This window comes from Streptomyces sp. NPDC107500, assembly GCF_055582785.1.
In genome coordinates this window covers 172,578-227,211 of the sequence record NZ_JBVJPF010000009.1, presented here as the reverse complement: position 1 = coordinate 227,211, position 54,634 = coordinate 172,578, and the positions used below count along the sequence as shown (strand labels likewise).

General features: G+C 72.6%; 56 protein-coding genes and 6 tRNA genes (2 of these 62 only partly in view). 40 read left to right on the top strand and 22 right to left on the bottom strand.

The genetic code is table 11. The features are described 5' to 3' along the window. Positions 1-190: the 5' portion of a 3-hydroxybutyryl-CoA dehydrogenase gene (locus ACZ67M_RS32995; protein ID WP_361360751.1), read on the bottom strand. It extends 683 nt beyond the left edge of the window; the window shows 190 of its 873 coding nt (coding positions 1-190); it begins with the start codon at positions 188-190; its stop codon lies beyond the left edge, outside the window. A gap of 176 nt (positions 191-366) precedes the next feature. Between ACZ67M_RS32995 and ACZ67M_RS32990 the strand changes: the two genes are divergently transcribed. Then, the gene (locus tag ACZ67M_RS32990) at positions 367-1,608 is read left to right on the top strand and encodes a glycoside hydrolase family 10-like protein (RefSeq protein ID WP_450733614.1); all 1,242 of its coding nucleotides are present in this window, start codon (positions 367-369) and stop codon (positions 1,606-1,608) included. A gap of 25 nt (positions 1,609-1,633) precedes the next feature. On the opposite strand, the gene ACZ67M_RS32985 is transcribed toward ACZ67M_RS32990, so the two are convergent. Both ACZ67M_RS32985 and ACZ67M_RS32980 read right to left on the bottom strand, forming a co-directional pair. Next, positions 1,634-1,828 (bottom strand): DUF1918 domain-containing protein, encoded by a 195-nt coding sequence (locus ACZ67M_RS32985; protein ID WP_122617272.1) that lies wholly within the window; start codon positions 1,826-1,828, stop codon positions 1,634-1,636. Between the two features lie 30 nt (positions 1,829-1,858). Then, positions 1,859-2,785 carry a DMT family transporter gene (locus ACZ67M_RS32980; protein WP_469853861.1) on the bottom strand — a complete coding sequence of 309 codons (927 nt, stop codon included), beginning with the start codon at positions 2,783-2,785 and terminating at the stop codon, positions 1,859-1,861. Between ACZ67M_RS32980 and ACZ67M_RS32975 the strand changes: the two genes are divergently transcribed. Next, positions 2,784-4,223 (top strand): aminotransferase-like domain-containing protein, encoded by a 1,440-nt coding sequence (locus ACZ67M_RS32975; RefSeq protein ID WP_469853860.1) that lies wholly within the window; start codon positions 2,784-2,786, stop codon positions 4,221-4,223. The genes ACZ67M_RS32980 and ACZ67M_RS32975 overlap by 2 nt on opposite strands. A 112-nt stretch (positions 4,224-4,335) precedes the next feature. Further along, positions 4,336-4,956, top strand: coding sequence for a histidine phosphatase family protein (locus ACZ67M_RS32970; RefSeq protein WP_361360759.1), 621 nt, complete (start codon positions 4,336-4,338; stop codon positions 4,954-4,956). Here the strand turns inward: ACZ67M_RS32970 and ACZ67M_RS32965 are convergent. After that, complete coding sequence (locus ACZ67M_RS32965; protein ID WP_469853859.1) at positions 4,862-5,371, bottom strand: DUF6314 family protein; 510 nt, start codon at positions 5,369-5,371, stop codon at positions 4,862-4,864. The genes ACZ67M_RS32970 and ACZ67M_RS32965 overlap by 95 nt on opposite strands. Before the next feature lie 138 nt (positions 5,372-5,509). Between ACZ67M_RS32965 and ACZ67M_RS32960 the strand changes: the two genes are divergently transcribed. The 7 genes from ACZ67M_RS32960 (at position 5,510) to ACZ67M_RS32930 (ending at position 13,157) form a co-directional block, all read left to right on the top strand. Then, positions 5,510-7,984 (top strand): alpha-L-arabinofuranosidase C-terminal domain-containing protein, encoded by a 2,475-nt coding sequence (locus tag ACZ67M_RS32960; protein WP_469853858.1) that lies wholly within the window; start codon positions 5,510-5,512, stop codon positions 7,982-7,984. Between the two features lie 72 nt (positions 7,985-8,056). Beyond that, positions 8,057-8,227, top strand: a complete 171-nt coding sequence (locus tag ACZ67M_RS32955; protein WP_469853857.1) for a hypothetical protein — start codon at positions 8,057-8,059, stop codon at positions 8,225-8,227. Between the two features lie 84 nt (positions 8,228-8,311). Continuing rightward, on the top strand, positions 8,312-9,340 hold the full coding sequence (argC, locus tag ACZ67M_RS32950) for an N-acetyl-gamma-glutamyl-phosphate reductase (RefSeq protein ID WP_469853856.1): 1,029 nt from the start codon (positions 8,312-8,314) through the stop codon (positions 9,338-9,340). After that, a complete protein-coding gene (gene argJ, locus ACZ67M_RS32945) occupies positions 9,337-10,488 on the top strand; it encodes a bifunctional glutamate N-acetyltransferase/amino-acid acetyltransferase ArgJ (RefSeq protein ID WP_453438665.1) in 1,152 nt (383 codons plus the stop codon). Before argC ends, argJ begins: the two co-directional genes overlap by 4 nt. After that, the gene (gene argB / locus ACZ67M_RS32940; RefSeq protein WP_361360771.1) at positions 10,485-11,384 is read left to right on the top strand and encodes an acetylglutamate kinase; all 900 of its coding nucleotides are present in this window, start codon (positions 10,485-10,487) and stop codon (positions 11,382-11,384) included. Before argJ ends, argB begins: the two co-directional genes overlap by 4 nt. Further along, positions 11,381-12,610 carry an acetylornithine transaminase gene (locus tag ACZ67M_RS32935; protein ID WP_385797091.1) on the top strand — a complete coding sequence of 410 codons (1,230 nt, stop codon included), beginning with the start codon at positions 11,381-11,383 and terminating at the stop codon, positions 12,608-12,610. The genes argB and ACZ67M_RS32935 overlap by 4 nt, the downstream gene beginning before the upstream one ends. 7 nt (positions 12,611-12,617) lie before the next feature. Continuing rightward, positions 12,618-13,157: an arginine repressor gene (locus ACZ67M_RS32930; RefSeq protein WP_064726981.1), complete on the top strand. Its 540-nt coding sequence runs from the start codon at positions 12,618-12,620 to the stop codon at positions 13,155-13,157. Positions 13,158-13,169: 12 nt separating this feature from the next. Here ACZ67M_RS32930 and ACZ67M_RS32925 read toward each other — a convergent pair whose 3' ends face one another. The 6 genes from ACZ67M_RS32925 to ACZ67M_RS32900 form a co-directional block, all read right to left on the bottom strand. Then, positions 13,170-13,862, bottom strand: a complete 693-nt coding sequence (locus tag ACZ67M_RS32925) for a haloacid dehalogenase type II (protein ID WP_469853855.1) — start codon at positions 13,860-13,862, stop codon at positions 13,170-13,172. Between the two features lie 62 nt (positions 13,863-13,924). Continuing rightward, positions 13,925-14,662, bottom strand: a complete 738-nt coding sequence (locus ACZ67M_RS32920) for an FAD:protein FMN transferase (RefSeq protein ID WP_392014483.1) — start codon at positions 14,660-14,662, stop codon at positions 13,925-13,927. Between the two features lie 55 nt (positions 14,663-14,717). After that, positions 14,718-15,551, bottom strand: a complete 834-nt coding sequence (locus ACZ67M_RS32915; RefSeq protein WP_392239270.1) for an FMN-binding protein — start codon at positions 15,549-15,551, stop codon at positions 14,718-14,720. Between the two features lie 27 nt (positions 15,552-15,578). Next, positions 15,579-16,961, bottom strand: coding sequence for a ferredoxin reductase family protein (locus tag ACZ67M_RS32910; RefSeq protein ID WP_361360779.1), 1,383 nt, complete (start codon positions 16,959-16,961; stop codon positions 15,579-15,581). Positions 16,962-17,048: 87 nt separating this feature from the next. Continuing rightward, on the bottom strand, positions 17,049-17,765 hold the full coding sequence (locus ACZ67M_RS32905) for a L,D-transpeptidase family protein (protein ID WP_392014213.1): 717 nt from the start codon (positions 17,763-17,765) through the stop codon (positions 17,049-17,051). Between the two features lie 3 nt (positions 17,766-17,768). Continuing rightward, complete coding sequence (locus ACZ67M_RS32900) at positions 17,769-18,356, bottom strand: pyridoxamine 5'-phosphate oxidase family protein (protein WP_469853854.1); 588 nt, start codon at positions 18,354-18,356, stop codon at positions 17,769-17,771. 118 nt (positions 18,357-18,474) lie between these two features. Between ACZ67M_RS32900 and argH the strand changes: the two genes are divergently transcribed. From argH to ACZ67M_RS32880, 4 genes are all read left to right on the top strand, one after another. Beyond that, positions 18,475-19,902 carry an argininosuccinate lyase gene (argH, locus tag ACZ67M_RS32895; RefSeq protein ID WP_392014216.1) on the top strand — a complete coding sequence of 476 codons (1,428 nt, stop codon included), beginning with the start codon at positions 18,475-18,477 and terminating at the stop codon, positions 19,900-19,902. A 101-nt stretch (positions 19,903-20,003) separates the two neighbouring features. Then, complete coding sequence (locus ACZ67M_RS32890) at positions 20,004-20,975, top strand: aldo/keto reductase (protein WP_361360787.1); 972 nt, start codon at positions 20,004-20,006, stop codon at positions 20,973-20,975. A gap of 91 nt (positions 20,976-21,066) precedes the next feature. Next, positions 21,067-21,618: a TetR/AcrR family transcriptional regulator gene (locus ACZ67M_RS32885; protein ID WP_360888111.1), complete on the top strand. Its 552-nt coding sequence runs from the start codon at positions 21,067-21,069 to the stop codon at positions 21,616-21,618. Then, complete coding sequence (locus tag ACZ67M_RS32880; RefSeq protein WP_392014219.1) at positions 21,615-23,147, top strand: MFS transporter; 1,533 nt, start codon at positions 21,615-21,617, stop codon at positions 23,145-23,147. Before ACZ67M_RS32885 ends, ACZ67M_RS32880 begins: the two co-directional genes overlap by 4 nt. A gap of 390 nt (positions 23,148-23,537) precedes the next feature. Here ACZ67M_RS32880 and ACZ67M_RS32875 read toward each other — a convergent pair whose 3' ends face one another. Beyond that, positions 23,538-24,209, bottom strand: a complete 672-nt coding sequence (locus ACZ67M_RS32875) for a lysophospholipid acyltransferase family protein (RefSeq protein WP_469853853.1) — start codon at positions 24,207-24,209, stop codon at positions 23,538-23,540. Positions 24,210-24,702: 493 nt separating this feature from the next. On the opposite strand from ACZ67M_RS32875, the gene ACZ67M_RS32870 reads away from it, so the two are divergent. The 3 genes from ACZ67M_RS32870 (at position 24,703) to ACZ67M_RS32860 (ending at position 27,002) form a co-directional block, all read left to right on the top strand. Further along, positions 24,703-25,878, top strand: a complete 1,176-nt coding sequence (locus ACZ67M_RS32870; protein ID WP_392104062.1) for a glycerophosphodiester phosphodiesterase — start codon at positions 24,703-24,705, stop codon at positions 25,876-25,878. A gap of 74 nt (positions 25,879-25,952) precedes the next feature. After that, complete coding sequence (locus tag ACZ67M_RS32865; RefSeq protein ID WP_125494037.1) at positions 25,953-26,447, top strand: RNA polymerase sigma factor; 495 nt, start codon at positions 25,953-25,955, stop codon at positions 26,445-26,447. A gap of 57 nt (positions 26,448-26,504) precedes the next feature. After that, positions 26,505-27,002, top strand: coding sequence for a GNAT family N-acetyltransferase (locus ACZ67M_RS32860; protein WP_122617247.1), 498 nt, complete (start codon positions 26,505-26,507; stop codon positions 27,000-27,002). A gap of 26 nt (positions 27,003-27,028) precedes the next feature. On the opposite strand, the gene ACZ67M_RS32855 is transcribed toward ACZ67M_RS32860, so the two are convergent. Both ACZ67M_RS32855 and ACZ67M_RS32850 read right to left on the bottom strand, forming a co-directional pair. Then, entirely contained in the window at positions 27,029-27,445 is a 417-nt protein-coding gene (locus ACZ67M_RS32855) for a hypothetical protein (protein WP_125494046.1), read from the bottom strand. 1 nt (position 27,446) lies between these two features. Next, positions 27,447-27,806 (bottom strand): hypothetical protein, encoded by a 360-nt coding sequence (locus tag ACZ67M_RS32850; RefSeq protein WP_122617245.1) that lies wholly within the window; start codon positions 27,804-27,806, stop codon positions 27,447-27,449. A 95-nt stretch (positions 27,807-27,901) separates the two neighbouring features. Here ACZ67M_RS32850 and ACZ67M_RS32845 point away from each other — a divergent pair, with 95 nt between their 5' ends. The 9 genes from ACZ67M_RS32845 (at position 27,902) to ACZ67M_RS32805 (ending at position 39,951) form a co-directional block, all read left to right on the top strand. After that, complete coding sequence (locus tag ACZ67M_RS32845) at positions 27,902-28,552, top strand: HAD family hydrolase (RefSeq protein ID WP_161327552.1); 651 nt, start codon at positions 27,902-27,904, stop codon at positions 28,550-28,552. Positions 28,553-28,988: 436 nt separating this feature from the next. Beyond that, a complete protein-coding gene (locus ACZ67M_RS32840) occupies positions 28,989-30,035 on the top strand; it encodes a methionine ABC transporter ATP-binding protein (RefSeq protein WP_385797067.1) in 1,047 nt (348 codons plus the stop codon). Next, complete coding sequence (locus ACZ67M_RS32835) at positions 30,032-30,766, top strand: methionine ABC transporter permease (protein ID WP_161327554.1); 735 nt, start codon at positions 30,032-30,034, stop codon at positions 30,764-30,766. The genes ACZ67M_RS32840 and ACZ67M_RS32835 overlap by 4 nt, the downstream gene beginning before the upstream one ends. Before the next feature lie 68 nt (positions 30,767-30,834). After that, on the top strand, positions 30,835-31,662 hold the full coding sequence (locus ACZ67M_RS32830) for a MetQ/NlpA family ABC transporter substrate-binding protein (protein WP_361360801.1): 828 nt from the start codon (positions 30,835-30,837) through the stop codon (positions 31,660-31,662). A 156-nt stretch (positions 31,663-31,818) separates the two neighbouring features. Continuing rightward, positions 31,819-32,457 carry a GNAT family N-acetyltransferase gene (locus ACZ67M_RS32825; RefSeq protein ID WP_361360803.1) on the top strand — a complete coding sequence of 213 codons (639 nt, stop codon included), beginning with the start codon at positions 31,819-31,821 and terminating at the stop codon, positions 32,455-32,457. Positions 32,458-32,572: 115 nt separating this feature from the next. Beyond that, entirely contained in the window at positions 32,573-33,793 is a 1,221-nt protein-coding gene (cbiE, locus tag ACZ67M_RS32820) for a precorrin-6y C5,15-methyltransferase (decarboxylating) subunit CbiE (protein WP_361360805.1), read from the top strand. 347 nt (positions 33,794-34,140) lie between these two features. After that, on the top strand, positions 34,141-37,695 hold the full coding sequence (gene cobT / locus ACZ67M_RS32815; protein ID WP_469853852.1) for a nicotinate-nucleotide--dimethylbenzimidazole phosphoribosyltransferase: 3,555 nt from the start codon (positions 34,141-34,143) through the stop codon (positions 37,693-37,695). A gap of 203 nt (positions 37,696-37,898) precedes the next feature. Then, positions 37,899-39,131, top strand: coding sequence for a uroporphyrinogen-III C-methyltransferase (gene cobA, locus ACZ67M_RS32810; protein WP_392104066.1), 1,233 nt, complete (start codon positions 37,899-37,901; stop codon positions 39,129-39,131). 1 nt (position 39,132) lies between these two features. After that, positions 39,133-39,951 (top strand): TrmH family RNA methyltransferase, encoded by an 819-nt coding sequence (locus tag ACZ67M_RS32805; protein WP_469853851.1) that lies wholly within the window; start codon positions 39,133-39,135, stop codon positions 39,949-39,951. Between the two features lie 7 nt (positions 39,952-39,958). Here ACZ67M_RS32805 and ACZ67M_RS32800 read toward each other — a convergent pair whose 3' ends face one another. Further along, on the bottom strand, positions 39,959-41,359 hold the full coding sequence (locus tag ACZ67M_RS32800) for a serine/threonine protein kinase (protein ID WP_392104068.1): 1,401 nt from the start codon (positions 41,357-41,359) through the stop codon (positions 39,959-39,961). Positions 41,360-41,948: 589 nt separating this feature from the next. Here ACZ67M_RS32800 and ACZ67M_RS32795 point away from each other — a divergent pair. The 3 genes from ACZ67M_RS32795 to ACZ67M_RS32785 all read left to right on the top strand — a co-directional run bounded on the left by ACZ67M_RS32795 (position 41,949) and on the right by ACZ67M_RS32785 (position 43,614). Beyond that, complete coding sequence (locus ACZ67M_RS32795) at positions 41,949-42,131, top strand: hypothetical protein (RefSeq protein WP_125490898.1); 183 nt, start codon at positions 41,949-41,951, stop codon at positions 42,129-42,131. A gap of 155 nt (positions 42,132-42,286) precedes the next feature. Then, positions 42,287-43,225: a phosphotransferase family protein gene (locus ACZ67M_RS32790; protein WP_469853850.1), complete on the top strand. Its 939-nt coding sequence runs from the start codon at positions 42,287-42,289 to the stop codon at positions 43,223-43,225. 101 nt (positions 43,226-43,326) lie between these two features. Then, positions 43,327-43,614: a TFIIB-type zinc ribbon-containing protein gene (locus tag ACZ67M_RS32785; protein ID WP_469853849.1), complete on the top strand. Its 288-nt coding sequence runs from the start codon at positions 43,327-43,329 to the stop codon at positions 43,612-43,614. 70 nt (positions 43,615-43,684) lie between these two features. On the opposite strand, the gene ACZ67M_RS32780 is transcribed toward ACZ67M_RS32785, so the two are convergent. The 5 genes from ACZ67M_RS32780 to ACZ67M_RS32760 form a co-directional block, all read right to left on the bottom strand. Continuing rightward, positions 43,685-43,756, bottom strand: a tRNA-Val gene (locus tag ACZ67M_RS32780). A gap of 21 nt (positions 43,757-43,777) precedes the next feature. Continuing rightward, positions 43,778-43,849, bottom strand: a tRNA-Val gene (locus tag ACZ67M_RS32775). Positions 43,850-43,885: 36 nt separating this feature from the next. Then, positions 43,886-43,957: transfer RNA gene (locus tag ACZ67M_RS32770), tRNA-Val, on the bottom strand. 1 nt (position 43,958) lies between these two features. Continuing rightward, positions 43,959-44,032: transfer RNA gene (locus ACZ67M_RS32765), tRNA-Cys, on the bottom strand. A 38-nt stretch (positions 44,033-44,070) separates the two neighbouring features. Beyond that, positions 44,071-44,143: transfer RNA gene (locus tag ACZ67M_RS32760), tRNA-Gly, on the bottom strand. A gap of 176 nt (positions 44,144-44,319) precedes the next feature. Between ACZ67M_RS32760 and ACZ67M_RS32755 the strand changes: the two genes are divergently transcribed. From ACZ67M_RS32755 to ACZ67M_RS32745, 3 genes are read left to right on the top strand one after another with little or no spacing between them, the layout of a single operon-like run. After that, positions 44,320-45,372, top strand: a complete 1,053-nt coding sequence (locus ACZ67M_RS32755) for a chorismate-binding protein (protein WP_469853848.1) — start codon at positions 44,320-44,322, stop codon at positions 45,370-45,372. Then, on the top strand, positions 45,369-46,190 hold the full coding sequence (locus ACZ67M_RS32750) for an aminotransferase class IV (protein ID WP_361360821.1): 822 nt from the start codon (positions 45,369-45,371) through the stop codon (positions 46,188-46,190). The genes ACZ67M_RS32755 and ACZ67M_RS32750 overlap by 4 nt, the downstream gene beginning before the upstream one ends. A gap of 51 nt (positions 46,191-46,241) precedes the next feature. Beyond that, complete coding sequence (locus tag ACZ67M_RS32745; protein WP_385797050.1) at positions 46,242-47,066, top strand: GNAT family N-acetyltransferase; 825 nt, start codon at positions 46,242-46,244, stop codon at positions 47,064-47,066. A 62-nt stretch (positions 47,067-47,128) separates the two neighbouring features. On the opposite strand, the gene ACZ67M_RS32740 is transcribed toward ACZ67M_RS32745, so the two are convergent. Beyond that, positions 47,129-47,653: a DsbA family protein gene (locus ACZ67M_RS32740; protein ID WP_361360825.1), complete on the bottom strand. Its 525-nt coding sequence runs from the start codon at positions 47,651-47,653 to the stop codon at positions 47,129-47,131. Positions 47,654-47,842: 189 nt separating this feature from the next. Here ACZ67M_RS32740 and ACZ67M_RS32735 point away from each other — a divergent pair, with 189 nt between their 5' ends. Both ACZ67M_RS32735 and ACZ67M_RS32730 read left to right on the top strand, forming a co-directional pair. Next, entirely contained in the window at positions 47,843-48,292 is a 450-nt protein-coding gene (locus ACZ67M_RS32735; RefSeq protein WP_307010602.1) for a hypothetical protein, read from the top strand. A gap of 163 nt (positions 48,293-48,455) precedes the next feature. Further along, a complete protein-coding gene (locus tag ACZ67M_RS32730; RefSeq protein ID WP_122617228.1) occupies positions 48,456-48,635 on the top strand; it encodes a hypothetical protein in 180 nt (59 codons plus the stop codon). A gap of 89 nt (positions 48,636-48,724) precedes the next feature. On the opposite strand, the gene ACZ67M_RS32725 is transcribed toward ACZ67M_RS32730, so the two are convergent. Together ACZ67M_RS32725 and ACZ67M_RS32720 are read right to left on the bottom strand one after the other, a co-directional pair. After that, entirely contained in the window at positions 48,725-49,285 is a 561-nt protein-coding gene (locus ACZ67M_RS32725) for a CGNR zinc finger domain-containing protein (RefSeq protein ID WP_361360828.1), read from the bottom strand. 276 nt (positions 49,286-49,561) lie between these two features. Further along, positions 49,562-49,975, bottom strand: coding sequence for an SsgA family sporulation/cell division regulator (locus ACZ67M_RS32720; RefSeq protein ID WP_004002642.1), 414 nt, complete (start codon positions 49,973-49,975; stop codon positions 49,562-49,564). A 191-nt stretch (positions 49,976-50,166) separates the two neighbouring features. Between ACZ67M_RS32720 and ACZ67M_RS32715 the strand changes: the two genes are divergently transcribed. From ACZ67M_RS32715 to ACZ67M_RS32690, 6 genes are all read left to right on the top strand, one after another. Beyond that, positions 50,167-50,619: a TIGR02611 family protein gene (locus tag ACZ67M_RS32715; RefSeq protein WP_361360830.1), complete on the top strand. Its 453-nt coding sequence runs from the start codon at positions 50,167-50,169 to the stop codon at positions 50,617-50,619. Between the two features lie 79 nt (positions 50,620-50,698). Then, positions 50,699-50,770 (top strand) — tRNA-Val (locus ACZ67M_RS32710). A 459-nt stretch (positions 50,771-51,229) separates the two neighbouring features. Then, positions 51,230-52,531: an ABC transporter substrate-binding protein gene (locus ACZ67M_RS32705; protein ID WP_392014258.1), complete on the top strand. Its 1,302-nt coding sequence runs from the start codon at positions 51,230-51,232 to the stop codon at positions 52,529-52,531. A gap of 31 nt (positions 52,532-52,562) precedes the next feature. Next, positions 52,563-53,534 (top strand): carbohydrate ABC transporter permease, encoded by a 972-nt coding sequence (locus tag ACZ67M_RS32700; protein ID WP_392104127.1) that lies wholly within the window; start codon positions 52,563-52,565, stop codon positions 53,532-53,534. Further along, positions 53,531-54,421 carry a carbohydrate ABC transporter permease gene (locus ACZ67M_RS32695; protein ID WP_469853847.1) on the top strand — a complete coding sequence of 297 codons (891 nt, stop codon included), beginning with the start codon at positions 53,531-53,533 and terminating at the stop codon, positions 54,419-54,421. The genes ACZ67M_RS32700 and ACZ67M_RS32695 overlap by 4 nt, the downstream gene beginning before the upstream one ends. Before the next feature lie 12 nt (positions 54,422-54,433). After that, on the top strand, positions 54,434-54,634 hold the 5' portion of the coding sequence (locus ACZ67M_RS32690) for a hypothetical protein (RefSeq protein WP_469853846.1). It continues 411 nt past the right edge of the window; only the first 201 of its 612 coding nucleotides appear in the window; it begins with the start codon at positions 54,434-54,436; its stop codon lies off the right edge, out of view.

Below are 54,634 nucleotides of genomic sequence, written 5' to 3'. Positions count from 1 at the left end.
TCTTGCCGCGCTCGGCGGCCTTGGCCAGCGAGTTGTACAGCCGGGTGCGGCCGATCTCCAGAGCCTCGCCCGTGGTCTCGGCGACCATCACCTCCAGACCGGAGCGGGCGCACACCTCGGCGATGCCCGCCCCCATCTGGCCGCAGCCCACCACGCCGACGCGTGCGATATCTCCCGAGATGCCGGTCACATCGTCCCTTTCGCTGACTTCAAGGCTGGTAGCAGGCGCACCGGGGTCCCCGGCGCCTGCTCCGATCGAGCACGTTACCCCCGAATGGTCACGGATCCGTCTCCCGGGTCGGGCATGCTGAGGCCCCGTACACGATCCGTGAGCGTGCGGATCCACAGCGTTCAGGAGGTCTTCCCATGGGCGGTGTCTCGCGTCGTGCCTTCGCGGTGGCGGCGTTGTCGGCGTTCACCATGGCGCCCGCGGCGTCGGCGGCGCCGGTCTCCGCGTCGGAACCGCCGGTGCGCCGCGCCGCCGCCGGGATGCGGGGCATGTGGCTCGCCACGGTGGCCGGCCGCGACTGGCCCACCCGCGCCGGGCTGGGCGCGGCGGAGCAGCGCGCGGAACTGGTCGAGCACCTGGACAACGCGGTCCGGCACCGGCTGAACACGGTGTTCCTCCAGGTGCGGCCGACGGCCGACGCGCTGTGGCCCTCGCCGTACGAGCCGTGGTCGCAGTACCTGTCCGGCAGCCAGGGACGCGACCCGGGCTGGGACCCGCTGGGCACGGCGGTCGAGGAGGCGCACGCCCGCGGCCTGGAACTGCACGCCTGGTTCAACCCGTACCGGGTCTCCCTGCACGACGACCCGAGCCACCTGGTCCCCGCCCACCCCGCGCGCAAGCACCCCGAGTGGGTGGTGGCGTACGGCGGGAAGCTCTACTACAACCCCGGGCTGCCCGAGGTCCGGGCCTTCGTCCAGGACGCGATGCTCGACGCGGTGGAGAAGTACGCCGTGGACGGCGTCCACTTCGACGACTACTTCTACCCCTATCCGGTCACCGGCGAGAGCTTCGACGACGGCGTGGCCTTCAGCACCTTCGGCTCCGGCTTCGGCAGCCGGGCCGACTGGCGGCGGGACAACATCGACCGGCTGGTGCGCGAGACCGCGGCACGTGTCAGGAAGGCCCGCCCGTCCGCCCGCTTCGGCGTGAGCCCCTTCGGGGTGTGGCGCAACGCGGCCACCGACGAGCGCGGCTCGGACACCCGGGCGGGCGTCCAGACGTACGACGACCTGTACGCGGACACCCGTAAATGGGTGCGCGAGGGCTGGCTCGACTACGTCGTGCCGCAGCTGTACTGGAGCATCGGCCAGAACGGCGCGGACTACGCGAAGCTGCTCCCCTGGTGGGCCGAGGTGGCCAAGGGCAGCCGGACGCAGCTGTACGTGGGCGAGGCGCTGTACAAGGCCGGGGACCCGGCACAGTCCGCCGCCTGGCAGGACCCCGCCGAGATGTCCCGGCACCTCACGCTGGCCGCCCGCCACCCGCAGGTGCGCGGACACGTCTTCTTCTCCGCCAAGGACGTGGCGGAGGACCGGGGCGGCGCGATGGCACGGCTGGCGGCGGACCACTACACGCTGCCGGCCGCCGCCCCGCGCTGAGCCGGCTGCCCGGGACCGGTGCGGGCTAGAGCTGGATCTCCCGGTGCCGGATCTCGGTGTCCGGACCGGGCGAGCACACACCCTCGTGCCCGTCCTCGAACCGGACCCGGTACGGGGGAGAGCCCTTCTCGCCCAGAACCTCGACGATCTCGCCGACCTTGTCGTGTTCACCGACCACCCGGCCGTGCTGCACCAGCTGGTCGCCCTTCATTGCGTGCATGCGTGGGGCCTCCTCGCCTGTGTGCCGCTCTCAGCCCCGGGCCCGCTGGGTGACCGCGATGCACACCAGTACCGCCGCGGCCGTCAGCGGAGCGGCCACCGTCAGGTGCTCGCCCAGGAGAAGTACCGACCACACCAGTGTGAGCAGCGGCTGGGCCAGCTGCAACTGGCTGGCCTTCGGGATCCCGATGGCCGCCATGCCCCGGTACCAGACGACCAGGCCGAGGAACTGCGAGCCCGCCGCCACCCACAGCAGACCGGCCACGCTGTGCGCCGTCAGGTGCACCGGCTCGAACGACAGGGCGATCGCGGCCATCGGCACCGTCAGCGGCAGACACAGCACCAGCGCCCAGCCGATCACGTGCCAGCCCGGCATCACCCGGGCCAGTCGGCCGCCCTCCGTGTACCCGGCCGCGCACACCAGCAGCGCCGCGAAGAGATAGGCGTCGGCCGAGGTCAGCGCCCCGCCGCTCTGCTGCACCGTGAAGGCGATCACGGCCGCCGCACCCGCCAGGGCGGCGAGCCAGAAGGTGCGCGAGGGCCGGGTGCCGATGCGCAGGGCCGAGAACAGCGCGGTCGTCAGCGGGAGGAGGCCGACCACGACGGCGGCGTGCGCGGTCGTCGACGTCTGGAGGGCGAGCGTGGTCAGGAGCGGAAAGCCCAGGACCACCCCGGCGCCGACCACCGCGAGACCGGTCCAGTGCCGCCGCTCGGGGAACGCCACGCGCAGGACGAGCAGGCAGCCCCCGGCGATCACCGCGGCCAGGATGCTGCGCACCGCGATGAGGGACCAGGGGCCGAAGCCCTCCAGGCCCCAGGCGGTGGCCGGGAAGGTGAGGGAGAAGGCGACGACGCCGAGCGCGGCCAGGAGTGTGCCGGAGGACCGGCCGCCGGTGCTCGCGGTCGGACCGCCCACTGCTATCCCTGACGGTGCGGTAGCGCTACTCTGTGCTCTCATGCAAGAGCGTAGCAGCGTTGCTGACCTGGTGAGTGAGTTGCGAGGAGAGCTGGACCGCTACTCACCCGGCGGAAAGCTCCCGTCGAGCCGAGCCCTCGTCGACCGCTTCCGGGTGAGCCCGGTGACCGTCTCCCGGGCCCTGGCGCAACTGGCGGCCGAGGGACTGGTGGTCACCCGGCCCGGCGCCGGCGTCTTCCGCGCCCGGCCGCGCCCCACGGCCGCACCCACCGGGGACACCTCCTGGCAGGAGGTCGCGCTCAGCGCCGACGGCGCCGCCGACCTCGTACCGCGCACGGTGGACGCCTCGGGAGTGCTGGTCTCGCTGGCCGCCCCGCCGCCCGGCGTCGTGGAGTTCAACGGCGGCTACCTGCACCCGTCGCTCCAGCCCGAGCGCGCGATGGCCGCGGCCCTGGCGCGGGCCGGGCGGCGGCCCGGTGCGTGGGGGCGGCCGCCGATGGAAGGGCTGCCCGAGCTGCGGGAGTGGTTCGCGCGCGGGATCGGCGGAGCCATCACGGCCGCGGAGGTGCTGATCACGGCGGGCGGGCAGTCCGCGCTGACCACCGCCCTGCGCGCCCTCACCCCGCCCGGCACCCCGGTGCTGGTCGAGTCGCCGACGTACCCCGGCATGCTGGCCATCGCCCGGGCGGCCGGACTGCGCCCGGTGCCGGTCCCCGTGGACGCCGACGGTGTCCGCCCGTCCCTGCTCGCCGACGCCTTCCGGGCCACCGGCGCCCGTGTCCTGGTCTGCCAGCCCCTCTTCCAGAACCCGACCGGTGCCGTGCTCGCCCCGGAGCGGCGCGGTGAGGTGCTGCGCATCGCGCGGGCGGCCGGCGCCTTCGTGGTGGAGGACGACTTCGTACGGCGGCTGGTGCACGAGGACGCCGGACCGCTGCCCGCGCCGCTCGCCGCCGACGACCCGGACGGCGTCGTGGTCCACGTCTGCTCGCTGACCAAGGCGACCTCGCCCAGCTTCCGGGTCAGCGCCCTGGCCGCGCGCGGGCCGGTCCTGGAGCGGCTGCGTGCCATCCAGGTCGTCGACACCTTCTTCGTGCCCCGGCCGCTCCAGGAGGCGGCGCTGGAACTGGTGGGATCACCCGCCTGGCCGCGCCACCTGCGCGCGATCGCCGCCGAGTTGAAGGACCGGCGGGACGCGATGACATCCGCGCTGCGGCTGAGCCTGCCCGAGGTGTCGCTGCCGCACATCCCGTCCGGCGGATACCACCTGTGGCTGCGCCTGCCCGACGGCACCGACGAAGTCGCGCTCACCGCGGCCGCCCTGCGCGCGGGCGTGGCGATCACCCCGGGCCGCCCCTACTTCAGCGCCGAACCCCCCGCACCCCACCTCCGGCTGAGCTTCGCGGCGGTGGCGGGCGCCGGCGAGATCGCCGAGGGCGTACGACGGCTGCGCACCGCCTGCACCAAGACGTGGGGCGGCTGACGCGGCCCGGCGGGTGGACGGCGCTCACCTTCGGGCGGTGAATGGCGTGAATCCTGGGTAGCTCCGAGTAACACCCCTTGACCTGGTCACCTCTGCCCTCCACCATCACGGCATGGCGCTTCGGGTCACGTTCGTCGCCTCCGCACGCAGCTCACCGCTGCTCGCCGAGCGCTTCGACGACGACCGGCCGCTGGACCAGGCCGGATGGGACGAGGTGCTCCGTGCCGCGGGCAGTCTGCTGCCGCTGGCCGCCGCCGAGCTGCGCTACTGCTCGCCCACGCCCCGCAGCCGCGCCACCGGAGACGCCCTCGGCTGCGCGCCGCTGGTCCAACTCGCCCTGCGGGAATGCGACATGGGCCGCTGGCGAGGACTGACGCTCGCCGAGGCCATGGCCCGCGAGCCCGCGGCGGTGGACGCCTGGCTCGCCGACCCGTGGTCGGCCCCGCACGGCGGGGAGTCGCTGCTGGTCTTCATCAGCCGGGTCGGCGGCTGGCTCGACACCCGCCCGGGCGGCGACGGCGACCGCATCGTCGCCGTCGCCGAGCCCTCCGTGATCCGGGCCGCGCTGGTCTACGCGCTGCGGGCGCCACCTGCGACGTACTGGAACCTGGACGTGCGGCCCCTCTCGACGACCACGCTCACGGGCCGGGCGGGCCGCTGGAGTCTGCGCTTCGAGGGGACGCCTCCGCAGTGGGCCGCGCATCCGGCGTTTCACGAAGATAATCCGTTGTGAGCAGCAGGTCCTTGGCCGGGCCGCCCACCCGCCACACCGTCCGCCAGCGGCCCGGGCCCTGGACGGTGAACTCGCCGCGGTAGAGGTCGGCGGCGCACGGATGGTCGGCCAGATGGCGTCCCGAGGCCAGGTCGAGGCCGTGGAAGGGGCGGCCGTCCGCGAAGCGCACGTCGGCGGTCCCCGGAGCGCTTCCCGGCGCGTAGCGCAGCGTCCGCTCCGCGGGCCGGGTCACGCCCTGCCAGGTGAAGGCGCCGGACTCCCGGCTCAGCAGCCCGCCCTCCGCCAGCGCGTCGAACGCGGTGAACCCCTCGAAGCGGCCCTCCGCGCCGCTCGCCAGGTCCCGCACCGTCCGCTCGGTGCGCCACCGGCCCGCGAGATACGCCAGCACGTCCGGCACCGGCCACAACTCGCCCATTTTCACTCGCTTTCCGGCCCCGGCCCGCTGGTTGCTGTGTGACCCATTGACGCTCTTCGGTCACCTCCCTATCTTGCCGTTCGAAGTGCTGACCAACGTCCGATATCTCGAACATCTAGTGAGAGCCGCGGAGTATCCATGTCACGCACCCGCTGGAGACTCGGTCTCAGCGTCACCGCCCTCCTGACGGCCTCGGCCCTGCTGCCGTCCCCGGTCCACGCGGAGGCCGCAGCCGACTACACGATCACCGTCGACCCGTCCGCCCGGGGCGCGACGATCGACGACACGATGTACGGCGTCTTCTACGAGGACATCAACCGGGCCGCCGACGGCGGCCTCTACGCCGAGCTGGTGCAGAACCGGTCCTTCGAGTACTCCACCGCCGACAACGACTCGTACACACCGCTCACCTCCTGGACGTCCGACGGCACGGCCCGGGTGCTGAACGACGCGGGCCGGCTCAACGAGCGCAACCGCACTTACCTCTCCCTGGGCGCCGGTTCGTCGGTCACCAACGGCGGCTACAACACCGGCATCCACGTCGAGAAGGGCGAGAAGTACGACTTCTCTGTTTGGACCCGCGCCGCCGGCGGCACCACGCTCACCGTCACCCTCCGGGACGCCGCCGGGACGCTCGCGCAGGTGCGCGAGGTGGCCGCGCGGGGCGAGTGGCGCAAGTACACCGCCACCTTCACCGCGACCCGCACCAGTGACCGCGGCAGACTCGCCGTGGCCACCGCCGAACCGGCCGCCCTCGACATGGTGTCGCTGTTCCCGCGCGACACCTACAAGCACCGGCCGAACGGCCTGCGCGCCGACCTCGCCGAGAAGATCGAGGCCCTGCACCCCGGCTTCCTGCGCTTCCCCGGCGGCTGCCTCGTCAACACCGGCTCCATGGCGGACTACAGCGAGGCGAGCGGCTGGCAGCGCGAGCGCAGCTACCAGTGGAAGGACACCATCGGCCCGGTCGAGGAGCGCGCCACCAACGCCAACTTCTGGGGCTACAACCAGAGCTACGGCCTCGGCTACTACGAGTACTTCCGCTTCGCCGAGGACATCGGCGCCATGCCACTGCCCGTCGTCCCCGCCCTGGTCACCGGCTGCGGCCAGAACCAGGCGGTCGACGACGAGGCGCTGCTGGAGCGGCACGTCCAGGACACCCTGGACCTCATCGAGTTCGCCAACGGACCCCGCACCAGTGAGTGGGGGCGCAAGCGCGCCGAGATGGGGCACCCGAAGCCCTTCGGCCTCACCCACCTGGGGGTAGGCAACGAGGAGAACCTCCCGGTCGAGTTCCTTCAGCGCTTCGAGAAGTTCCGCGCGGCCATCGAGGCGGAGTACCCGGACATCACCGTCGTCTCCAACTCCGGACCGGACGACTCCGGCAGCGTCTTCGACACGGCGTGGCGGCTGAACCGCGAGGCGGGCGTCGCCATGGTCGACGAGCACTACTACAACAGCCCGCAGTGGTTCCTCCAGAACAACGACCGCTACGACTCCTACGACCGAGGGGGCCCGAAGGTCTTCCTCGGCGAATACGCCTCCCAGGGCAACGCCTGGAAGAACGCCCTGTCCGAGGCGGCCTTCATGACCGGCCTCGAACGCAACGCGGACGTCGTCAAGCTCGCCTCCTACGCCCCGCTGCTCGCCAACGAGGACTACGTGCAGTGGAGCCCGGACATGATCTGGTTCAACAACCACGCGTCCTGGGGATCGGCGAACTACGAGGTCCAGAAGCTCTTCATGAACAACACCGGCGACCGCGTCGTCCCGTCCACGGCCACCGGCACACCGGACGTCAGCGGCCCCATCACCGGTGCCGTCGGCCTGTCGACGTGGGCGACCAGCGCGGCGTACGACGACGTGCGGGTGACCTCGCAGGACGGCCGGACCCTCCTGTCCGACGACTTCTCCGGGGGCGCGTCGCAGTGGACGCACTCGGGCGCGGGCAGCTGGACCGTCCAGGACGGCGCCTACGTCCAGACCGACACCGCGGCCGAGAACACCATGGTCACGGCCGGTGACCCCGGCTGGCAGAACTACGACCTGCACGTGAGGGCCACCAAGAAGGCCGGCAAGGAGGGCTTCCTCGTCGCCTTCGGCGTCAAGGACACCGGCAACTACTACTGGTGGAACCTGGGCGGCTGGAACAACACCCAGTCCGCCGTCGAGCAGGCCGCGGACGGCGGCAAGTCGACGCTCCTGTCGAAGGCCGGGTCGATCGAGACGGGCCGCGCCTACGACATCGACGTCAAGGTGCGGGGCCGCCAGGTGACCCTCTACCTCGACGGAGAGGAGTGGGGCAGCTTCACCGACGACAAGCCGGCCGAGCCGTTCCGCCAGGTCGTCACGGAGGACGCGCGCACCGGCGACCTGATCGTCAAGGTCGTCAACGCCCAGGACACCGCGGCCCGCACGGCCGTCGACCTCGGCACGGCGGAGGCCGCCGGCAAGGCCCGCGTCACGACCCTGGCCGCCGACCAGGACGCGGTCAACACGGAGACGACCACACCGGTCACGCCGGTGCGGTCCACGTTCTCCGGGGTGGCGAACGAGTTCGAGTACACCTTCCCGCCGAACTCGGTGACGTTCCTGCGGATCAGGCAGGGGTAGGCGGGCCACGCTCCGGGCCGGCCCCAGCGACACCCCGTCGCCGGCCCGGCCCGGTCCGGGATGATGTGCACCGTGCTGAAGAACACTGATCGGCCCGAGCCCGGACGGTACGCGCTGACCGGGACTGAAGACGGGCAGGTCTGGGGGTCTGCGGCAGGTCTTGACGACGGCCTTCCCCTTGACCTGTTCGCCGAGGTTCTCGGGGTGCTCATGGGTGGTGGTATGCGTGTCGTCCTCGCGTGAGCGATGGTCCGGTCGGGGTCATGCGCTGGATTGCATAAACGTGCAGCGAAACGTATAGTCATGCCATCAAGGATGGAGGACGTCATGGCGGTACGTGCGGCGGTGGCCGGGGCGAGTGGGTATGCGGGCGGTGAGCTGCTGCGTCTGCTGCTCGCGCACCCCGAGGTCGAGATCGGCGCCCTGACCGGCAACTCCAACGCGGGGCAGCGGCTCGGCGCGCTGCAGCCGCATCTGCTGCCGCTGGCCGACCGCGTCCTGGAGGCGACCACGCCCGAGGTGCTCGCCGGGCACGATGTCGTGTTCCTCGCGCTGCCGCACGGCCAGTCCGCCGCCGTCGCCGAGCAGCTCGGGCCGGACGTGCTCGTCGTGGACATGGGCGCCGACTTCCGCCTGAAGGACGCCGGCGACTGGGAGAGGTTCTACGACTCCCCGCACGCCGGCAGCTGGCCCTACGGCCTCCCCGAACTGCCGGGTGCCCGCGCCGCGCTGGAGGGGTCCAAGCGTGTCGCGGTGCCCGGTTGCTACCCGACCGCCGTCTCGCTGGCGCTCTTCCCGGCCTACGCCGCCGGCCTCGCCGAGCCCGAGGCCGTGATCGTCGCCGCCTCCGGCACCTCCGGCGCGGGCAAGGCGGCCAAGCCGCACCTGCTGGGCAGCGAGGTCATGGGGTCCATGTCGCCGTACGGCGTCGGGGGCCTGCACCGGCACACCCCCGAGATGATCCAGAACCTCGGCGCGGTCGCCGGTGAGCCGGTCTCCGTGTCCTTCACGCCGACCCTCGCACCGATGCCCCGCGGCATCCTCGCCACCTGCACCGCCAAGGCGAAGCCCGGCGTCACCGCCGAGTCCGTCCGCGCCGCCTACGAGAAGGCCTTCGCCGACGAGCCCTTCGTGCACCTGCTGCCCGAGGGCCAGTGGCCCGCCACCGCTTCGGTCTACGGTTCCAACGCCGTGCAGGTCCAGGTCGCGTACGACGCCGCCGCGGGCCGCGTCATCGCCATCGGAGCCATCGACAACCTGACCAAGGGCACCGCGGGCGGTGCCGTCCAGAGCATGAACATCGCCCTGGGTCTCGACGAGACCACCGGACTGACGACGATCGGAGTCGCCCCGTGAGCGTGACCGCAGCAAAGGGATTCACGGCGGCCGGAATCGCCGCCGGGATCAAGGAGAGCGGCAACCCCGACCTGGCCCTCGTGGTCAACACCGGTCCCCGCCGCGCCGCCGCGGGCGTCTTCACCTCCAACCGCGTCAAGGCCGCGCCGGTCCTGTGGTCCGAGCAGGTGCTGAAGAGCGGACAGGTGTCCGCCGTCGTCCTCAACTCGGGCGGGGCCAACGCCTGTACCGGCCCCAAGGGCTTCCAGGACACCCACGCCACCGCCGAGAAGGCCGCCGAGGTGCTCGGCACCGGCGCGGGCGAGATCGCCGTCTGCTCCACGGGACTCATCGGCGTACTGCTGCCGATGGACAAGCTGCTCCCGGGAGTCGAGGCGGCCGCCGGTCAGCTGTCCGAGCACGGCGGCGAGAAGGCCGCCATCGCCATCAAGACCACCGACACCGTGCACAAGACGTCCGTCGTGACCAAGGACGGCTGGACCGTCGGCGGCATGGCCAAGGGCGCCGGGATGCTCGCGCCGGGCCTCGCCACCATGCTCGTCGTCCTCACCACCGACGCCGACCTGGAGGCCGGCGCGCTGGACACCGCGCTGCGCGCCGCCACCCGCGTCACCTTCGACCGCGTCGACTCCGACGGCTGCATGTCCACCAACGACACCGTGCTGCTGCTGGCCTCGGGCGCCTCCGGCGTCACCCCGGCCCACGACGACTTCGCCGAGGCCGTACGGACCGTCTGCGACGACCTCGGGCAGCAGCTCATCCGGGACGCCGAGGGCGCCAGCAAGGACATCAAGGTCGAGGTCGTGAACGCCGCGACCGAGGACGACGCCGTCCTGGTCGGCCGCACCATCGCCCGCAACAACCTCCTCAAGTGCGCCATCCACGGCGAGGACCCCAACTGGGGCCGCGTGCTCTCCGCCATCGGCACCACCTCCGCCGCCTTCGAGCCCGACCGGCTGAACGTCGCCATCAACGGCGTCTGGGTCTGCAAGAACGGCGGCGTCGGCGAGGACCGCGAGCTGGTCGACATGCGCTACCGCGAGGTCCACGTCGTCGCCGACCTCGCCGCCGGCGACGCCACGGCCACCATCTGGACCAACGACCTCACCGCCGACTACGTCCACGAGAACAGCGCGTACTCCTCATGAGCACCCGTAAGCACACCGCGCTCCCCAAGGCCCAGACCCTCATCGAGGCGCTGCCCTGGCTGACCCGGCACCACGGCAAGACCGTCGTCATCAAGTTCGGTGGCAACGCCATGGTCGACGAGGACCTCAAGGCCGCCTTCGCCCAGGACGTCGTCTTCCTGCGCCACGCCGGCCTCAAGCCCGTCGTCGTGCACGGCGGCGGCCCGCAGATCAGCGCCGCCCTCGACCGGCACGGCATCGTCAGCGAGTTCAAGGCCGGCCTGCGCGTCACCACCGAGGACGCCATGGACGTCGTACGGATGGTGCTGGCCGGGCAGGTCCAGCGCGAACTGGTCGGGCTGCTCAACCAGCACGGACCGCTCGCCGTCGGCCTCACCGGCGAGGACGCCCACACCATCACCGCCACCAAGCACCAGCCCCGGATCGAGGGCGAACTCGTCGACATCGGGCGGGTCGGACAGATCACCGAGATCGACACCGGCGCCATCGAGGCGCTGCTCGCCGACGGCCGCATCCCGGTCGTCTCCTCGATCGCCCGCTCCGAGGACGACCACCATGTCTACAACGTCAATGCTGATACGGCGGCTGCGGCACTCGCTGCGGCGCTCGGCGCCGAGACTCTCATGGTCCTCACCGACGTCGAGGGCCTCTACGAGGACTGGCCGGACTCCGACGAGGTGATCAGCCGCCTCACCGCGTCCCAGCTGGAGAAACTGCTGCCCGACCTGTCCTCCGGCATGGTGCCGAAGATGGAGGGCTGCCTGCACGCCGTACGCAACGGCGTCACCACCGCCCGGGTCATCGACGGCCGGGTCCAGCACTCGATCCTGCTGGAGATCTTCACCGACGAGGGCATCGGCACGATGGTCGTGCCGGACGAACAGGGGGAGTCGTGAGCAACACCGGGGACACCGCGGGCAACGCGGAGCTGACCGAGCGCTGGCAGGGCACGCTCATGAACAACTACGGCACGCCGCGTCTGCCCCTCGTGCGCGGCGAGGGCGCCCGGCTCTGGGACGCCGACGGCAAGGAGTACCTGGACTTCGTCGGCGGCATCGCGGTCAACGCGCTCGGCCATGCCCACCCGGCGGTGGTCGAGGCCGTGAGCCGGCAGATCGCCTCCCTCGGCCACGTCTCCAACCTCTTCATCGCCGAACCGCCCGTCGCCCTCGCCGAACGGCTGCTCCAGCACTTCGGCCGCGACGGCAGGGTCTACTTCTGCAACTCCGGCGCCGAGGCCAACGAGGGCGCCTTCAAGATCGGCCGGCTCACCGGGCGGCCGCACATGGTCGCCACCGAGGGCGGCTTCCACGGCCGCACCATGGGCGCCCTGGCGCTGACCGGGCAGCCCGGCAAGCAGGAGCCGTTCCGGCCGCTGCCCGGCGACGTCACCCACGTGCCCTACGGGGACGCGCAGGCGCTCGCGGCGGCGGTCACCGAGGAGACGGCCCTGGTCGTCATCGAGCCGATCCAGGGCGAGAACGGCGTCGTCGTCCCGCCCCCCGGCTACCTCAAGGCCGCCCGCGCCATCACCGCCGCCACCGGGGCGCTGCTGGTCCTGGACGAGGTGCAGACCGGCGTCGGCCGCACCGGCCACTGGTTCGAGTACCAGGCGCACGAGGGCGTCCTGCCGGACGTCGTCACCCTCGCCAAGGGCCTCGGCGGCGGGCTGCCGCTGGGCGCGACGGTCGCCTTCGGACGCGCCGCCGAACTCCTTCAGCCGGGCCAGCACGGCACGACCTTCGGCGGCAACCCGGTCGCCTGCGCCGCCGGCCTCGCCGTCCTCGACACCATCGCGGACGAGGGTCTGCTGGACAACGTGAAGCGGCAGGGCGAGAGGATCCGCGGCGGGGTCGAGGCGCTCGGCCACCCGCTGGCCGGGCACGTCCGGGGCGCCGGACTGCTCCTGGGTATCGTGCTCACCGAGCCGCTCGCGCCCCAGGTGCAGCAGGCGGCTCAGGACGCCGGAATCCTGGTGAACGCGCCCGCCCCCGATGTCGTACGGCTGATGCCCGCGCTGAACCTCGGCGACGACGTGGTGGACGCCTTCCTCGGGGCCCTGCCCGGCATCCTTGACCAGGCCGCCCACGCGGCCCACGGGGACGGACGATCCGGAGAATGAGACGACGATGAGCCAGGCGCAGGAGCACGATCAGACGGCGGGGCCCGCCCTGCCGCAGACCCGCACCGCACGCCACCGGCGGATCGTGGACATCCTCAACCGGCAGGCGGTGCGTTCGCAGAGCCAGCTCGCGAAGCTGCTCGCCGACGACGGGCTGACCGTCACCCAGGCGACGCTCTCCCGCGATCTGGACGAGCTGAACGCGGTGAAGATCCGCAACACCGACGGCGACCTCATCTACGCGGTGCCCAGCGAGGGCGGCTTCCGCACCCCGCGGGCGCCGCTCGGCGAGTCGGCGAAGGAGGAGCGGATGCGGCGGCTCTCCGCGGAGCTGCTGATCTCCGCGGAGGCCTCGGCGAACCTCGTGGTCCTGCGCACCCCGCCGGGTGCGGCGCAGTTCCTCGCCTCGGCCATCGACCAGGCCGAACTGCACGACATCCTCGGCACCATCGCCGGCGACGACACCCTGATGCTGATCAGCCGGGAGCCGACGGGCGGGCAGGCGCTCGCCGACCACCTGCTGCGGCTGGCGCAGAACGGCCACTGAGGGGGAGCGGGACTACTCCGGGGCCAGCACCGCCGCCAGCTCGGCCAGACCGTCCACCGCCCAGTCGAAGGCGTCCGAGCCGCGCGGCGGGTCACCCACCGGGCGCCGGACGTATGCGGTGCGCATGCCCACGGCCTGGGCGCCACGCAGGTCCCAGGCGTGGGCGGCGACCATCAGCACCCGCTCCGGCGGACAGCCGGCCGCGCCGAGGGCGAGCCGGTAGACCTCCGGCGCGGGTTTGTACGCCCCGGCGTCCTCGGCCGACAGGGCCTGGTGCCAGCGCAGTCCCGCGTACGCGTTGAGGCGGAGCAGCGACCCGCGACTCGCGTTGGAGAGCCCCAGCACCGGGAAACGTTCGGCCAGGCGCGCGAGACCCGTGACGGAGTCGTCCCACGGCGGCAGGCGCCGGCCGGCGGTGGCCAGCCGCGCCACGGCGTCCACGTCGGTGAGCCCGGCATGCTCGGCGACCCGCTCCGCCGCCTCCCGGTCCAGGACCCCGGAGTCGGCGTACGGCCGCTCCTTCGCCCCGATGCGCCCGATCTCGTGCTCGACGTGCTCCTGCCACACCGTGAGCAGGTGGCCGACCGACGCCGCGTCGGCCTCGGGCACCGCCTCGCGCAACGCCGCGCGCAGTCCCCCCGGTTCGTCGACCATCGTGCCGAGCACGTCGAACACGACGGCCTCGACCTCGCTCGCCCCTGCCATGCGGCCTCCTCCACGCGTGCGGACACCTGCCCGGCGGCGCGCCGGTCACCCGTCGGCCGGGTTCAGCCCAGCCAGGCCGCCAGTCCTCCAGTACACCGCACCTCGTCCCCGGCCGTGATCAGCAGCCCCTCGACGCCGGGCAGCGACTCCAGCCACCGCAGCCCCTCCCGCGAACCCATCGCGAACGCCGCCGTCGCCCAGCAGTCCGCCCAGGTCAGCCGCGGCGCCACCACCGTCACGGACAACAGGTCGGTGACCGCCGAACGCCCGGTGCGCGGGTCGACCACATGCGCGCCCCGCTCGGCGCTGCCGGACGTCGCCACCGCCAGCTCGGCCGCCCCGGCCGCGGAGACCACGGCCGCGAGCCCGCCGGGCCGCAGCGGGTCCGACACACCGACCCGCCAGGGGCGCCGCGCCCCCGGCGACCCGAGCAACTGCACGTCCCCGCCGCCGTTGAGGCTGACCCCCGTGGCACCCGCCGCCGCGATCCGGCGGGCGGCACGCTCCACGGCCCAGCCCTTGACGATCCCGGTCGGATCGAGCCGCCCCCGGTACCGCGTGCTGAACCAGCCGTCGCTCACCCGCTCCGCCTCGGCCGCCAGCTCCAGCACCTCGGCGACCTCGGGCGCGCACGCGTCTACGGTCACCTCGTCCCGCGCCAGCCGGGAGACCTGGCTGTCGTCGCGGTAGGTGCTGAACACCTCGTCGGCCCGGCGCAGTCCGGCGACCGCCTCGTCCAACGCCGCCCGGACGGCCGACGGTTCCCCGCCGCGGACGTCGAAGGAGAAGACGGTCCCCATCGTCTCCTCCACGTGACGCACCGCGGCGGGAGCCTGTGCGGACTCGGCCACGGCGTCAGCCACCGGCCCGGTCCAGTGCCGATTGCAGGGACTGCTTGTATCCGGCGCTCGTGTAGGTGGCGCCGGAGACGGCGTCGATGTCGGCGGTGCCCGCGCTGACGGCGGCCCGGTCGAGCTTGGGCACCGCGTCGGCGGTCACCTGGTCGCTCCGTCCGCCCTTGGGCGCCTGGAGCGTCTCGGCGCCGGTGATCCGCCCGCCGCTGACGGTGACGCGCACCTGGACGGGCCCGTACTGGGTCTGCGCGACGTCACCGGTGAGCACCTGCGTGCCCTGCCCACCGCCGCCCTGCTCCTCGCCGGAGCCGGAGTCGGCACCGGAGCCCTGCCCCGTCCCGTCGCCGGAACCCTGCCCCGAGCCCGAGCCCGAGTCCTGTCCCTGGGAGGCGGCCGCGACCTTGTCCAGCGCCGACTGGAGGGACTTCACGTATCCGGCGCTGGTGTACGTGGCGCCCGAGACGGCGTCGATGTCGGCGGTGCCCGCGCTGACGGCGGCCTGGTTGAGCTTGGGCACCGCGTCGGCGGTGACCTGGTCGCTCTGCCCGCCCTTGGGCGCCTGCACGGCCTCGGCCCCGGTGATCTTCCCACCGCTCACCGTGAGCCGGACCTGCACCGGCCCGTACTGGGTGTCGGCCGCGTCTCCGGTGACCGTCCCGGACCCGGCGCCCCGGCCGCCCTGCGGCGACTGCGCGGCCGCCGGCGGTGCGGCGCCGCCCGCCGCCGAGGCGGAGCCCGGGTCCGAGGCCGGTTTCAGCGACAGCAGCAGCACGATCCCGGACACGGTCGCGGCGCCGGCGAGCACGGCACGCCGAACGGGGTGACTTTTCCTCATCTGTCCTGGACTCCTGATGTCCGTCGCTCACATCTCGAACGACTCGTGGTGGATACGGCGGGCGGGAACCCCCGCGCCGCGCAGTGCCTCGTACACCGACTGGGCGAAACCGGGCGGCCCGCACAGGAAGACGTCGTGGCTTTCGACGTCCGGGATCTTGCGGCTCAGGGTCTCCGCGGAGATGTCCGGGCGCTCCCCGTCCGGGCTGTTGACCGCGTACATCAGCCGGGCGCCGCGCTCCTCGGCGATCCCGGCCAGCTCGCCCCACAGCGCCAGCTCCTGCGTGCTGTTGGCCCGGTAGAGCAGCGTGATGTCGCCGGAGGCGCCGGGCAGCGTCTCGAACAGCGCCCGCATCGGCGTGATCCCGACCCCGCCCGCCACCAGCAGCACCTTGCCGCGGCTGCGGCGCTGGGCCGTCAGGGCGCCGTACGGGCCCTCGGCCCACACCCGGGTGCCGGGCTCCAGCTCGCGCAGCCGGGCGCTGTGGTCGCCGATCGCCTTCACGGTGATCCGCAGCATGTCCGGGCGCGGCGCCGCCGACAGCGAGTACGGGTGAGAGCTGAACCGCATCCCCGGTGCCAGGAACCGCCAGCGGAAGAACTGACCGGCCTCCGCGCCCATCCGGTGCAGCCGACGGCCGCCGATCAGCACCGACACGATGCCGGGCGTCTCCTCGATCACCGCCTCCACCCGCAACCGGTGCCGCAGGTTGAGACGCAGCGGCGTCAGCACGCGGTACCAGAGGACGAGCGCCGTCACCGACCCGTACAGCACGTACCAGACGGTCTTGGCCACCGGCTCGACCGCGAAGTCGTTGCCGGTGCTCAGCTGGTGCCAGAAGGTCAGGAACACGGCCGCGTACGTCAGCAGGTGCACGTGGTACCAGAGGTCGTACGGGATGCGCCGGCGGACCGGACCGATCGAGATCAGCCCGATGACGACCAGCAGCCCGGTGCCGATGGCGGCCTTGCCCATGTCGGGCAGCTGGTTCACGGAGTCGACCGTCTGGGCGACGATGTCACCGAGGCCCTTGCCGGCCTGCGCGGCGTAGCCCCACATGATCAGGAAGACGTGGGCGAGGACCAGGCAGAGCGTGTAGCGGCCGGTCATGGCGTGCCAGCGGGCGACCCGGTCGGAGCCCACCCGCCGCTCCAGCGCCGGCACCCGCGCCATCTGGAGCACCACCAGCGCCATCAGGTACCCGGCGAGCAGGCCGGTGATCCGGCCCGCGTTGAGGATCATGCCGGTCTGGTCCGAGATGGCGGGCGTGTTGCGCCACCACAGCCACAACACGCCCGCCGCGCCCGCCCACACGGCGAGCAGCAGGGGGACGGCGGGGGAGCGGCGCGGACGGATGCGCCGCATCGTCTGACGGCGGGCGGCACGGCCGCCGGCGAGCGTGGTGGTCACGGTTCCTCCGTGGGGACTTGACCCTTGGCCCACAGATACGCGCGGCGCCGCCCGAGCGTTCAGCCCGGTCCGGACTCCCGTCGCCGGTCAGTAGCGCGTGATCGCCGTCGCGCCGCCGGTGGTGCCGATCGCGAGGTGCGGGCGGTCGCCGGGCTCGGCCCACCGCAGGATGCGCCGCATCGCCTCGGCCGGCACCGACACGCAGCCGGCCGTCGCCCCGCGCCCGTTGACGTGCAGGAAGATGCCCGCGCCGCGGCCGCGCACGGGGCGGTGGTAGTTGAAGCCCACGACCAGGGCGTGGGCGTACTGCGCCGTGTAGGTGACCAGGTGTTCGGCCTCGGCGGCGCGGCAGTCGGCGGGGCGCGGCTCGGTCCAGCGGTTGTAGGCGCGCGAGGCGTTGTCCTGGCACCACCAGGAGTCCTGGCGGACCGGGCGGTACCGGTACGCCGTGCCGCGCGGCGCCGCCCGGATGCCGAAGGCGTACGGCAGGTCGTACAGCCCGGTCGGGGTGGTGTTCGTGCCCTGCACGCGCGTCGCCCCGGAGGTCAGCCCCCCGGCCCCGAAACGGGCGGGCGCGGAACCGGCCCGCACCCACCGGCCGTCCCCGGCGCCCCTGCGGTCCCACCAGGTGACCGTGCCCGTCGTCGAGCCGGTGCCCGGCGCGACGGCGGTGATCAGCTGGGTGCCGCCGCCGGTGTCCGCCATCCGGGCCGGCAGCGGCTGGGCGGCGGGCCCGCCGGGCGGCGCGGAACCGAGCGTGAGGAGGGACGCGGAGACGAGGACGGCTAGGACACCGGGGCGCATGGGTCAGACGGTAGAGGGGGGCAGCGGCAACGGCAGCCCGGGAAGGCCGTCCAGGCTCGTCGCGACGTGGTCCTTCTTGGTGAAATAGGCGCTGAGCGAGGCGTCGTCCTCCCGGGCGAACCGCTTGCCGTGCAGATCCCGGTCCTCCTCGTACGCCATGAAGGGGACGGCGTAGCCGCAGGTGTCGCGGACGAGTTCGGCGGTCACGACGATGATCGCGCGCAGTCCGTGGGCGGTGCTGTCGATGTCGCGGAAGTGGCCGAGGAGGCCGGGGAAGCGCGGGTCGTCGCGGAAGACGGGCTCGCCGCGGCCGTGCACCCGGACGATGTTCGGCGGGCCCTGGAACGCGCACCACATCAGGGTGATCCGCCCGTTCTCCCGCAGGTGGGCGATGGTCTCGGCGTTGGAGCCGGCGAAGTCGAGGTAGGCGACGGTGTGTTCGTCCAGCACCGCGAAGCTGCCCGTGAGGCCCTTGGGCGACAGGTTCACCGTGCCGTCGCCGGCCAGGGGAGCGGTGGCGGTGAAGAAGAGGGGCTGTGCCTCGATGAAGGCGCGGAGTCTGCCGTCTATGCGCTCATAAGTCTTTCCCATGCCTAACGATTATGCGGGAGTGGACGCGGCGCGTCCCGGCTGCCTGCGAGATTGACGAATCATGCAGTGTTCTGCATACTCATGCAAGACAGTGATCGTACGGTGAGGAGCGACCCAAGTGAGCAGCAACAGCGGTGACGTCCGGCTCTGGGGCGGCCGTTTCGCCGACGGTCCCGCCGAGGCCCTGGCGAAGCTGTCCGCGTCCGTGCACTTCGACTGGCGGCTCGCGCCCTACGACATCGCCGGTTCGCGTGCCCACGCGCGCGTGCTGCACAAGGCGGGCCTGCTCACCGAGGACGAGCTGACCCGGATGATCGACGGCCTCGACCGGCTCGAGGCCGACGTCGCCGACGGCTCCTTCACCGGCACCATCGCCGACGAGGACGTGCACACCGCCCTGGAGCGCGGCCTGCTGGAGCGCCTCGGCGCCGACCTCGGCGGCAAGCTGCGGGCCGGCCGGTCCCGCAACGACCAGGTGGCCACCCTCTTCCGGATGTACCTGCGCGACCACGCCCGGATCCTCGGCGGTCTGATCGCCGACCTCCAGGACGCGCTGATCGGCCTCGCCGAGGCCCACCCGGACGTGGCCATGCCCGGTCGCACCCACCTCCAGCACGCCCAGCCCGTGCTCTTCGCGCACCACGTCCTCGCCCACGTCCAGGCGCTCGGCCGGGACGCGGAGCGGCTGCGGCAGTGGGACGAGCGCACCGCCGTGTCCCCGTACGGGTCGGGCGCGCTGGCGGGCAGCAGCCTCGGCCTCGACCCCGAGGCGGTCGCCCGCGACCTCGGCTTCGAGCACGGCAGCGCCGGCAACTCCATCGACGGCACCGCCTCCCGCGACTTCGTCGCCGAGTTCGCCTTCGTCACCGCGATGATCGGCGTGAACGTCTCGCGGATCGCCGAGGAGATCATCATCTGGAACACGAAGGAGTTCTCTTTCGTGACGCTGCACGACGCCTTCTCCACCGGCTCGTCGATCATGCCGCAGAAGAAGAACCCGGACATCGCCGAGCTGGCCCGCGGCAAGTCCGGCCGCCTGATCGGCAACCTGACCGGCCTGATGGCGACCCTCAAGGCCCTCCCGCTCGCGTACAACCGCGACCTCCAGGAGGACAAGGAGCCGGTCTTCGATTCGATCGACCAGCTGGAGATCCTGCTCCCCGCCTTCACCGGCATGATGGCCACCCTCACCGTCCACCGCGAGCGCATGGAGGAGCTGGCCCCGGCCGGCTTCTCGCTGGCCACCGACATCGCCGAGTGGCTGGTCCGGCAGGGCGTCCCGTTCCGCGTGGCGCACGAGGTGGCCGGCGAGTGCGTGAAGGCCGCCGAGGCCGAGGGCAAGGAACTGGACGAGCTGACCGACGAGCAGTTCGCGAAGATCTCCGCCCACCTCACCCCCGAGGTCCGCTCCGTGCTCGACGTCCCCGGCGCCCTGGCCTCCCGCAACGGCCGCGGCGGCACGGCGCCCGAGGCGGTCGCCGTCCAGCTCGCCGAGGTGAAGGCGGACGTGGCCGGCCAGCACGCGTGGGCGAACGCCAAGAAGTAGCACCCGGTGTACCGGAGGGGCATCGCGGTTACGTTGGTCAGCGAGCTACAGCAGCTACGGCAAGCTCAGCAGCTTCAACAGCCGACCGAACGGAGCCCGCGATGCCCTTCGCCCGCCTGGCAGCGGCGACCACTCCCACCTGCCACATCGGTCTGGGTCTCGCCGCCGTCGGCCGACCCGGCTACATCAACCTCGGTCGCGACCACGACCTGCCGGCCGACCGTACGGTACAGGCGATGCGCGAGCGGACCCACGACCTCCTCGACGCCGCCTACGCGCAGGGCGTGCGCTACTTCGACGCGGCCCGCTCGTACGGGCGCTCGGAGGAGTTCCTGGCCGACTGGCTCCGGGAGCGCCCGGAGGCCGACGACGTGATCGTCGGCAGCAAGTGGGGGTACACCTACACCGCCGACTGGTCCACCGAGGCCGAGCGGCACGAGGTCAAGGACCACGGCGCGGCGACCTACGAACGTCAGCGCGGCGAGACCGACGCCCTGCTCGGCGACCGGCTCGACCTCTACCAGATCCACTCGCTGACCCCCGACAGTCCGGCCCTCACGGACAAGGAACTGCACGCGAAGCTGGCCGAGGCCGCCGCGGGCGGGGTCACCGTCGGCTTCTCCACGAGCGGCCCCGCCCAGGCGGAGGCGATCCGCGCCGCGCTCGCGGTGACCGTGGACGGCGAGCCCCTCTTCCGTACCGTCCAGTCGACGTACAACGCGCTGGAGACCTCCGCCGGGCCCGCGCTCGCAGAGGCGCACGAGGCCGGGCTCACCGTGATCGTCAAGGAGGGCATGGCCAACGGCCGGCTCGCCGAACCCCACGCGCCCGGCGCCCTCAAGGCCGTCGCGGAGGAGACGGCCCTGGGCTGCGACGCGGTCGCGCTCGCGCTGATCCTGCGTCAGCCGTGGGCGGGCGTGGTCCTCTCCGGGGCCGCCACCGTCAACCAGCTCGGTTCGAACCTGCACGCCGCCGTCGTCGACTTCGACGAGGACCAGGTGGCACGCCTCGGCGCGCTCGTCGAGGAACCGGGCGCCTACTGGGAGCGGCGCGGGCAGCTGCCCTGGCACTGAGCCCTTCGCACGTCCGTGACTCATCTCTGAGAGGTGAGTCACGCATGCCCAGTGTGAGACAAAGATGTCTCATGTGGGTTATCGTTGTCTCATGGCCGTTGATCGAGACCAGGTACTGCGCGACGCCGCGTCCCTGCTGACCCGCAAAGCCACCGCGACGATGGACGAGGTGGCACGGGCGGCCGGGATCAGCCGGGCCACGCTGCACCGGCACTTCGCCGGGCGCGACGCGCTGGTCCGGGCGCTTGAGGCGCTCGGCATCGCCGAGTGCGAGGCCGCCCTGGCGGCGGCCCGCCTCGACGAGGGAGCGGCCGCCGACGCGGTCCGCCGGCTCGTCGGCGAGATAGAGCCCGCCGCCGGTCTGATCGCGTTCCTCTACACCGAGAACCAGCTGTTCGAGGGCGAGGAGCAGAACGAGGGCTGGGCGCGCGTCGACGCCCGGCTGGCCGCGCTGTTCCGCCGGGGTCAGGAGAGCGGCGAGTTCCGCATCGACCTCACCCCGGCCTGGCTCACCGAGGCGCTCTACGGCCTGATCGGCGCCGGCGCCTGGGCCGTGACCGAGGGCCGCGTGGCCCGCAACGACTTCACCCACATGATCGTCGAGCTGCTGCTCGGCGGCGCACTCCGGAGAGAGGGATCATGACCCGCACCCTGCAGTCGGCACACACGACCGAGGCGGTGAAGCGCCCCGGCCGCTGGCTGGCGCTGTCCGTCCTCGTGCTGGCCGTGCTGCTGGTGGCCGTCGACGCGACCGTGCTCGGTCTCGCGACCCCCTACATCAGTGAGGACCTCGCCCCGTCCGGCACCCAGCTGCTCTGGATCGGCGACGTCTACTCCTTCGTCATCGCCGGTCTGCTCGTCTCCATGGGCAGCCTCGGCGACCGCATCGGCCGCAAGCGGATCCTGCTCGTGGGCGCCACGGCGTTCGGCGCGATATCCGTGCTCAACGCCTACGCGCACACGCCCGAGCTGATGATCCTCGCCCGGGCGCTGCTCGGCGTCGCGGGCGCCACCCTGATGCCCGCCACCCTCGCCCTGATCCGGAACCTCTTCCACGACCCGCGCGAACGCAGCCTCGCCGTCGGCATCTGGGGCGCCACCGCCTCCGCCGGTACGGCGGTCGGCCCGATCGTCGGCGGGTTCCTGCTGGAGCACTTCTGGTGGGGCTCGGTCTTCCTGATCAACCTGCCCGTGATGGCCGTCCTGGTCGTCGTCGGCGCCAAGCTGCTGCCCGAGTCCCGCAACCCCGCCCCCGGACCGTGGGACCTGCTGAGCGTCACCCTCTCCCTGGTCGGCATGGTCGGTGTGGTGTACGCCGTCAAGGAGGCCGCCGCGCACGGGTTCGCGTGGGCCACGCTCGCCGCGGGCCTGCTGGGCGCCGCCGCGCTCTACGGTTTCGTGCGCCGCCAGCTGACGATGCCGAAGCCGCTGCTCGACATGCGGCTGTTCCGCAGCCGGGGCTTCAGCGGGGCGGTCCTGGCCGACCTGCTGACCATCCTGGGCCTGTCGGGGCTGGTCTTCTTCCTCTCCCAGTATCTGCAACTCGTCCAGGGCAGGCGGCCCTTCGAGGCGGGACTGGCCGAGCTGCCGGCCGCCGTCGGCGCGGTGGTGGCGGGCCTGATCGCGGGCCGCGCGGCCCGGCGCTTCTCGGTCCGTGCCGTGGTCGCGGGCGGGCTCGCCGCCGTCGGCCTCGCGCTCGCCGCGCTGACCGTCATCGGGCAGAACACCGGATACCCGCTGCTCGGCGCGGCCCTGCTGGTCGTCGGCGTCGGCGCCGGGTTCTCGTTCACGGTGACCGCCGACGTGATCCTTTCCAGCGTGCCCAAGGAACAGGCGGGCGCCGCCTCCGCGGTCTCCGAGACGGCGTACGAACTCGGCGCCGCGCTCGGCATCGCGGTGCTCGGCTCCATCGTGACCGGCGTCTACCGCGACTTCACCGGTCCGGCGGGCACTCCGGCGGCGGCACACGAGTCACTGGGCGGCGCGGTGGAGGCCGCCGCGGGTCTCCCCGCCGACACGGCCGGGGCGCTCCTGGACTCCGCCCGCCAGGCCTTCGTCGACGGCCTGACCCTCGCGGCCGGCGTCGGCGCCGCGGTCCTCCTGGCCGCCGCGGTGGCCTCCTGGTTCCTGCTCAGGGGCCAGCGCCTGGAGGACGGTGTGGAACACCCGTAGCCCCCGGCACGGACACACGAACGGCGAGCCACACCCCGGGGTGCGGCTCGCCATTCGTGTGTGTGCGTCCGCTGTCCGTGGGTCCGCGGGGCCTGCCGTCCCTGGCACGGTTGCCGTCCATGCCGGCCGTCCGCGATTCGGGGACCCGCCGCCGTGGCTTGGGCGGGTCCGGCGCGTGCGGTCGCGCGGCGCGCTGTCCGCGGTTCTCGCCGCCGATGGCGCGGTCAGCCGCGCGCTTCTTGGGCGGCCCACCTCCTCCGTGGCGGAGCGACCCGGCCTCTGCGAGGCTCCAGCCGTGCCCGGTGGAGGACGGCGTCGTCGAGGGCGGCCGGCCCACCCGGCGCACGCCGGCGAGGGGCGTGCCGTCCTCCCCGCCGGACCGCCGGAGGCCTACGCCGCCTTGGCCTTGCTCGCGTACATGTCCACGTACTCCTGGCCCGACAGCCGCATGACCTCGGTCATCACGGAGTCGGTCACGGCGCGCAGGACGTAGCGGTCGCGGTCCATGCCCTCGTAGCGGGAGAACTCCATCGCCTCGCCGAAGCGGACCGTGACCTTGCCCGGCCGGGGCAGCCCCGCGCCGCCCGGCTGGAGCTTGTCGGTGCCGATCACGGCGAAGGGGACGACGGGCGCGCCGGTCATCAGCGTCAGCCGGGCGATGCCGGTGCGGCCGCGGTAGAGCCGGCCGTCGGGGGAGCGAGTGCCCTCCGGGTAGATACCGAAGACCTTGCCCTCCTCCAGGATGCGGCGGCCGGTCATCAGCGCCGCGACCCCGCCCCGGCCGCCGTCCCGGTCGACCGGAACCATGCCGACGCCGGTGAAGAACCAGGCCATCAGCCGCCCCTTGACCCCCTTGCCGGTGACGTACTCGTCCTTGCCGATGAAGAAGACCTGCCGGTCGCAGTTGAGCGGCATGATCACCGAGTCGATGAACGTGAGGTGGTTGCCGGCCAGGATCACCGGACCGTCGCCCGGGATGTTCTCCACGCCCTCCACCCGTGGGCGGAACATCAGGCGCATGATCGGGCCGAGCACTGCCTTGATGAGCGCGAAGCGGGACAACGGGTCCTCCGGTGTCGGGGATGCGGTATGAGTCTGTGCAGGTGAGGACATTACTCGCGGCCCAGGGGGTCACGCACCTCGGGTCACCCGGGTCTTACGCGCTGTTGACGCGTGTTCACCTGCGGTGCCGTCGTGTTGCGCGGCGGTAACGTCCTCGTGCCGGTGTGAGGCAGGTCGCGCCCGGAGACCGGTGTGTGGCCGGTCCGGGTGTGCCGACCCGGCCCGGATCGAAGCACGGGCGCCGCCCGCACCGTACGAGGCGCGCCGCCGGAGCCGCGCCACCGACCCGTGTGACATCGCGTACCCCCGCAGAGAGCCCTCAAGCCGACGACCCGTCAGCCATCCGTACCCGTCACACTCACGGGCCTGAGGTGTCACGCTCGTACCGCGTACGACATCACCCCGCACCCGCGTGTTCCGGCCACGGTCTCCCACTCGTCATGTACGCGCCCCTACGATCGGCCCGCACCGACGTCGACGGCAGGAGGCCCTGATGGGAACGCAGGAGTCGGACGAGCAGGCGGGCGGCACCGGACGGCGCGCGCTCCTCGGAGCGGCGGTGCTCGGCGCGGGCGGAGCCGTGTTCGGCCTGTCCGGCACGGCGAGAGCCGCCGGCACCGGGCACGGCGGGGGCCACGGCGGCGGCCTGGGGGGTCTGCCCGTCCCGACGGTCATCGGCCACCGCGGCGCCAGCGGCTACCGCCCCGAGCACACCTTCGGCTCCTACGAACTGGCCCTCGACATGGGTGCCGACATCGTCGAGGCCGGGGACCTGGTCCCGACCAGGGACGGTCACCTCGTCTGCCGCCACGAGCCCGAGATCGGCGGCACCACCGACGTCGCCGACCACCCCGAGTTCGCCGACCGCGAGCGCACCAAGCTGCTCGACGGCGTCTCCACCACCGGCTGGTTCACCGAGGACTTCACCCTCGCCGAGCTGAAGACGCTCCGCGCGACCGAGCGCATCGCGGCCAACCGCCCGCACAACACCCTCTACGACGGCCGCTGGGAGATCCCCACCTTCGAAGAGGTGCTCCGCTGGCAGAACGAGCAGACCCGCAGGCGGGGCAGGCAGGTCTGGATCTACCCCGAACTCAAGCACCCCACCTACTTCCGCAAGCTGGGCCTGGGCACGGAGGAGCGCCTCGCGCGCCTGCTGCGCAAGTACGGCAAGGACCGCAAGGACTCGCCCGTCATCATCCAGTCCTTCGAACCCACCAGCATCCAGCGGATGAACAGGCTCGTCGGCAACCCCCTCGCCGTCCTGCTGTCCGGCGCGAACAGCCGCCCCTGGGACTTCGTCGAGACCGGCGACCCGCGCACCACGGCCGACCTGATCACGCCGAAGGGCCTCAAGGAGATCGCCTCCTACGCACAGGGCATCGGCCCCACGCTCGACCTGATCATCCCGAAGGACGCCGCGGGCCGGCTCACCGAACCGACGACCCTGGTCCGCGACGCGCACCGCGCCGGCCTGATCCTGCACCCCTACACCATGCGCAACGAGAACCCCTTCCTGCCCGCCGAGTTCCGCAAGGGCGGCGACCCCGACGCCTACGGCGACGTCTTCGGGGCGTTCCGCACCTACTTCGCCACCGGCATCGACGGCATCTTCACCGACAACCCGGACACCGGCGTGCTCGCCCGCGAGGACTTCGTCAACGACTGAGCGCCCGCCCCCGGTTGGAGTGAGCTTCGGCCGCCCGGGCAACCCGCCGCCCGGGCGGCCGCGTCGACGTCCGTATGACGCACGACCTGGTCACCTCCCTGAGCCCCCTGCTCACCGCCGAGGCCGCGGCCGAGGCACATGCGTCCGGAGCGGAGCCCGGCGACCTGGAACAGGCGGTCTGGCTGCGCCTGCTGGAACGCCTGGAAGCCGACGGCCCGCCCTCCGACCCGCACCGCTGGCTGCGCCGCGCCGTCCGCACCGAGGCCCGCCGCACCCGCCGGACGACCCGGCGCGAGCGGCCGTACGAGACCGAGCCCGCCGGTGCCGCCGAGCACGATCCCGAGCAACTCGCCCTCGCCGCCGCCCGGCACCGCGCCCTGCGCGACGCGGTGCGCAGGCTGCCCGGCCGCTGCCCCCGGCTGATGGAGGCGCTGTTGTCGCGGAGAGACCTCACATACCGGGAGATCGCGGGGGAGTTGGGTATCTCACAGGGCAGCCTTGGACCGGAACGTTCCCGATGTCTGGGATGTCTGCGCCGATTGTTGACGCCGGAGGTTGCGGCCCGCTGAGGACGGGGATAGGAGTGGGGGACCACAGGTGATCAGGTGAGCGGGAGGCATGCGCACATGGGCATGAGCGTGACCATCTCGGCGGCGACCGAAAAGGACGCCGAGCAGATCTTCCGGTTGCAGTACCTCTGCTTCCAGAGCGAGGCGGCGCTGTACGGCAACTACCGCATCGACCCGCTCGTCCAGACCCTGGACTCCGTGCGCGGCGAGGTCGCCGCCGACTGCGTCTACGTGGCGCGGCTCGGCGAGGAGGTCGTCGGCTCGGTGCGCGGCCGGGTGAGCGAGGACGGCGCCGCCGCCATCGGCAAGCTGTGCGTCCATCCCCGGCTCCAGGGACACGGCATCGGAGCCCGTCTGCTGCGGGCCGCCGAGGCCGCCCTCGCCGACGAGCGGGGCGCCAAGCGCTTCCGCCTGCACACCGGACACCGCAGCGAGAGCGGCCTGCGGCTGTACCGGCGGGTCGGCTACGAGACGGTCGGCACCGCCCAGGGCGACGACGGCGTCCCCATGATCGTCCTGGAGAAGCCCGCCACGGCGTACGCGACGACCGCCTGACCCACCGCCGGGACCGTGCGGCGGCGTTACGCGGTGCGGGCCCGGCGCAGCCAGTAGAGGGCGGACAGCGGCAGCAGCACGGGAATGAACAGGTAGCCCATCCCGTAGTCGGACCACACGGTCGCGTCGTGGAAGGCGGACGGCTCCACCATCGTCCAGGTGCCGACCGTCAGCACGCCCACCAGCTCGGCGGCGCAGCACACCACCGCCGCCCTGCGGGCCGTCTCGCCGCCGCGCACCAGCGTGTAGGTGATGAACCCGTACACGAGCCCCGCCAGGGCGGACAGCGTGTAGGGCAGCGGTGCCCGGTCGAACTCGGTCGCGATCTGGTACGCGGAGCGGGACACGGCGCCGACCACCATCACGCCGTACAGCCACACCAGCAGGATCCCGGGCCCGCCGATCAGCCGCGCACCGGCCGGCTTCTCCTCCGTGGCCACCACGTCAGCCTCCCCAGATGTCATAGAGCCGCACCTCCAGGACGGCGAGGACGACGCCGCCCGCGGCCACCGTCACCGAGCCCCAGCGGGTGCGCTCGGCCAGCGACATGAACCCCGCCGCCGGAACACAGGCGAAGGCGCCCAGCAGATACGCCACGAAGATCGTCGTGCCCTGGTCCGGCTCCTCGCCCCGCGCCAGCTGCACGATCCCGACCACGAGCTGGACCAGCGCCAGCAGCGAGACCACGGCCATGCCGATGAAGTGCCAGTCCTTGGTCGGCTGGTCACGGTAGGCCGCCCAGCCGCACCAGGCGGCGAGCAGCAGCGCGGCGACACCGGTCACCAGCGTCAGGGCGTCAAGCATGGCAGCGAGCCTATTACGGTCCAAAAGGCCCGCCGTCCCCGGCCCCGCCCCCCGCACCCGGCACAGACCCGCGGCGGACCCGTAGGGTCGGGGGCATGAAGCTCCACGCACAGGCCCTGCTGTTCGACAACGACGGAACCCTCGTCTCCTCCCTCGAGTCCGTGGGCCGCTGCTGGACGCGGTGGGCCGGTGAGTACGGGATCACCGCGGAGGAGTTCTCACGGGTCGAACTGCACGGCCGGACCGCCGCCGAGATAGCCGCCGACCTGCTCCCCGCCCACGCCGTGCCGCAGGCCGTCGCGCGGATCGAGCAGCTGGAGGTCGAGGACGTGCCGAACGGCGGCGTGCGACTGCTGCCCGGCACCCGGGACTTCCTCGACGCGCTGCCCGCCGATCGCTGGGCCGTGGTCACCTCCGCGACCCGGCGGCTCGCCGAGGCCCGGCTCGCGGCCGTCGACGTCCTCCCCAAGAACCTCGTCGCCGCCGACGACGTCACACGCGGCAAGCCCGACCCCGAGCCCTACCTGCTGGGCGCCCGCGTCCTGGGCGTCGACCCGGCCGACTGCGTCGTCTTCGAGGACGCCCCCGCCGGTCTCCGGGCCGGCCGCGCCGCCGGGATGCGGACCGTGGCGTTGGCCACAACCCACCGGCCCGGTGAACTCGAGGCCGACCTGGTGGTCACCGACCTGTCGGCCTTGTCCCCACTGGTCACCGACGCGGGCATCGAGATCGTCGTCCGGGGCTGATCCACCGGCCCGCGACCACCCACCGTCCACCGCTGTCCACCATGCGGACAGCGGCGTCCGGTCACGAGCACACGTCTGCTTTACTGATCGCATGAGCACGACGAGCGACCGCACCCCTGCGACCGAGGCGACGATGACGCCCGGTGCTCGTTGTATGTGCCGCATCGCTCCTCGCACGTGTCGAATGTGCGCCTTCTAGAGGGCCCCTGCACCACCTGAGCCTCGCGCCCCGAAGCGAGCGCCGCTCATGACCGCCACCGCGCCCCGCGCACGCGGCTGAGCCACGCCCCGCGCACACGTTTCTCCCCGGTCAGCCGGGTCGCACCGCCACCGCGAGAACGTGCCGCGTTCCGAAGGACCCCAAGCCCCCGAAGAACAACGCCCCGTGCCCGGCGCCCACCACCGCGCCGCGCACTCGACAGTGACGGAAACCCACGTGATCACCACATCGGGCCTCACGAAGGTCTATCGCTCACGCGGCCGCGAGGTCACCGCCCTGGACGGCGTCGACCTGCACGTCCGCGAGGGCGAGGTCTACGGCGTCATCGGCCAGTCCGGCGCCGGCAAGTCCTCGCTCATCCGCTGCGTCAACCTCCTGGAGCGGCCCACCGCCGGCACGGTCACCGTCGCCGGCCAGGACCTCACCGCGCTGGCCGGCCGCGGCCCCCGCGCGGGCCGCGAGCTGCGGCAGGCGCGCAGCCGTATCGGCATGGTCTTCCAGCACTTCAACCTGCTCTCCGCGCGGACCGTGCGGGACAACGTCGAACTGCCGCTGGAGATCCTCGGCAAGTCCGGGAAGGAACGTTCCCGCAAGGCGCTGGAGCTGCTCGACCTCGTCGGCCTCGCCGACAAGGCGGGGGCCTACCCCGCCCAGCTCTCCGGCGGCCAGAAGCAGCGCGTCGGCATCGCCCGCGCCCTGGCCGGCGACCCCAAGGTGCTGCTCTCCGACGAGGCGACCAGCGCCCTCGACCCGGAGACCACCCGCTCCATCCTCCAGCTGCTGCGCGACCTGAACCAGCAGCTCGGTCTGACCGTCCTGCTCATCACCCACGAGATGGACGTCGTCAAGACCATCTGCGACTCCGCCGCACTCATGGAACACGGCCGCATCGTCGAGTCCGGAACCGTCGGCGAACTCCTCGCCACCCCGGGCTCCGAACTGGCCGCCGCGCTCTTCCCGGTCGGCGGCGACGCCTCCGCCGACGACCGCACGGTCCTCGACATCACCTTCCACGGCGAGGCCGCCACCCAGCCGGTCATCTCCCAGCTCTCCCGCACCTACAACATCGACATATCGATCCTCGGCGCCGCCATCGACACCGTCGGCGGCCTCCAGGTCGGCCGGATGCGCATCGAACTGCCCGGCCGCTACGAGGACAACGTCGTGCCCGTCGGCTTCCTGCGCGAACAGGGCCTCCAGATCGACGTGGTGAACGCGACGAGCGAGGCGCCGTCCGCGCTGGTGAAGGAAGGTGCCAAGTGACCTGGTCCGAGATGCAGCCCCTGCTGGAGCAGGCCTCCTGGGAGACCCTGATCATGGTCGGCTGGTCCACCCTGATCGCCGTCGTCGCCGGGCTCCCGCTCGGTGTCCTGCTCGTCCTCAGCGACCGGGGCGGACTGCTCCAGAACGTCGTGGTCAACAAGGTCGTCGGCCAGGTCGTGAACGTGGGCCGCTCGATGCCGTTCATCATCCTGATGGTCGCGCTGATGAGCTTCACCCGCTGGGTCACCGGCACCACCATCGGCAGCGAGGCCGCGATCGTGCCGCTCGCCATCGGCGGCATCCCGTTCTTCGCGCGCCTCGTCGAGACCGCCGTGCGCGAGGTCGACGGAGGGCTCGTCGAGGCCGTCCAGTCCATGGGCGGCAACACCTGGACCATCGTCCGCAAGGTCCTGGTCCCCGAGGCGCTCCCGTCCCTGATCGCCAGCACCACCACCACGGTCATCGCGCTCATCGGCTACTCGGCCATGGCCGGCACCGTCGGGGGCGGCGGCCTCGGCGACCTCGCCGTCCGCTACGGCTACCAGCGCTTCGAGACCGGGCTGATGTGGATCACCGTCGCGCTCCTCGCCGTCGTCATCTCCCTCATCCAGTTCGCCGGCGACTACGCGGCCCGCACCCTGCACAGCCGCGGGCGCGGCGGCGCCGCCCCCAGGCTCCGGCTGCTCAAGGCGAAGGAACCGGCCGCCGCCGACATCGGCAAGGTCGCCTGACCCGCCCCTCCCCAAGACTCCCCGTTGTACCGAGACGGGGTCGCACCACCTCAGGAAAGGCACTTTTCGTGCGTAACACCGCCAAGATCACCACCGCCGTCCTCGCCACCGGAGCCCTCACCCTCGGCCTCTCCGCCTGCGGCTCGGACAAGGACTCCGCCTCCGACACCTCCGGACCGCTGGTCGTCGCCGCGACGCCCGTCCCGCACGCCGAGATCCTCAGCTACGTCAAGGACAACCTGGCGCAGAAAGAGGGCCTCGACCTGGAGGTCAAGGAGTTCACCGACTACGTCACGCCGAACACGGCGACGGAGGACGGCTCGGTGGGCGCCAACTACTTCCAGACCGAGCCCTACCTCGCGGACTTCAACAAGAAGAACGGCACGCACCTGAAGTCCGTGGCCTCGGTGCACCTGGAGCCGCTCGGCCTGTACTCCCACAAGGCCGACAAGGCCGGCGACCTGAAGAACGGCGCGACCATCGCCCTGCCCAACGACACCGTCACCGAGGCCCGCGCGCTGCAGCTGCTCGCCTCCGAGGGCCTGATCACCCTCAAGGACGGCGCGGGCAACTCGGCCACCACCGCCGACATCACCAAGAACCCGAAGAACCTCGAGTTCAAGGAGCTGGAGGCGGCCCAGACCCCGCGTTCCCTGAACGACGTCGACGCCGCGGTCATCAACGGCAACTACGCCCTCGAGGCCGACCTCAAGCCGGCCAAGGACGCCCTCGTACTGGAGTCCGCCAAGGACAACCCGAACGTCAACCTCCTCGTCGTCAAGGAGGGCCAGGAGAACGACCCGCGGGTGAAGAAGCTCGCGAAGCTCCTCACCTCGCCCGAGGTCAAGAAGTACATCGAGGACAACTTCGCCGGGTCCGTGCTCCCCTCCTTCTGATCCGTCCCTGCTCCGATCCCGATCCCAGCAGCGCGTCCCGCACCGGGTCCGCTCCGCACGCGCGGTGCGGACCCGGTGGTGCGGCCGAGTGCTTTCATGCTGCATGCTGGGCAGTTCGAGCAGGCCCTGACGGTTACACAGGTTACGGAGCGGCGCATGACGAGCACCTTCCCCAACATCTCCATCAGCACGGAGCGGTTGGTGCTGCGCCCCCTCGACGAGGACGACGTCCCCGCCCTCGCCGCCATGATGAACGACGAGCAGGTCGCCGCCTGGACCCACGTCCCCCAGCCCTTCACCGAGGACGGCGCCCGCACCTGGATCGGCGACCACGCCCCGGCCGAGCGCACCGCCGGCCGCGGCCTCGACCTCGCCGTCACCGAGTTCCTCACCCAGCGCCTGGTCGGCGTCGTGCAGCTGACCAAGACCAACTGGCACGTCCGGTCCACCGAACTGTCGTACATCGTCGCCCCCTGGGCCCGCGGCGAGGGATACGCCTCCGAGGCGGCCCTGGCCACCGCCCAGTGGCTCTTCGGCGACCAGAAGTTCGAACGCCTCGAACTGCGCACGGCGGCCGACAACACCGCCTCCCAGCAGGTCGCCCAGAAGATCGGCTGCATCAGTGAGGGAGTCCTGCGCAACGCCTGCATAGCGCGGGTCCGCACCGAGGACGGCCTCTGGACGGACGTACGCACCGACTTCATCGTGTGGAGCCTGCTGCCGGAGGACCTGGAGGGTGGGTCCGGGCAGCTCACCGAGGACGGCGACTTCACCGCCTTCACGGACTGGAACTGACCCCCGGGGGCCGACGCCGCCGCTCCGCGACCGGGCCGCAGCGGGTACCCTCACGGGGCGCGCCCGCGCATGGTTTCGCGACCACGACCTGCGAAATTCCTGGAGACTGACGACGATGGCCGACCGTGTCACGGTGATCGGCTGGGACGGTTCACCGCTGACCGCCGCGGCACGCTCCGCACTGGGTGCCGCCACGCTGGTGGCCGGTGCGGCCCACCACCTGGCACTTCCCGAGGTACCGCCCACCGCCGAGCGCATCCGTCTCGGCAGCGTGGCCCTCGCCGCCCGGCGCATCGCCGCCCACCGCGGCACGACCGTCGTCCTCGCCGACGGCGACCCCGGCTTCTTCGGCGTCGTACGCACCCTGCGGGCGCCCGAGTTCGGCCTGGAGGTGGAGGTCGTCCCCGCCGTCTCCTCCGTGGCCGCCGCCTTCGCCCGCGCCGGGATGCCCTGGGACGACGCCCATGTGGTCGTCGCCCACCCCCGCACCCTGCGACGGGCGGTGAACGTATGCCGGGCCCACACCAAGGTCGCGGTTCTGACCTCCCCGGGCGCCGGGCCCGCCGAACTCGGCCTGCTGATGGAGGGCGTCCACCGCACCTTCGTCATCTGCGAGGAACTCGGCACCACACGCGAGCGGGTCACCGTCGTCACCTCCGACAAGGCCGCCGACCACACCTGGCGCGACCCGAACGTCGTCATCGTGGCCGGCGGCAGCGTCGGGCCGGGCGTGGCACCCGACGGCGCCGGCTGGATCGCCGGCCGCGACCCCGCCGCCGGACCGCGCGGCTGGTCCCTGCCCGCCGAGGCGTACGCCGGCCCGCTGGGCGAGGGCGAGACCGACCTGCTGCGCACGGCCCAACTCGCCAGGCTCGGGCCCCGCCCGGGGGACCTGGTGTGGGACATCGGCTCCGCCAGCGGCGCCTTCGCCACCGAGGCGGCACGTGGTGGCGCCGCCGTCATCGCGGTGGACCGCGACGCCGACGCCTGCGCCCGCACCGAGGCCACCGCACGCCACTTCGGGGTCCAGCTCCAGGTCGTGCACGGCACCGCGCCGCACGTCCTGGAGAACCTGCCCGAACCCGACGTCGTCCGCGTCGGCGGCGGGGGAGCGGCCGTGGTCTCCGCGGTCGCCGACCGGCGCCCGCAGCGCATCGTGGCGCACGCCGCGACCCGTGACGCGGCCGAACTCGTCGGCAGGGACCTGACGGAGCACGGGTACCGGGTCGAGTGCGCCCTGCTCCAGTCCGTCGGACTGGACACCCGGGCGTGGACGGAGACGGAGCGGAGCGTCGCGTTCCTGCTCACCGGGGTCCTTGTGGACCGCGCCCCGTGATCGGTTGTTCATACCGCGCGAGGTAGGCTGGCGGATTGTTGTACCGCACTCGGACACCCGGCACTTCGTCGGCCGATGTCCGCAAAAACCCGCACCTTCCGGGCCGGGTGTGGTACGGCAGAACCGGAGGACGCGCAACGTGGCGCAGTCCACAGCGGGCCGTCGCGGATCAAGCTGTCGTGGCGGGGGAACGACCGCGACAATGGCACTCAATGGCTTTGTCGTCTTTTCCCGCGGGTCGTTCGTGCCGCTGGGCACGCACGCTCGTTCTTCACTGTGGGGCGGTCGGTGCGCCGCCCCGGGTGAGCTGGTCGTAGAAGCACTAACCGATGGGCGAGGGGTTACGCATGACCGACACCGGCCAGATCCCCGGCGAGGGGCTGCCGGAGAACGCAGGCATGGTGGAGCAGCCGGGCGTCCCCGCACCCGGCGCGTACACCTACCTCTCCGAGGCCGAAGCCGAGGACGAGGACCTGTTGTTGCTGCCGGGAGCCCAGGGCGCGTGGGGCAACGAGGTGGCGCCGCCCGCGCCGGAGCCGGTCGTCGAGACCGTGCACCAGCCGGGCCCTCACGAGCTGTCCGGACGTGACAGCGGCTCGGTCGACCTCAACGGCGTCCGCCTGCCCGATCCGGCGCAGGACCCCGCGACCGCCCCGGTCCCGCCGCGCAGGCCCCTGCACCTCGGCCCGCCGATTCCCGACACCTCCGCCAGCCCGGTCCGCTCCCTCGCCGACCGCGGCCCGGCCGACGCTCCGGTACGGCACTCCGGACCGCCGGCCGCCGGGCCGGAGTACCTCGACGGCCAGCAGGCCGCCGCGACGCCTCCGCAGGCCGCCGCGCCCTGGGGAGCGCAGAGCGAGCCACAGACCGCGCAGGCGCCGGTGAGCGCCTCGGCGGGGCATGCGGAAACGGTTATTCCGGTACCGGAGCAGGCATCCGAGCCGCTGGGCGCCGCCCAGGCGCTCGTCACGCGCGTCGCCACGGAGGCCGTCGCGGCGACGGGTGGAACGGGCACGCCCGAGGCCGAGTCCGGCGAGGAGTCCGCGCCGGTGGCCGAGATGCCCGGCCCGGCGGAGGAGCCCGCCCCCGAGCCGGCCGCCACGGAGCCCGCCCCCGAGCCGGTCGTCGCGGAGCCTGCCCCCGAGCCCGTTTTCGCGGAGTCCACCCCCGAGCCGGTCGCCACGGACGCCGTGGCCCCGGCGGCTGACGCGGGCCAAGAGGCCCAGGCGGCCGAAGAAGCCGACGTGACCGACGTGGTCTCCGAACCGTCGGCTCCCGAGCAACCGGCGGCGTGGGAGGAATCCCGGCCCGCAGACGCTCCCGCGCTTCAGGAGGCCCCGCCGGCCGAGGCTCCCGCGCCTCAGGAGGCCCCGCCCGCCGAGGCTCCCGCGCTGCAGGAGGCCCCGCCCGCCGAGGCTCCCGCGCTGCAGGACGCCCCGGACACGCCGGTCGCGGACATGCCCGCGCCGCCCGTCCCGACGGCCGAACCCGCCCCCGAGGTCACCGAGCCCGAACCGGCCCCGGTCCCGGAGGCACCGGCGGCCACCGAACCGCCCGCACCGGTGCAGCAGGCCCAGGTGCCGCAGCCCGAACCGCAGGCACCCCCCGTACCGCAGGCCGTACCGCAGGATTCGGCACCCGCGCAGCCGGACGTCGTGGCCGCCGCGCAGCCGCTCGCCGAGCCCGCCCCCGAAGCCCACCCCACCGCCGAACAGGCCCCGGACGCCCCGCAGGAGGACGTGCCCCAGGACGTGGCCGTGTTCCCCGCCCCGCCCGAGCCCGCGGACACCGCCGCGACCCCGGTCGCCGCCACCGCCGAACAGCCGCGGCCCGAGCAGGCGCCCGTCGCCCGGGAGCCGCAGCCCGACGACTCCGTCGGCCAGTTCCTGCCGGTCGACGGTGCTCCGGTGCCCACCACCCCGCACCTCGCCCCCACCCCGCCGGAGGCGCTCGTCCTCCCGCCGGAGGGCCTGGCCGCGGAGCCCGGCACCGAGGACCCCGCGACGGTCCCCGCCGCACCCGAGGTCCCGGCCCCCCGCGAGGCCGACCCGGGCCTCGCCCAGAGCGCCGACGACCTGGACACCCACGCCGCCGACCAGGACGACCTCGTCGACGCCGCCGCTCCGGCGCCGGAGCAGACGGCGTCCCAGGACGTACGCCGGTCCGCCGGACCCGCGGCGCCCGCCTACGACGACGCCGAGCGCGAGGCCGTACTGAAGGTCATGCGCGAGCGCCGCGACATCCGCAACGGCTTCCGCGGCGACCCCATCCCGCACGAGGTGCTGCTCCGCGTCCTGGAGGCCGCGCACACCGCGCCCTCCGTGGGCCACTCGCAGCCCTGGGACTTCGTCGTCATCCGCTCCGCCGACACCCGCCGCGCCATGCACGAACTGGCGATGCGTCAGCGCGAGGCGTACGCGAAGTCCCTCCCCAAGGGCCGGGCCAAGCAGTTCAAGGAACTGAAGATCGAGGCCATCCTCGACACCCCGGTCAACATCGTCGTCACCGCCGACCCGACGCGCGGCGGCCGGCACACCCTGGGCCGGCACACCCAGCCGCAGATGGCGCCGTACTCCTCCGCGCTCGCCGTCGAGAACCTCTGGCTCGCCGCCCGCGCCGAGGGCCTCGGCGTCGGCTGGGTCAGCTTCTTCGACGAGCGCGAGATGGTCCGTGCCCTGGGCCTGCCCGAGCACCTGGACGTCGTCGCCTACCTGTGCGTCGGCTACGTCGACGAGTTCCCGGACGAGCCCGAGCTGATGCAGGCCGGCTGGTCCAAGCGCCGCCCGCTGTCCTGGGTCGTGCACGAGGAGACGTACGGCCGCCGCGCCCTGCCCGGCGAGGCACCGCACGACCTGCTCGCCGAGACCGTCGCGCAGATCCGCCCGCTGGACGCCAAGGCGCTCGGCGAGGCGTGGGAGCGGCAGAAGCGGATGACCAAGCCGGCCGGCGCGCTCGGCATGCTGGAGATCATCTCCGCCCAGCTCTCCGGTCTCTCCCGGCAGTGCCCGCCGCCCATCCCGGAGCCCGCGGCCGTCGCGGTCTTCGCCGGCGACCACGGGGTGCACGCCCAGGGCGTCACCCCCTGGCCGCAGGAGGTCACCGCCCAGATGGTGGCCAACTTCCTCGGCGGCGGAGCGGTCTGCAACGCGTTCGCGACCCAGGTCGGCGCCGAGGTCTGCGTCGTGGACGTCGGCGTCGCCACCGACCTGCCCGCGACGCCCGGCCTGCTGCCCCGCAAGGTCCGGGCCGGCACGTCCGACATGACCACCGGCCCCGCGATGACCCGCGAGGAGGCCAAGCAGGCCGTCGAGGTCGGCATCGAGACCGCCCGCGACCTGGTGGCGGCGGGCAACAAGGCCCTGCTCACCGGCGAGATGGGCATCGCCAACACCACCGCGTCCGCCGCGCTGATCTCCGTCTTCACCGGCGCCGACCCCGCCGAGGTCACCGGCCGGGGCACCGGCATCAACGACGAGACGCTGGCCCGCAAGACCGAGGTCGTCCGCCGTGCCCTGGAACTCCACCAGCCGGACCCGGCCGACCCGCTGGGCGTCCTCGCCGCCGTCGGAGGGTTCGAGCACGCCGCCATCGTCGGCCTGCTCCTCGGCGGCGCCTCCCTGCGCACACCGGTGATCCTGGACGGCGTCAGCGCCGGCGCCGCCGCCCTGGTGGCCCGGGCGATCGCCCCCGAGGTCCTCGCGGCCTGCATCGCGGGCCACCGCAGCGCCGAGCCGGGACACGTCGCCGCGCTCAACAAGCTCGGCCTGCGTCCCCTGGTCGACCTGGACCTCCGCCTCGGCGAGGGCACCGGCGCGCTGCTGGCCCTGCCGATGGTGCAGAGCACCGCGCGGGCGATGCACGAGGTGGCGACCTTCGACTCGGCCGGGGTCACCGAGAAGTAGCACCGCGACGCGCCGGACGGGGCGGAGCGGGACCGGGCGGCGGCACATCCGTCGCCCCGTCCCGCCACCGCCCGGGCCCGGCCGTACGCTGGACCGACCTCGTGCCGCCCGTGCACGTCTTTTACAATCCGCACGTATCCCCACGTCAGGGCCGCTCCACCGACGCAGCGCCCACCGCATGTCAGGACGAGGAGCCCACCCTGATGGCCGAACACCCCGCCTACCCCGTAGGCCTCCGCCTCACCGGCCGTCGCGTGGTCGTCCTCGGCGGCGGTCAGGTCGCCCAGCGCCGCCTGCCCGCCCTGATCGCGGCCGGCGCCGACGTCCTCCTCGTCTCCCCCTCGGCGACCGCCTCGGTCGAGGCGATGGTCGACGCGGGCGAACTCACCTGGGAGCGACGCCGGTACGCGGAAGGCGACCTCACGGACGCCTGGTACGCCCTGATCGCCACCAGCGACGCCGAGGCCAACGCCGCCGCCTCCGCCGAGGGCGAGCGGCGCCGCGTCTGGTGCGTCCGCGCCGACGACGCCGACCGGGCCACCGCGTGGACCCCGGCGTCCGGCCACAGCGCGGGCGTGACCGTGGCCGTGCTCACCACCGACGCGCGCGAACGGGACCCCCGCCACACCGCCGCCATCCGCGACGCGGTCGTGGAGGGCCTGCGCGACGGGACGCTCGTCGCCCCGCACCAGCGCACCCGCGCCACCGGCGTCGCCCTCGTCGGCGGCGGCCCCGGCGACCCGGACCTGATCACCGTCCGGGGACGCCGCCTGCTCGCCGAGGCCGACGTCGTCATCGCCGACCGGCTCGGCCCGCGCGACCTGCTCGCCGAGCTGCCGCCGCACGTCGAGGTCATCGACGCGGCCAAGATCCCGTACGGGCGTTTCATGGCCCAGGAGGCCATCAACAACGCGCTGATCGAGCACGCCAAGCAGGGCAAGGCCGTGGTCCGCCTGAAGGGCGGCGACCCGTTCGTCTTCGGCCGGGGCATGGAGGAGGCGCAGGCGCTGGCCGAGGCGGGCATCCCGTGCACCGTCGTCCCCGGCATCTCCAGCTCCATCTCGGTGCCCGGCGCGGTCGGCATCCCGGTCACCCACCGCGGCGTCGCCCACGAGTTCACCGTCGTCAGCGGCCATGTCGCCCCCGACGACGAGCGCTCCCTGGTCGACTGGGCGTCCCTCGCCAAGCTCACCGGCACCCTCGTGATCCTCATGGGCGTCGACAAGATCGGCCGGATCGCCGAGACCCTCGTCGCGCACGGCAGGTCCCCCGGGACGCCGGTCGCCCTGGTCCAGGAGGGCACGACGGCCGCCCAGCGCCGGGTGGACGCGACCCTCGCCACCGTCGCCGACCGGGTCGTCTCCGAAGGCGTCAGGCCCCCGGCCGTCATCGTCGTCGGCGAGGTCGTCGGCGTGGGCCCGCACGGGACGGTCTGACATGGGCGACATCGTCACCGTCGACGACCCCGGCGACCCGCGCCTGCACGACTACACGAACCTGACCGACGTCGAACTGCGCCGTCGCCGCGAACCCGCCGAGGGCCTGTTCATCGCCGAGGGCGAGAAGGTCATCCGCCGGGCCGGCGAGGCGGGCTACGCGATGCGCTCGATGCTGCTGTCCGCCAAGTGGGTCGACACCATGCGCGACGTCATCGAAGCGGCCCCGGCCCCGGTGTACGTCATGGACCCCGTGCTCGCCGAGCGGGTCACCGGCTACCACGTCCACCGCGGCGCCCTCGCCTCCATGCAGCGCAGGCCGCTTCCGGCCGCCGCCGACGTGCTGCGCACCGCCCGGCGCGTCGTGGTCATGGAGTCGGTCAACGACCACACCAACATCGGCGCGATCTTCCGCTCCGCCGCCGCCCTCGGAATGGACGCGGTCCTGCTCTCCCCGGACTGCGCCGACCCGCTGTACCGGCGCAGCGTGAAGGTCTCCATGGGCGCGGTCTTCTCCGTGCCCTACGCCCGCCTCGACACCTGGCCTGCCGGGCTGGAGACGGTCCGCGAGGAGGGATTCTCGCTGCTCGCCCTCACGCCGGACGCACGGGCCGAGCCCCTGCACGAGGTCGCCCCGCACCGCATGGAGCGGGTGGCCCTCATGCTGGGCGCCGAGGGCGACGGGCTGTCCCGCCGCGCGCTGGCCGCGTCCGACACCTGGGTCCGCATCCCGATGTCGCACGGCGTCGACTCCCTGAACGTGGGCGCGGCGGCGGCGGTCGCCTTCTACGCGGTGACGGTGGGCCGCCCCACGGCGTAGCCCGCGGCTACCGCCCCGGTGCCGGGTCCCCGGAGCGGGATCCGTCGCCGGGCACCTGCACCCGCTCCTGAGCCGCCCGTACGACACCGCGGTCGTCGCCGAGCCCCTGGGCCGGGCCCTGGCAGCCCTGCGCGACGGCGATACCCAGCGCGACCAGCAGCGTCACCACCACGAAGACGAACAGGCGCTGCCGCAGCAGCCGCGGATTCGCGGGGCGGCGCCGCCCGGTTCCCGTGGTTCTCGGCCCGGTGCGGCCGGTACCGCTGCGCGGCCCCGGACGGCCGCCGTCGTTGCGTGCGCCACCGCGGCCGGCGCCGTCCCGGGGGACGGGCGTGGACCGGGACGAGGAACGGGCGCCCGTACCGCCGTTGCGCGACGGCGTACCGCCACGCGCGGGCGTACCCCCACGCGACGGAGTGGCGCGCCGGGGCGCCGGCCCACGGGATCCCGGGGTGCTCCGCGGCGCCGGGGTGCCCTGCGTACGCCGTGGCGCGCGCTCGGGGTAGGTGTCGGTGAGCCGTCCCGTCGGCAGGTCGGCCTCCGCGCTGCGCGGCGCCGGCGGCCGGGCGTCGGCCAGGCCCTGGGCCTCGCGGGCGGCGATCTCCTTCAGCCGCAGCGACAGTTGCAGCGTGCTGGGGCGCTCCTCGGGGTCCTTGGCCAGGCACGCCCGCACCAGCGGGGCCAGCGCGTCGGGAACGCCGTGCAGCTGGGCCTCCTCGTGCACCACGCGGTACAGCATCACCTCGGAACTGCCGTGCCCGAAGGGCGAGTCGCCCATCGAGGCGTACGCCAGGGTGGCACCGAGCGAGAACACGTCCGTGGCCGGCGTGACCGCCGCCCCGCGCACCTGCTCCGGCGCGAGGAACCCGGGGGAGCCGACCGCGGTGCCCACGTGGGTGAGGGTGGAGGCGCCCGTCGCCCAGGCGATGCCGAAGTCGATGATCCGCGGCCCCTTCGGGGACAGCAGGATGTTGGACGGCTTCAGGTCCCGGTGCACCACCCCGGCCTCGTGCACCGCGACCAGGCCCTCGGAGAGGGCGGCGCCCACGGCGGCGACGTCCGCCGCTCCGAGCGGGCCCCCGTCGACGACCTTGTCGTGCAGGGAGGGGCCGGGCACGTACTGCGTGGCGAACCAGGGGCGGTCCGCGTCCAGGTCGGCGGCGACCAGCCGGGCGGTGCAGCCGCCCCGGATCCGCCGGGCCGCCGAGACCTCACGCGCGAAGCGCGACCGGAACTCCTGATCCTCCGCCAGGTCCGGCCGGATGACCTTCAGCGCGACCCGCTGCCCCTTCTTGTCGGAGCCCAGGTAGACCACGCCCATCCCACCCGCGCCCAGCCGCCTGTGAAGCCTGAACGAGCCGACGACGCGCGGGTCCTCGCGCCTCAGGCGCATCATCGCCATGTTCATCCCCGCTGCCCGGTCCCTGTGACGAGCCACAGCTTACGTTTCCACGGCCGCCCGCGCGCAGAGGCCGCGCCCTCTCGCGACGACGGATTGTCAGTGCCCGGTGCGACAGTTGAGGGGCGGTCAGGGAACCGGCGAGCGGTCCGCCCCCGGCCCGCCGGTGATCCCAACCGGCCGTCACGGGCGGGGGATTGGGTCCGCGAAGGGAGGCCGGGCCGGACGGGCGGCGGACGCGGGGAAGACGCGGGGTGCCTGCCGTGCGGGCCGGTCCGGGTCGGGCGGCCGGCAAGGACGGGGGCGTACGGGGCGTTGTCGGAAGTGAGCGAAGTCACCGGACGGCCCGGAGATACCGGGGCAGGGCGGGCACCCCGTCCGGGAAGACCCCGAGTCCCGGGACCCGGTCTCCACCCAGGGGAGTACTCGGCTGGTCATGGCTCATCCTCCGGGAGGCCCGGCAATCGGTACGAGGGCATGACGCCCGGCGATCCCCGGACACCTAGATTTGAGGTCAAGCGGCGGGTGGCAGCACTCGTCCCCCGAGGTCAGACACCCGCCGCTGCCAAGGACAACGGAATCGGTCAGGAGAGGGACCATGGCCCAGACGCTGCCGCGGACGCTGGTCCGCACGCGGGAGACCCGCAGTCAGGGCCGCCGCCACCCCGCGGTGGCGACGCTCATGGCCCTGCCCCTGGCGGTCCTGCTCCTCCTCGTCTTCGACGGGTGGGAGACAGTGGCCACACAAGCGTCGTCCGTGGGTGTGGTGCTGGGGCGCTGAGCGGCGCCCCGGGCCCGGAAGAGCGGTCCGGGCGGGGACATCCATCCATGAAACCCCGTGGGGACGGGGGTGCGGCGGACGGCAAGAATGCCGGCGCAGCTGGGGAGCTGCGCCGGCATTGCCGTGTCCGGGGAAGCGGTGCGTACCCTCACCCGGTGACCACGGACGCCCTCCTCCCCGCCCTCGCGGCCCGCGTCAGGGCGACGGCCCACGCCGACACCCCGGCCTGTGCCTGCGGCGCGGCCACCCTCACCACCCTGGCCGACCGTCCGGACGCCACCGTCGTCCGGCACGCCGGCGCCGTCGCCAAGGCCCACGCGGCGGACGCCGACCCCGCCGCCCTGGCCCTCCGCGTCGAGGTCGCCGCCGGGCTCCCCGGCGTCCTCCTGCCGCCGCTCGCCCCCGCACCCGTGACGCTGCACGGGCGGCTCGTCACCTCCTGGCCGTACGGCACCCCCGTTGACCCCGAGGATCCGGACGCGGCGCCCTGGGAGGCGGCGGCCGTACTCCTCGCGCGCCTCCACCGGGCGCCGGTGCCCGCCGCCGTGCCCGCGACGCGCGGACCCTCGAAGGCGGCCCAGGCCGTCGCCCGCCTCCGGGCCGGCGCCCCGGACCACCCCGCCACCGATCCCGTGCTCCGGGCCTGGGCCGACCTGCCCGCCTGGGCGCGCGGCGAGGCCGCCCCGCCGGCGGCGGCCGGCCTGGTCCACGGCGACTTCCACCTCGGCCAGCTCGTCCGCCACCCCGTCCCCGGAGGGCCCTGGCTGCTGATAGACGTCGACGACCTCGGCACCGGCGTCCCGGCCTGGGACCTGGCGCGCCCGGCGGCCTGGTACGCCTGCGGACTGCTCCCGCCCGACGAGTGGCACCGCTTCCTGACCGCATACCGCGCCGCCGGCGGCCCCGCCGTCCCCTCCGAGGGCGATCCCTGGCCCGCGCTGGACGTCCCGGCCCGCGCCCTCACCGTGCAGACCGCCGCCCGCTCCGTCACCAAGGCGGTCGCGGCGAACCGGCCCCTGGACGAGGTGGAGCTGCCCCTGGTCGACGCCTGCGCGCGCATGGCCGCCGTCCGCCCTCGCGCCCCGGGCGGTTGAGCCGAATTTCCGCGAAGTAGGGTGCAACCGACCCGCTGCCGGACAGAGTCTGTCCTGGCGATACGCGAAGCAGGACCGACCGGCGAGGAGTTGAGCCGTCCATGCAGTGCCCCAAGTGCCACGCACCGATGCACACCTACAACCGCAACGGCGTTCAGATCGAGCAGTGCAGCGGCTGCCGCGGGATCTTCCTCGACTACGGCGAGCTGGAGTCGCTGACCCGCCTGGAGGCCCAGTGGTCCCAGTCCGCTCCGCCGCCGGCCCCGCCCGCCGCCCCGCAGGCGTACCCGGCCGCGCAGCAGCCCGCCTGGGGTGCCCCGCACGGCGGCCACGGCCACTACGGTCACCACCGTCAGAAGGGCTTCGGCCGGATGCTCTTCTCCAGCTGATCCGGCCCTCCGGCCGATCCGGACACGACGAAGCCCCGGCCGTACGAGACGGCCGGGGCTTCGGTGGGTGTGGACGATACTGGGATTGAACCAGTGACCTCTTCCGTGTCAGGGAAGCGCTCTCCCGCTGAGCTAATCGTCCGGGAGTACTACCGGTGCTGCGTGCGCGATACTGGGATTGAACCAGTGACCTCTTCCGTGTCAGGGAAGCGCTCTCCCGCTGAGCTAATCGCGCGGGGATCCTTGCGGATCGGTGATCCTTGCGGACCAGTGGACGATACTGGGATTGAACCAGTGACCTCTTCCGTGTCAGGGAAGCGCTCTCCCGCTGAGCTAATCGTCCTTGGAGGTGGAGACGGGATTTGAACCCGTGTAGACGGCTTTGCAGGCCGTTGCCTCGCCTCTCGGCCACTCCACCAGGAGTGTAGGAGGTCCGGGAGACCCCCTGTTCCTGCGAGCGGACGACGAGGCTCGAACTCGCGACCTCAACCTTGGCAAGGTTGCGCTCTACCAACTGAGCTACGTCCGCCTGTCGATTCGGTCCGCTTGCGCGGCCGGCGACGTGATGAACTCTAGCGGAAACCGGGGCCAGTACAAAAACGCGTTTGTGCAGCGTGCTGCGGTGCGTCCCCTCGCGGACCTGGTCAGGGCTCCCGGAAGGACACGTTCGGGTGCCCTCCGGGACACCGGCCTAGACTCGGGCACGTGCACGACCTCCCTCCTCTCGCCCGCTTCGGCGACCGCGTCGCCACCGGCCTCCTCGACGTCACGAGCGATCCCGCCGCTCTGGAGTCCGAGGGTTTCTGGGCCGTCTGCGCGGACTTCGAGGGCCGTACGACCTGCGCACGCTTCGCGGACGTACGGACCGAGCCGGTGCCGGCGCCCGCACCGGGGCGGTGGCACGGACCCGCCGTCGGTGACTGGACGTCCTCCCTCGACCGCGCCGCGTACACGGCGGCGGTCCGGCGTATCCGCGAGCACATAGCGGCCGGCGAGGTCTACCAGGCCAACCTCTGCCGGGTCCTCTCGGCGCCCCTCGCCCCCGACGCCGACGTGGACGCCCTCACCGCCCTGCTGGCCCGGGGCAACCCGGCGCCGTACGCCGGCACGATCCGGCTGCCCGGACACGGCGTCGAGATCGCCACCGCCTCGCCCGAGCTGTTCCTGCGCCGGGACGGCCGGGCCGTGGAGTCCGGGCCGATCAAGGGGACCGGGCGGACCGAGGGCGACCTGCTGGAGAAGGACTACGCCGAGAACGTCATGATCGTGGACCTGGTCCGCAACGACGTCGGACGGGTCTGCGCCACGGGCAGTGTGACCGTCCCCGACCTCTGCGCCGTCGAGAAGCACCCCGGCCTGGTCCACCTGGTCTCGACCGTACGCGGCGAACTGCGCGCGGGCGCCGGCTGGCCGGAGCTGTTCGACGCGGCCTTCCCGCCCGGGTCCGTCACCGGCGCGCCCAAGTCGAGCGCCCTGCGGATCATCGACGCCCTGGAGACCGCGCCGCGCGGCCCGTACTGCGGGGGCGTCGGCTGGGTCGACGCGGACCGGGGCACCGGCGAGCTGGCCGTCGGCATCCGGACGTTCTGGACCGACCGGACCGAGGGGCTGCTGCGCTTCGGCACCGGCGCCGGCATCACCTGGGGGTCCGACCCGGACGGCGAATGGCGGGAGACCGAACTGAAGGCGTCCCGGCTGCTCGCGGTAGCGTCGGGGGCGTACGAGGTCACCGGAAGTGGAGAGGCGCTACCGACGTGAAGATCTGGCTCGACGGCGGGCTGCAGGACATGGAATCCGCCCGCGTCTCCGTCCTCGACCACGGGCTCACCGTGGGCGACGGCATCTTCGAGACGGTGAAGGCGGTGGCCGGCCGGCCGTTCGCGCTCACCCGCCACCTGGACCGGCTGACGCGCTCGGCCCGCGGCCTGGGCCTGCCCGACCCCGACCTCGACGAGGTGCGCCGCGCCTGCGCCGCCGTCCTCGCGGCCGACCCGGTGCCGCTGGGACGGCTCCGCATCACCTACACCGGCGGCCACGGCCCCCTCGGCTCCGACCGCGGCGAGCACGGCCCGACCCTGGTCGTGGCCCTCGGGGAGACGAGCCGCCGCCCCGACTCCACGGCCGTCATCACGGTGCCGTGGACCCGCAACGAACGCGGCGCGCTGACCGGCCTGAAGACCACCTCCTACGCCGAGAACGTCGTCGCCCTGGCCCGCGCCCGGGAACGGGGCGCCTCCGAGGCGCTGTTCGCCAACACGGTCGGGCAACTCTGCGAGGGCACCGGCTCCAACGTCTTCGTCGTCCTCGACGGAGAGATCCACACCCCGCCGGTCGCCTCCGGCTGCCTCGCCGGCATCACCCGCGCCCTTGCCGTCGAGTGGAGCGGCGCCCGCGAGACCGACCTCCCGCTGGACGTACTGGAACGCGCCGACGAGGTCTTCCTGACCTCCACGCTGCGGGACGTGCAGGCCGTGCACCGGGTAGACGACCGCGAACTCCCGGGCGCTCCCGGACCGGTGACCGCCAAGGCCATGCGGGTCTTCGAGGAGCGCTCCGGGGACGACCTGGATCCCTGAGCGCGGATATTGGGCTGCCGTTCGGCCTCTTCGATGGGTAGAACTGCCCTGATGACCACGACCCTGCGGCCGACCGAGCCGCTCCAGCGCGCCGCCGACGGGACGCGCTCCCGCCGCTACCAGGTGTGCGTGAACAGCCGCCCCGTCGGTGCCATACACCTCGGCACCTCACGCTCCCTCGGTGAATCGGTGGCTGTGATCCAGCAGCTGCGCATCGACGAACCGGACCGCCGTCGGGGCCGGGGCACGGTGGCCGCGCTCGCCGCCGAGGAGATCGCGCGCGGCTGGGGCTGCCGGCAGATCGAGGTGGGCGTCGCCGCCGACGCGGAGGCCGGCGCCCGCCTCGCGCAGGCGCTCGGGTACGTCCTGCGCAACCGCGGCATGACCAAGCAGCTCGGCGACACCCCGCCCGCCCTGCCCGAGGGCAGCCGCGCCCGGCCGATGACACCGGACGAGTTCGAGGCCTGGCGGGCCTACGAGTCCGAGCAGTACGCCCGCACCTGGATGGAGCGGGGGCTGCCGGAGGCCGAAGCGCGCGCCAAGGCCCGCCGTGACCACGAGGTGCTCCTGCCGCGGGGGCTGGCCACGGAGAACACGCTGTTCAACGTGTTGGAGCACGAGGGGACCAGGGTCGGGATCCTCTGGCTCGCGCTGCACGAGGACCGGGCCTTCGTCTTCGACGTCGAGGCGGACGAGGCCCATCGGGGCCGCGGGCACGGGCGCACCCTGATGCTGCTGGCCGAGGGCCGGGCGATCGGCGCCGGCCGGCCCCTGATCGGCCTCAACGTGTTCGCGGGGAACACCGCGGCCGAGCGCCTCTACGAGTCGCTCGGCTACCGGACCACGCGGTCCCTGTTCTACAAACCGCTGCTGTAGGCGCGGTGGAGGACCGGCGCGACTCGGGGGTGGACGCCGGTCACGGGACGGCCCTCCGCGTCTCAGCCCTGCCGCTCGGCCAGCAGCCGGTCCGCGATCTCCTCGATCCGCTCGCGCAGCCCCTCCTGGCTCTTGCCGCCGTCGAGGCGCTCGCCGCCGATCACGTAGGTCGGCGTGCCGGTCACGCCGATCGCCTTGCCCTCGGCCTGGTCGGCGTCGACGATCAGGATGTGCCGGCCGTCGACGAGGGCGGTGTCGAACTCCTCCGCGTCCAGTCCGAGGTCCCCGGCGACCTCCACCAGCAGCGCCTCGCCCTTGCGGTCCAGCTCCGCCACGCGCCCCAGCACGGCCTCGGCGTACGGCCATCCGCTGCCCTGGGCGACGGCCTCCTCGGCGGCCTGCGCGGCGGCGAAGGCGTGCTTGTGCTTCGCCAGCGGGAAGTGCCGCAGCCGCACCTCCAGCCGGTCGCCGTAGCGGGCGCGAAGGGCCCGCAGGTCGTCCAGGGCGGCGTGGCAGTCGGGGCACTGGAGCTCGCACCAGACGTCGAGTACGGGCGCGGCGGGCCCGGCGGGGGAGGAGTCACTCATGCCCCCATCCTCCCAGCCCACGGGGAGGAGCCCCGACCGCGGCCCTCCTCCGGCACCGGCACCTGGGGAGGAGCCGACCCGGAGATCTCCCTGATCTCGGGCCACGGCATGGCCTCACCGCGGGCGGGCGGTGCAGGATGGAAGGGACGAAGTACTCATGCCCGACGTGGCCCAGCTCTGGAGGACCGGATGATTGCCGAGACCGTCTGCTCCGCGGTGTCCGCGGCGGGCCTGGGCATCGCGGCGGTCACCGCGTACCGCAGGCGTTTCCTCACCGCCGTCCGTGTCGCCGCCTACGCGCTGGTTCCGATCGGCCTGGTGATGACCGGGGTCGTCGAGTGGCTGGCCGACACCGCCTTCAGCCCGGTGGCCTGGGCCGGGTTCGGAGTCCTGGGCGTGGCCTGGGTGCTCTTCATGATCACGCGTACGGTCGAGCGCCGCCGCGGCGGCACCCGCAAGGAGCGCAAGCAGGCCAGGGCGGCGGCGCAGCGCGACGCGGTGGCGCCGGGCGCCTCCGCACCCTCGCTGGGCGCCGGTGCGAGCCCGGCCGCCAAGCCCGCGCCCAAGCCGGCGAACGCGTCCCGTGGCGAGGACGACTTCAGCGACATCGAGGCCATCCTCAAGAAGCACGGCATATGACCCCCGTCGCCCCGGGCTGAAACGACACAGCGGTCCGAGGGCGACAGCGCGTGCTCCGTAACGATCACGATCCGACCGGACATTGCGACATTCAACGAACTCCCGGTCGTTACGGGCGTGTTGATCGCGAAGGCCTGCTCCGCTGCGTCATCATCGCCGCGAGATGCCGGACACCACTCAGCTGGATCCCCAGCTGGACACGAGACAGAGCGAAACCGCGCGGACACGGAGTGAACCACGCGGCTGCCTCTTCGCCCTTTCCCAGCCACCGCTCATGATCTTCCTAGCGGTGATCGGGTGTCTGCTGCTCATGGCTGCGTTGCACGATCTGCTGTTGCTGTGAGCCGTACCCGCGCTCCCCGGCGCCACCCGCCGGGGGCCGCGACACACCACCCTGGCGGGTCCACGCATCCGCCCGGCCGCGCCGACCGCTCAGCCCGCGGCCTCCTTGCGCCGGGCCCGGTAGGCCGCCACGTGCAACCGGTTTCCGCAGGTCCGGCTGTCGCAGTACCGCCGCGACCGGTTGCGGGAGAGATCGACGAAGGCGCGCCGGCAGTCGGGGGCCTCGCAGCGCCGCAGCCGCTCCTGCTCACCGGCGACCACGAAGAAGGCCAGGGCCATCCCGCAGTCGGCGGCCAGGTGGTCCGCGACCGAGGCGCCGGGCGCGAAGTAGTGGATGTGCCAGTCGTAGCCGTCGTGGTCGGTGAGACGCGGCGTGGTGCCGGCGGCCGCGACCAGGTCGTTGATCAGTCCGGCGGCGGCCCGGGCGTCGGGAGCCGCGAAGACCGCGGCGAACCTCCCGCGGATCTTGAGGACCGCCGCGAGGTCGAGTTCCGAGAGCACGCCGACGTCGCTGATCTCGTGCGTTCCCACGAATTCCTGAAGGGCGGCGACGTCCGGCAGCCCGTCCGGAGCCGTGTCGTCCTCCGGTACGGAGTTCACCAGATCGACCACGGTGTCGAGCGCGCACCGGGTGTCGTGGGTGATCAGCACACTTAGCTCCCTGGCCTGGGGTCGGGCGGGCGCCCGCCGATGCTGGCCGATGGTAGTGCCATCCGCGGCGGGCGGACCGGCCGCGATCGCGCCCCCGGCCGCCGGTTGCCCCTACAACGCGACCGGACCGGCCTTCGTTCCCCGGCGGGACACGCGTCGGCGCCGTCCCCGCGGAGAACCGCGGCGACGACGCCGTGTGTGCCGTATGCGGTTGTCCCGGCCCGTGCCGTCACCCCGAGTCGACGGCGACGGGCGGCTTCACTCGGAGCCCCCTCCCTAGCTTTCCGCCAGGATGTGCGAGAGCTCCTGATCGAGATCGAAGTGCCGGTGCTCCGTGCCGGGGGGCACGGCGGCGTCTGTGCGCTTCAGGAAGGACTCCAGGGCCCTCGCGGGGGCCTCGAGCAGCGCCTCGCCCTCCGGGGAGCTGAGAGCGATGCACACGACGCCCTGGCCGTGACTGCGGGACGGCCAGACACGGACGTCGCCGGTCCCGGTGGGACGGTGGAGACCTTCGGCGAGGAGGTCGCGGGCGAACACCCACTCGACGGTTTCCTCGGCTCCGGTGTGGAAGGTGGCGTGCACGGCGTAGGGGTCGGCCGTGTCGTACCGCAGGCCTGCGGGGACAGGCAGGGATGACTCGCTCGACACAACGAGGCGCAGGTGCAGCTCGCAGCTGACCGTGGTGTTCATAAGCGCCAGGGCCTTTCGCTCAGTGTGCGCTCGGGGATTCGCACGTCGGCGAAATCGACATGCCACCTACGGTGCCGTTGTAAACCCCTCTGAGTGTTTTGCGTGTGTTTACGTAACTCTTCCGGCCGAGTGATCGTTCGAGTCCTGCGCCCATTCCGGTGACAGGTTTCGCTCGGGTAGTGTTTGGCCGTATGAACACGGGGAGTAACAAGCCCGGCGAGGCGGCTGTGGCGGAAGACCGTACGGGGACGGACGACGCCACGGGCGAGCGCGCGCTCGGCTCGCGGGCACCGGATTTCATCAAGGCGCGCCGCGCCCTGCACCTGAGCTGGCAGGTCGGCGTGTTCATCGTCGGCCTGGCCGTGGTGGTGGCCGGCATCATCATGCTGCCCCTGCCCGGACCGGGCTGGGTCGTGATCTTCGGCGGCATGGCGATCTGGGCGACCGAGTTCGTCTGGGCCCAGCTGGTGCTGCGCTGGACCAAGCGCAAGGTCACCGAGGCGGCGCAGCGTGCCCTCGACCCCAGGGTGCGCCGCAGGAACATCATCCTGACCTCGATCGGGCTGGTGATCTTCGCCGTGCTCGCCGGGATCTACCTGTGGAAGTTCGGCCTCGAGATGCCCTGGAAGATCAAGGACCAGTGACCGCCCGGGACGGGCGCGGCGTCCCGGTACCGGCTGGTCACGAGCGCCTCTGACATGGGGTAATGTTCTTCCTGCGTCCGGGCGATTAGCTCAGTGGGAGAGCGCTTCGTTCACACCGAAGAGGTCACTGGTTCGAACCCAGTATCGCCCACCGGATCATCAGGCGGCCCGGCTCACGATCGTGAGCCGGGCCGCTCTGTCGTGTCCGCCGTCCGGTGTGCGGGCCGGCATCCGCCGCCCGGTGCGCACGTGCTCGTCACCTGGTGCGTACGCGCCCGCCCGCGGCGGGTCCGCCGGTCGCTCCCGGTGTCCGTCGGCGCGTTCGCGCGGCGGTTCCGCTTCCGGGTGCCGTCATCCAACCGTGACCTTCCGCGGCCCGCGTGCCGGTGGGCTCCCCGGTGTTCGGCCCGTCGGTCGCGCGGCGCCCACCTGGCTGTTCTCGGGTACTTCCGCCGCCACCTCCGAAATGGTTCCTGTGCCTCGTCGTGCCGGGCGCCCGTAAATTCCTGTCCGAATCGTTGACGAGCTTCCGGGCCCTCCGTACCTTGTGCCAGCAAGCGCTTACTTGAAACGATTCATGAGGCGAAGGCCGCGTCGCGGGGAGGCTCGTATGCAGCAGGGCGGGAATGCGCGGAGGCAGGTCGGGAGGCGCACGGTCCTCAAGGCGGCGGGAGCTTCGCTGGCCGTCACGGGGCTGGGGGCCACGGCCACCGCGTGCGGCGGCGGGAGCGGTTCGGGAGACGGTTCGGTGACGATCCGTTACTCCTGGTGGGGTGCCGAGGACCGGGCCGAGCGCATCAACAAGACCATCGCGCTCTTCGAGAAGAAGTATCCGAAGATCAAGGTCAAGACGGACTTTCAGCCTTACACCGACTTCTGGAAGAAGTTCAACACGCAGGCTTCCGGGGGGAATCCGCCGGACGTCTTCCAGAATGCGATCGGATTCCTTCGCAAATACGACGCGAAGAATGTCCTGCTCGACCTCGGCGGGCAGGTCGAGGCCGGAAACCTCTCCATGGACGGATTCCGCGCGGGCCTGGAGAAGTTCGGCGAGATCGACGGCAAACTCCTGGGCGTGCCCGTCGGTTCGAACTCCATGGCCCTGGTCATCGACAAGCCCGTCTACACCCGGGCCGGCGTCAAGCCCGAACAGGGCTGGACGTGGGACGACTTCGACGAGGCGATGACGAGGGTCCGGGACCGCACGGGCCGCGCCGGTGACAGCGGCATGTACGGAGTCATGTACCTCTACGACCTGTACCTGCGGCAGAACGGCAAGGCCTTCTTCACCGAGGACGGACTCGGCTTCACCGAGGCCGATCTGACCGCCTGGTGGACCAAGGCGGACAAGGCCGTGCGGTCCGGCCTCTTCGCCGACCCCAAGAAGGTCGCCCAGATCAAGCCCAAGTCGGCGCTCTCCGCCGAACTGGCCGGCTCCGAGTTCACCTGGGACAACTTCACCGTCCGCTACACGTCGGAGGGCAAGAGCGAGTACGGACTCGCGCCGATCCCCACCACGGACGGCAAGAAGACCGGCCAGTACCTCGGCTCGCTGATGCTGAGCGCCTACAAGCGCACCCAGCACCCCAAGGAGGTCGCCCAGTTCATCGACTTCATGGTCCACGATCCCGAGGTCGCCAAGATCATGGGCTATGACCGCGGTGTCCCCACGACCCAGGCCCAGTACGACGCCTACCGGCCGGCCGACCCGGTGAACAAGGCCATCGCGGCCTACGAGGAGTCGCTGGTCGAGTCGGGCGTGCTGGAGCCGATCACCCCGCACCCGAACGGCGCGGACATCTGCGAGGCCGCCTTCCTGCGCATCGCCGAGGAGATGGCCCTCGGCTCACGCTCCGTCGGGGACGCCGTCGAGCAGTTCTTCACCGAGTCGAAGACGGCCCTCGCCGGCTGAGGGGAAGAGCACCGTGACACACGCCCCCGCGATGGCGGGCCCGGCCCGGGACTCCCGGCCGCGGCCCGCCCCGGAGAAGCCCGCGCGCTCCGCCGCGCAGAAGCGGCGGGGCCGCCGGGAGAACCTGGCCGGCTACCTCTTCATGTCCCCCTGGATCGCCGGATTCCTGCTGCTGACGGCGGGACCGATGGTCGCCTCGCTCTACTTCGCGTTCACCGACTACAACCTGTTCGACGCGCCCAGGTGGATCGGCCTGGACAACTTCTCCGAGATGTTCGGCGACCCCCGCTGGCGCCATTCGGTGCGGATCACCCTGTGGTACGTCGTCGTTGGCACGCCGATCAAGCTGCTCGCGGCGCTCGGTGTCGCGCTGCTGCTGGCGCAGAAGCGGCGCGGGCAGGCCTTCTACCGGGCCGCCTTCTACGCGCCCTCGCTGATCGGCGCGAGCGTCTCCATCGCCATCGTGTGGAAGGCGATCTTCTCGGACGACGCGGTCGTCGACCGTACCCAGCAGTTCTTCGGGATCGGCGCCGGAGGCTGGACCGGCGACCCGCAGCTGATCATCTACAGCCTGGTGGCGCTCACCGTCTGGCAGTTCGGCGCCCCCATGGTCATCTTCCTGGCCGGCCTCAAGCAGGTGCCGCGCGAACTGTACGAGGCGGCCGACGTCGACGGGGCGGGCAAGCTGCGCCAGTTCTGGAACATCACCCTGCCGATGATTTCCCCGGTGCTCTTCTTCAACGTCCTGCTGGAGACGATCCACTCGTTCCAGATCTTCAGCTCCGCCTACATCGTCGGCGGCGGCGCCGGGGGCAACGCCTGCGGTCCCGCGGACGGCACGATGGTCTACACCTGCTACCTGTACGTCCAGGGCTTCGAGAACAGCCGCATGGGCCTGGCCTCCGCCATGGCGTGGATGCTGCTGGTCGCGGTCGCCCTGGTCACCGCGGTGCTGTTCTGGTCCCAGAAGCGCTGGGTGCACTACGAGGAGGGCGGCCGATGAGCACGCAGGCCACGGACGTCACGTCCGCCCCCGTCACGAAGGGTACCCTGCGGCGCCGGCTGCCGGGTTCGCTCGCCTGGCACCTAGGTTCGCTGGCGATCCTCGCGGTGATCCTCTACCCGGTGCTCTGGGTCGTCGGCGGCTCCTTCAAGGAGAGCGGCGACATCGTCGGAAGCCTGGACCTCTTCCCGGGCGACCCGATCGTCTCCAACTACACGAGCCTCGCGGACGGCATCGCGGACATCTCGATCTCCACCTTCTTCCTCAACTCGCTGTTCCTGGCCGTCGGTTCCGTGATCGGGATCGTGGTGTCCTGCTCGCTCACGGCCTACGCCTTCGCGAAGATCAGGTTCGCCGGGCGCAATCTGCTGTTCACGCTGATGATCGGCACGCTCCTGCTGCCGTACCACGTGCTGCTGATCCCGCAGTACGTGCTCTTCCGCAACCTGGACATGATCAACACGTACACCCCGCTGCTGCTGGGGAAGTACCTGGCCACCGAGGCGTTCTTCGTCTTCCTGATGGTCCAGTTCATGCGCAACCTGCCCGGGGAACTGGACGAGGCGGCCCGCCTCGACGGCTGCGGGCACTTCCGGATCTACTGGTCGATCGTGCTCCCGCTGTGCCGGCCGGCCCTGATCACCAGCGCGATCTTCACTTTCATCAACTCCTGGAACGACTTCATGGGCCCGCTGATCTATCTCAACGAGCCCGGCAAGTACACCGTCTCGCTCGGCCTGAAGATGTTCGTGGACCAGGAAGGGCTGGCGAACTACGGCGGCATGATCGCCATGTCCCTCGTCGCGCTGCTGCCCGTGCTCGCCTTCTTCCTGGCCTTCCAGCGCTATCTGATCGACGGCATGGCGACGTCCGGGCTGAAGGGCTGAGGTGGGCCGATCATGACCCAGGCGCGTGCGAGGGCCCGTACGGAGCGGGCGGGGGAGCGGGGCGAGTCGCGGTTCGCCGAGGGCTTCGCCCTGTTCGCCGAGTGCCTGCTCACCGGCGTGTGGATCGCGGTGGCGGCGCTGCCGGTGGTCACCTACCCCGCCGCGTTCGCGGCCGGCGCGCGCCACCTCGGGCGCCGGCTCGCCCATGAGCGC

Bases quoted from the DNA above. Each gene is read 5' to 3' on its own strand.
- ACZ67M_RS32990 (WP_450733614.1), top strand. From the start codon at position 367: ATGGGCGGTGTCTCGCGTCGTGCCTTCGCGGTGGCGGCGTTGTCGGCG.
- ACZ67M_RS32985 (WP_122617272.1), bottom strand. From the start codon at position 1,828: ATGCACGCAATGAAGGGCGACCAGCTGGTGCAGCACGGCCGGGTGGTC.
- ACZ67M_RS32975 (WP_469853860.1), top strand. From the start codon at position 2,784: ATGCAAGAGCGTAGCAGCGTTGCTGACCTGGTGAGTGAGTTGCGAGGA.
- ACZ67M_RS32980 (WP_469853861.1), bottom strand. From the start codon at position 2,785: ATGAGAGCACAGAGTAGCGCTACCGCACCGTCAGGGATAGCAGTGGGC.
- ACZ67M_RS32970 (WP_361360759.1), top strand. From the start codon at position 4,336: ATGGCGCTTCGGGTCACGTTCGTCGCCTCCGCACGCAGCTCACCGCTG.
- ACZ67M_RS32965 (WP_469853859.1), bottom strand. From the start codon at position 5,371: ATGGGCGAGTTGTGGCCGGTGCCGGACGTGCTGGCGTATCTCGCGGGC.
- ACZ67M_RS32960 (WP_469853858.1), top strand. From the start codon at position 5,510: ATGTCACGCACCCGCTGGAGACTCGGTCTCAGCGTCACCGCCCTCCTG.
- argC (WP_469853856.1), top strand. From the start codon at position 8,312: ATGGCGGTACGTGCGGCGGTGGCCGGGGCGAGTGGGTATGCGGGCGGT.
- argB (WP_361360771.1), top strand. From the start codon at position 10,485: ATGAGCACCCGTAAGCACACCGCGCTCCCCAAGGCCCAGACCCTCATC.
- ACZ67M_RS32930 (WP_064726981.1), top strand. From the start codon at position 12,618: ATGAGCCAGGCGCAGGAGCACGATCAGACGGCGGGGCCCGCCCTGCCG.
- ACZ67M_RS32925 (WP_469853855.1), bottom strand. From the start codon at position 13,862: ATGGCAGGGGCGAGCGAGGTCGAGGCCGTCGTGTTCGACGTGCTCGGC.
- ACZ67M_RS32920 (WP_392014483.1), bottom strand. From the start codon at position 14,662: ATGGGGACCGTCTTCTCCTTCGACGTCCGCGGCGGGGAACCGTCGGCC.
- ACZ67M_RS32915 (WP_392239270.1), bottom strand. From the start codon at position 15,551: ATGAGGAAAAGTCACCCCGTTCGGCGTGCCGTGCTCGCCGGCGCCGCG.
- ACZ67M_RS32905 (WP_392014213.1), bottom strand. From the start codon at position 17,765: ATGCGCCCCGGTGTCCTAGCCGTCCTCGTCTCCGCGTCCCTCCTCACG.
- ACZ67M_RS32900 (WP_469853854.1), bottom strand. From the start codon at position 18,356: ATGGGAAAGACTTATGAGCGCATAGACGGCAGACTCCGCGCCTTCATC.
- ACZ67M_RS32890 (WP_361360787.1), top strand. From the start codon at position 20,004: ATGCCCTTCGCCCGCCTGGCAGCGGCGACCACTCCCACCTGCCACATC.
- ACZ67M_RS32885 (WP_360888111.1), top strand. From the start codon at position 21,067: ATGGCCGTTGATCGAGACCAGGTACTGCGCGACGCCGCGTCCCTGCTG.
- ACZ67M_RS32880 (WP_392014219.1), top strand. From the start codon at position 21,615: ATGACCCGCACCCTGCAGTCGGCACACACGACCGAGGCGGTGAAGCGC.
- ACZ67M_RS32870 (WP_392104062.1), top strand. From the start codon at position 24,703: ATGGGAACGCAGGAGTCGGACGAGCAGGCGGGCGGCACCGGACGGCGC.
- ACZ67M_RS32865 (WP_125494037.1), top strand. From the start codon at position 25,953: ATGACGCACGACCTGGTCACCTCCCTGAGCCCCCTGCTCACCGCCGAG.
- ACZ67M_RS32860 (WP_122617247.1), top strand. From the start codon at position 26,505: ATGGGCATGAGCGTGACCATCTCGGCGGCGACCGAAAAGGACGCCGAG.
- ACZ67M_RS32850 (WP_122617245.1), bottom strand. From the start codon at position 27,806: ATGCTTGACGCCCTGACGCTGGTGACCGGTGTCGCCGCGCTGCTGCTC.
- ACZ67M_RS32845 (WP_161327552.1), top strand. From the start codon at position 27,902: ATGAAGCTCCACGCACAGGCCCTGCTGTTCGACAACGACGGAACCCTC.
- ACZ67M_RS32825 (WP_361360803.1), top strand. From the start codon at position 31,819: ATGACGAGCACCTTCCCCAACATCTCCATCAGCACGGAGCGGTTGGTG.
- cbiE (WP_361360805.1), top strand. From the start codon at position 32,573: ATGGCCGACCGTGTCACGGTGATCGGCTGGGACGGTTCACCGCTGACC.
- cobT (WP_469853852.1), top strand. From the start codon at position 34,141: ATGACCGACACCGGCCAGATCCCCGGCGAGGGGCTGCCGGAGAACGCA.
- cobA (WP_392104066.1), top strand. From the start codon at position 37,899: ATGGCCGAACACCCCGCCTACCCCGTAGGCCTCCGCCTCACCGGCCGT.
- ACZ67M_RS32805 (WP_469853851.1), top strand. From the start codon at position 39,133: ATGGGCGACATCGTCACCGTCGACGACCCCGGCGACCCGCGCCTGCAC.
- ACZ67M_RS32800 (WP_392104068.1), bottom strand. From the start codon at position 41,359: ATGAACATGGCGATGATGCGCCTGAGGCGCGAGGACCCGCGCGTCGTC.
- ACZ67M_RS32795 (WP_125490898.1), top strand. From the start codon at position 41,949: ATGGCCCAGACGCTGCCGCGGACGCTGGTCCGCACGCGGGAGACCCGC.
- ACZ67M_RS32785 (WP_469853849.1), top strand. From the start codon at position 43,327: ATGCAGTGCCCCAAGTGCCACGCACCGATGCACACCTACAACCGCAAC.
- ACZ67M_RS32745 (WP_385797050.1), top strand. From the start codon at position 46,242: ATGACCACGACCCTGCGGCCGACCGAGCCGCTCCAGCGCGCCGCCGAC.
- ACZ67M_RS32740 (WP_361360825.1), bottom strand. From the start codon at position 47,653: ATGAGTGACTCCTCCCCCGCCGGGCCCGCCGCGCCCGTACTCGACGTC.
- ACZ67M_RS32735 (WP_307010602.1), top strand. From the start codon at position 47,843: ATGATTGCCGAGACCGTCTGCTCCGCGGTGTCCGCGGCGGGCCTGGGC.
- ACZ67M_RS32730 (WP_122617228.1), top strand. From the start codon at position 48,456: ATGCCGGACACCACTCAGCTGGATCCCCAGCTGGACACGAGACAGAGC.
- ACZ67M_RS32720 (WP_004002642.1), bottom strand. From the start codon at position 49,975: ATGAACACCACGGTCAGCTGCGAGCTGCACCTGCGCCTCGTTGTGTCG.
- ACZ67M_RS32715 (WP_361360830.1), top strand. From the start codon at position 50,167: ATGAACACGGGGAGTAACAAGCCCGGCGAGGCGGCTGTGGCGGAAGAC.
- ACZ67M_RS32705 (WP_392014258.1), top strand. From the start codon at position 51,230: ATGCAGCAGGGCGGGAATGCGCGGAGGCAGGTCGGGAGGCGCACGGTC.
- ACZ67M_RS32700 (WP_392104127.1), top strand. From the start codon at position 52,563: ATGGCGGGCCCGGCCCGGGACTCCCGGCCGCGGCCCGCCCCGGAGAAG.
- ACZ67M_RS32695 (WP_469853847.1), top strand. From the start codon at position 53,531: ATGAGCACGCAGGCCACGGACGTCACGTCCGCCCCCGTCACGAAGGGT.